The sequence below is a fragment of the Williamsia serinedens genome, assembly GCF_024171725.1.
GTDB classification, from domain to species: domain Bacteria; phylum Actinomycetota; class Actinomycetes; order Mycobacteriales; family Mycobacteriaceae; genus Williamsia_A; species Williamsia_A serinedens.
This window is the reverse complement of the sequence record NZ_JAMTCG010000009.1, coordinates 1-57,671: the sequence shown is the minus strand read 5'-3', so window position 1 is coordinate 57,671 and position 57,671 is coordinate 1. Positions and strand designations below refer to the sequence as shown.

Here is a 57,671-nt window from a genome sequence, read left to right as displayed (position 1 = left end):
GCCGCGACCCGCGATGTGGTGGCTGATCACGGAGTTCGCGACCACGAGGATCGCCACGGTGACGACGATCTGCGGCGACGTCGCGTCGACACCCGGCAGGATCCGCGAGAACACGAGCAGCAGCATCGAGACGAGGACGATCTTCTCGACGAGGGGCCCGCGGAGGAACGCGCTCTGCGTCGTCCGCACGCCGGCCGGGACGCGTGCGACGCGTCCGCCGCGGGTGCGCGCGGAGACGTCGAACCCGAAGGGCCAATCGCCGGCCGGCAGACGACGCGCACCGACGCGGATCCCGAGTGCGAGCAGGACGACGACCACCGCTGCGATCGGCAGCACCCAGGGGCGGTTCCCGACCGCGACGGTCCAGCTGTCGTCGAGTCCGGCGCCGAGGACCGTCGTCTTGATCTCGTCGGTGACGTCGAGCTCGGCGACGTGCAACCACCACTCCTGCGGCAGCTTGATCAGCACCCAGATGCCCGCGGCGAGGAGAAGCAGGGTGCGGTGACCGAGGCGGGTGGGCGCCCATCGGCAGCGGACGAGTTCGTAGGCGATGAAGAAGTACTCGAAGGTGTTCGGGAAGGCCAGCAGCAGCCATCGCGCTTGGCTGTACTCGAACGCGACGACGCCGATCAGCCGGTAGTAGAAGAGGAACCGGGCGATGCCGAACGCGACGGGATCCGACCAGTTCTGCAGCGTCGAGAGGTAGGCGATCGCGAGGTAGTAGACGTCGAGTGCCTTGTCGTACGACTGGTAGCCGGAGATGTCGAGGCCCGGGACCTGTTGGAACACCGTCTGATCCACCGCGTCGAGCACGAGCGCGGCAATGATCGCAGGCACGGGGAAGCGGGGTATCAGCAGCGGGACGAGCAGTCGGCCCGCGACGACGAGCAGCACCACGGCGGTTCCCACGCCTCGCCCCCTCCCACCGCGTCCTGCCGGGATCGGACCCGGCAGACGACGATAGCAACGCCGGTGTCCGGGTCCGGTCTCTCACGACCCCGACGCGGCGGGGAGCAGTCGCTCGAGCAGGGCGCGCGTCGCCGGCCCGGGGCCGTCGCGCCAGACGATCCCCAGGCTCGACCGTGCGCGGGGGTCGTCGATGCCGACGTCGACGACCCCGGTGGCCCCGCGTCCCGTGGTCCGCGAGAGCACGGCGACCCCGAGACCCCGTGCGGCGAGACCGAGCGCGGTCGCCGGGGTGGCCACCTCCCACCGCGGCCGACGTGCCGTCGCACCGCCCAGGACCTCGTCGAGCGCGGTGCGGGCACCGGTGCCCTCCGGCAGTGAGATGACGTCGGCGTCGGCGAGCTCCGCGGGGTCGATCGCGTCGCGCGCGCCCACGGGTGGTCGGGGGCCACCCAGACCGCGAGCACGTCGTCGACCACGGTCACCGACCGGAGGTCGGTGGGGCCGTCGCCGCTCCATGCGACGACTGCGACGTCCAGCTCGCCGGCTCGGACGCGGTCGGTCAGCGGCGCCGCGGCGTCCTCGACCACCGAGATGTCGAGCCCGGGGTGCGCGGAGTGCAGCGCCGCCAGCGCGTCCAACACCGGCGGCCACGCGAGACCGCCCACGGTGCCCACGCGGAGACGTCCGGCGACGACCCCATGGATGGCCGCAGCGGTGTCACGAACCGCGTCCACCGCCGCGATCGCGGCGCGGATAGCGGGGATCAGGTGGTCGCCCGCCGCCGTCGGTGTGACGCGACGGGTCGACCGTTCGAGCAGCACCACGCCCAACTCGCGCTCGAGTTTGGCGATCTGCGCGCTCACGCCCGACTGACTGATCCGGACGGCCTGCGCCGCCGCGGTGAACGTCCCCTCGTCGACGACGGCGAGCACGTACCGCAGCTGATGCAGCTCCATGATCGACGATGCTAGATGTCAGAACAACCAGCTGTTGGACAGATGGCTGCGGCACTCGCGATGCTCGATGCCATGAGCACCGAAGAGACACGGACGGCGGTCGCGACCTACTTCGACGCCTGGCGCGACCGCGACTTCGACCGACTGCGGACGGTCCTCGCCGACGACGTCGATTTCGTCGGCGTGATGGGCACGGCTCGCGGCGCCGACGAATGCATCGCGGGGCTGCGGGGCATGGCGGAGTCGGTGATGACCGACCTGACCCTGCACGCGCGGGTGGCCGACGGCGACGACGCGATCACTTGGTTCGACCTCCACACCGCGTCGGCCCCGCCGATCCCCACCGCGAACTGGAGCCACGTCGAGAACGGCCTCATCACCCGCATCCGCGTCACCTTCGACCCGCGGCCGCTGGGTCTCTGAGCCGATCGCCGGCCGCCGCGGACCCGTTCGTCGGGCAGCAGGAACCGTTCGTTGGGCAGTTGGAACCGTTCGGTGGGCACCAGGAACCGTTCGTTGGGCAGTTGATGCACAGTAGGTTTCGGGTCCGAGCACTTTGTCGGACCTCTCGTGTACACATGTACGTATGGGGGAGAACGGCTAGACGGTCGCGGTGGCGCGGTTGCGCGACATGCTGACGTCCCTCGCCGAACTCCCGACTGCTGCTGACGAGACCGAGGCGATCGACCGGATCTCGTTGATGGAGGCGATCAAGGCTGCGTGTGCGGCCGGGCAGGCTCAGGACACACTGCGGTTTCAGGAGCTGCGGTCTACGGCGGAGGCCGAACGTGGCGTTCCCGTCGAGCGGCGGTGTCGGGGGTTGTCGGGGGAGGTGGCGTTGGCTCGGCGGGTGTCGGGTAACGCCGGTGGCCGCCACCTCGGATTCGCGCGGGCGATGGGCGAGATGCCCAACACCTTCGCCCGGTTGCGGGAGGGCTCGTTGTCGGAATGGCGGGCGACGATCCTGGTCCGCGAGACCGGCTACCTGCAGGTCGAAGATCGACGCGTGATCGACCACGCGTTGTGCGCCGACCCGGCGACCCTCGACGGTGTCGGCGACCGGGCGCTCGAAGCGCTGGCCAAGAAGATCGCCTACGAGCGGGACCCGCGGGCCGTGGTGGACCGGAACGCCAGCGCGCCGAAGGATCGCAGGGTGACCATGCGTCCGAAACCCGATGCGATGGTGCAGCTCTCAGCGCTGTTGCCCATGAAGGCAGGTATCGCCGCGTACGCCGCGTTGAAGCAGCACGCGTACGGGCTCGTCGGCGACGGTGATCGCACCCACGCGCAGGTCATGGCCGACACCCTTCTCGAACGACTCACCGGGAAGGCGGGAGCCGAGGATGTAGCCGTCTCGGTCGACGTGGTCGTCAGCGCCGAAGTCCTGGCTGGTGGAGCGGACGGCGCGGCGGAGGTGCCCGGCTACGGCCCGATTCCCGCCGACACGGCACGGTCACTGATCACTGACGCCCTTGACGCCGATTCGCTGGTCACGCTGCGTCGGCTGTTCGCCAACCCGGATTCCGGTGCGCTCGTCGCGATGGAGTCCCGTGCCCGCATCTTCCCGACAGGACTGCGGCGGTTCATCACTCGCCGCGACGTGTCGTGCCGGATGCCCTACTGCGACGCCCCGATCGCCGAGATCGACCACGCCCACCCTCACATCGAGGGCGGCGCGACCGACAGCGTCAACGGCAACGGGCTGTGTCGCACCCACAACAGGCAGAAGGAAGCCGCCGGCTGGGATGTCACCACATCGATCGACGACGACGGCACCCACGAGGCGCTCATCCGCACACCGACCGGCCACGAACACCGGTCCCGAGCACCCGCGCCGCCACTTGCGACGCGGCGTGTGAAACCCGACGAGGTCAGGCCAGGCGGTCGCGCAGGAATCCGCCGAGGTGGTCGACGGCGTCGGCGGCCTCGGCGAGCATGGACGCCTGCTGGTGTCCGACGTGCCAGAGCCGCGGGAACTCCCGGTACTCGACGTCGACGCCCGACGCGCGCAGCTTGTCGACGAACGTGACCGTCTGCGGGTGCAGCGCCTCCCGCACCCCGATGTGCACGATTGTCGGCGGGAGACCGCTCAGGTCGCCGTTCAGGGGTGCGTATCCGGGGTCGCTCGGATCCCCGCCGGCCAGGTACGCGTCGGCGCACGCCCGCGACCACCCGTGGTTGACCACGATGTCGGTGGCGTGCCCCGACGGCCCCACGTCCTGGGTCGGGTCGACCCAGGGCGCGATGAGACCCAGTGCCGCGGGCGTCATCTCGTGGTCGTCGATCAGCCGACGGGCGACGGCGACGGATAGTCCGCCGCCGGCGGAGTCCCCGGAGATCGCGATCCGGTCGGGCGTGAACCCGTGGTGACGGACGAGATCGATGAATGCGGCCACCCCGTCCTCGACGGCGGCCGGGAACGGGTCCTCCGGAGCGAGGCGGTAGTCGACCGCGAAGACGGTGGCGTCGGTGACAGCGGCGAGACGTGCCACCAGTCGCCGGTGTGACCGCGGCGAGCCGATGACGTACCCGCCGCCGTGCAGATACAGGACGGCGCTGGGGGTCTCGGTCGCGCCGACGGTGACACGCTCGGTCGGTCGACCGCCCAGGGTGATCCCGCGCACCACCGTGTCGGCGGGCAGGGGGTCGACGTCGAGGGCATGGTCGGCCAGGAACCGCTGCCACCGCACGGGCAATCGCGGGTGCAGCATCGCCGCATACAGCACGCGGGTGAGCGGCTCGACGAGACCGATCGGCAGTGACAGGCCCGGCGGGGTGCTGCTCACCGCGGCTTGAGCGTCGACCCGGCCGCCTTCGCGACGACCTGCATGTACGACGGCCCCAGGACACGCACCAGCTTGTCCAGGAACTTCGCGTCCGCGCCGACCAGGATGCGCGGCTTGTTCTTCTCGACGCCGGCGATGATCACCTTCGCCGCCTGCGGCGAGCTCATCCGGGCGAGCTTCTTGTCGAACAACTCCGCGAACTTGGCGGCGTCGGACCCCTCGTTGACCGTCGCGTTGCGGGCGATGGCCGTCTTGATGCCACCGGGATGCACGCACGACACCGACACCGGATGGCCCGCGAGGCGCATCTCCTGGATCAGCGACTCGGTGAACCCGCGCACTGCGAACTTCGCTGCGTTGTACGCACTCTGACCGGGCGTCGACATGAGCCCGAACAGCGACGACGTGTTGACGACGTGCCCGTCGCCGGACGCGATCAGGTGGGGCAGGAACGCCTTCGTGCCGTTGACGACACCCCAGTAGTCGACGTCCATGATGCGTTCGTAGGTCTTGAAGTCGGTGAGCTCCACCTCGCCGTGGTGCGCGATCCCGGCGTTGTTGAAGATCGCGTTGACCTTGCCGAAGTGCTCGACCACGGTGTCGGCGTACTCGAGCACCGCCTCCCGCTCGGCGACGTTGAGGAGCTGGGCGTGCACGTCGGCTCTCTTGGCCTCGAGCATTGCCCGCGTCTCCTCGAGACCGGTCGGGTTCATGTCGGAGATCGCGACGCGCGCTCCCTTGTCCGCGAGCTGCAGAGCGAGGTCGCGCCCCATGCCGCTCGCGGCGCCGGTGACGACGACGACCTTCCCGGCGAAGTTCTTCATCTCGGGTCCCTTCGTCTCAGACCGACGCCGACTGCGGCTCGGGCCGGCGGGCCGACTCGGCCCGTTGCGTCTCGTAGGCGGCCAGGTCGAAGTTCTTGGTCGCCTTGCGGTAATTGAAGGTGAAGCCCGGCCACAGGGTGGTGATGTTGCCGAACTTGTCCTTGTACCAGCTCGAGCAGCCGCCGTTCTCCCACACGCTGGTCTCGAGTGTGGACTGCACCTCGCGGTTGTACTCGCGCTGCACGTCGGCCCGGACCTCGGTGCGGGTGATGTCGTTGCGCTGCACCGTCTTCAACCAGTCGGCCAGATAGTTCAGCTGCGACTCGATCATGAAGACCATCGAGGTGTGGCCGAGCCCGGTGGCCGGTCCGATCATGAGGAACATGTTGGGGAAGCCGTGGATGGTGGACCCCTTGTAGGCGGCCATGCCGTCGCGGTCCCACACCTGTGCGAGGCTCTCGCCGTCCTTGCCGACGATGTGCTCGAACCCGGGGGAGTCGGTGACGTGGAACCCGGTGGCGACGACGATGGCGTCGATCTCGCGTTCGGTCCCGTCCTTGGTCACGATGCCGGTCGGGGTGACCTTCGCGATGCCGTCGGTGACGACGTCGACGTTGTCCTGCCCGAGCGCCGGGTAGTAGGTGTTCGACAACAGGATCCGCTTGCAGCCGACCTTGAACTGCGGGGTGACCTTCTTGCGCTTCACCGGGTCCGCGATGCCGCGGCGGATGTTGGCGCGACCGATCGCGTGCGCGGGGCGCAGGACGTCGGGGCGGTGGGTGAGCCCGTAGGACACCAGCTCGTGCGCGAGGTAGATGCCGGTGCGCGAGAGACGCTGCGCGCCGGGGACGTTCTTGAAGATCCAGTGCTCGAGCGCGGTGTACTCGCGATCGGCCCGGGGGAGGACCCACGGGGCGGTGCGCTGGTAGACGTCCATGTGCCCGACCTTGGCGGCGAGCTCGGGGATGATCTGGATGGCCGACGCGCCCGTGCCGATGACGGCGACGCGCTTGCCGGTCAGATCGGTCTCGTGGTCCCAGCGGGCCGAGTGGAAGATGGCTCCCTCGAAGCCCTCGATGCCCTCGATGTCGGGGAGACGCGGCTCGCACAGCGGGCCGATCGCGCCGACGAGGATCTCCGCGCGGATCTGCTGCGCGCCGTCGGTCTCGCTGTCGGTGCTGATGATCCAGCGGTTCTGGTCCTCGTCCCACCGGGCGTCGGTGACCTCGGTGCGGAACCGGGTGCGGCTGTGCAGGTCGTACTTGTCGGCCACACGGTTGATGTACGCGTGGATCTCGGCCTGCTTGGAGAACGAGCGAGACCACTCCGGGTTCAGCTCGAAGGAGTACGAGTACAGATGCGACGGCACGTCGCACGCGGCACCGGGGTAGGTGTTGTCACGCCAGGTGCCGCCGAAATCCGAGCCGCGGTCGAGGACGACGAAGTCGTCGAAGCCGTTCTGCCTGAGGGTGATGGCCGCGCCCATGCCGGAGAACCCGGCGCCGACGACGGCGACCTTGACATCGTTCATGGGTAAGATCGTACACAGTATTGACGGGCGGTCAATAGACTATTGACGGTCAGTCAGTACTATGGGCCCATGGCCGGCCAGAAGCGCACCCGCATGACGCCCGAGGCACGGCGGGTGCAGCTCATCGAGGAGGGCCTGGCGATGGCGGCGGACCGCCCGCTCGACCAGGTGACGGTGGAGGCCGTCGCGGAGGCGGTGGGGGTGTCCCGCGCTCTGATCTTCCACTACTTCGACACCAAGCACGACTTCCACGTCGCGATGGCCCGCGAGCAGTCGCAGCGGATGCTGAGGGCGACCGAACCGGACTTCGAACTGGGTGACCCGATCGAGGTGCTGCGCGGCACCATTCGCGGGTTCGTCGACTTCGTGACGCAGAACCGCAGTCTCTACCTGGCCCTCATGCGCGGCTCGGCGTCGTCCGACCCGGCAATGCAGGCCGTGTTCGACGAGACCCGGTCGGTGATGGTCCAGCGCACGCTGGGCAGCGTCGAACTCGTCGGTCTGCACCCGTCGCCGCTGGTCGAACTGGCCATCAACGGGTGGCTCGCGTTCACCGAGGACGTCACCATCCGGTGGCTCAAGAACGAGATGGTGACCCGCGACGAGCTGCTCGAGCTCATCACCGTGGCGCTGCCCAGCCTGGGCGCGGTGGCCGGGGAGATGTCGGGCGTCGACACCAGCGCCATGTCACTGACCTCCTGACCTGCCGAGACGGCGACGGCCGCCCATCCGAGACTGGATGGGCGGCCGTCAGCACCGACGAGTCAGTCGAACGCCTTGTCCAGGATCTCCGTCTGCTCGACGGCGTGGACCTTGCTCGAACCGGACGACGGGGCGGACATCGCGCGACGCGACACCCGGGTGAACCCGCTGCCGAAGTGCTCGGGCAGCACCTCGGGCAGGTTCAGTCCGAGGAACGGCCACGGGCCCTGGTTGGCCGGCTCGTCCTGCACCCACCGCTTGTCGGCGGCGTTCGGGTAGCGGTCCAGCGTCGCCGCGAGCCGCTTGTGCGGGATCGGGTACAGCTGCTCGATGCGGACGATCGCGATGTCCTCGCGGTTCTCCTTCTTCTTTCGCGCCGCGAGGTCCCAGTACAGCTTGCCGCTGACCAGCAGCACCCGGGTGACCTTCTCCGCCGCGGCGTCGTCGGTGACCGTGGGGTCGTCGATGATCGAGAGGAACTTGCCGCCGGTGAACTCCTCGACCGGGCTCGTCGCCGCCTTGTTGCGCAGCATCGACTTCGGCGTGAAGACCACCAGCGGCCGGCTGATGCCGTCGAGCACGTGCCGGCGCAGCAGGTGGAAGTGGCTCGCCGGCGTCGACGGCTGAGCCACCGTCATCGAGCCCTCGGCACAGAGCTGCAGGAAGCGCTCGATACGTCCCGACGTGTGGTCGGGACCCTGGCCCTCGTGGCCGTGCGGCAGCAGCAGCACGACGTCGGAGAGCTGGCCCCACTTCGCCTCACCGGAGGAGATGAACTCGTCGATGATCGACTGGGCGCCGTTGACGAAGTCGCCGAACTGCGCCTCCCACACCACCATCGCGTCGGGGTTGCCGACCGAGTAGCCGTACTCGAAGCCGACCACCGCGAACTCCGACAGCGGCGAGTCGTAGGCGAGGAACCGGCCGCCGGCGTTGTCGCCCTCGGTCTGCACCACCTGGTTCAGCGGCGTGTACTCCTGCCCGGTCTTGCGGTCGATGATGACCGAGTGACGCTGGGAGAACGTGCCGCGCCGCGAGTCCTGACCGGACAGGCGCACCGTGCGGCCCTCGGCGACGAGCGACCCGAACGCCAGCAACTCGCCGAACGCCCAGTCGATGCCGCCCTCACGGGACATCTCCTGCCGGCGGGTGAGCACCGGCTTGACGCGCTGGTGCGGTGAGAAGCCCTCGGGCACCTCGGCGAACGCGTCGCCGATCGCCTCGACCACCGACTTGTCGATGCCGGTCATCAGCTTCGCGGGGAGCTGCTGGTCGGACTCGACCGACGGGCTCGGCGCGGGGGTGAACTTCTCGAGTTCCTTGACCTCGTTGAACACCCGCTCCAGCTGGCCCTGGTAGTCGCGGAGCGCGTCCTCGGCCTCCTTGGTCGAGATGTCGCCACGGCCGATCAGCGCCTCGGTGTAGCTCTTGCGCACGCCGCGCTTGGTGTCGATCACGTCGTACATCGCCGGCTGCGTCATCGACGGGTCGTCGCCCTCGTTGTGGCCGCGGCGGCGGTAGCAGACGAGGTCGATGACGACGTCCTTGTGAAATGCCTGCCGGTAGTCGACGGCGAGCTTCGCCGCCCACACGCACGCCTCGGGGTCGTCGCCGTTCACGTGGAAGATCGGCGCACCGATCATCTTCGCGATGTCGGTGCAGTACTCCGTCGAGCGCGAGTGCTCCGGCGCCGTGGTGAACCCGACCTGGTTGTTGACGACGATGTGCACGGTGCCGCCGGTGCGGTAACCGGGCAGCATCGCGAGGTTCAGGGTCTCGGCGACGACACCCTGGCCCGCGAACGCCGCGTCGCCGTGGAGCATCAGCGGGAGCACGGTGAACGCCTCGTCCGGACGCTCGAGCAGGTCCTGCTTGGCGCGGACGAGCCCCTCGAGCACGGGGTTGACCGCCTCGAGGTGCGAGGGGTTCGCGGTCAGCGAGACGTTGATCTCGTTGTCGCCGAACATCTGGTAGTACTTGCCCTCGGCGCCGAGGTGGTACTTCACGTCACCCGAGCCGTGCGCCTGCGACGGGTTCAGGTTGCCCTCGAACTCGGTGAAGATCTTCGAGTACGGCTTGCCGACGATGTTGGCGAGCACGTTGAGGCGCCCGCGGTGCGGCATGCCGATGACGACCTCGTCGAGGCCGTGCTCGGCGCTCTGGTCGATGACGCCGTCCATCATCGGGATGACGGTCTCGGCACCCTCGAGCGAGAAGCGCTTCTGGCCGACGTACTTCGTCTGCAGGAACGTCTCGAACGCCTCGGCCGCGTTCAGCTTGCTGAGGATGTACTTCTGCTCGCCCACGGGCGGCTTCGCGTGCTTGATCTCCACGCGCTCCTGCAGCCACTGCTGCTGCTCGGGCTCGAGGATGTGGGTGTACTCCACACCGACGTGGCGGCAGTAGGCGTCACGCAGCACCGACAGGACGTCGCGCAGCTTCATCCGGTCCTGGCCGTGGAACCCGCCGACGGTGAACTCGCGGTCGAGGTCCCAGAGCGTCAGGTCGTAGGTGAGGACGTTGAGGTCCGGGTGGGCGGCCCGCGCGTCGGAGTCGATCATGAGCGGGTCGATGTCGGCCATGAGGTGGCCGCGACTGCGGTACGCCGCGATCAGCTCGAGGACCCGCGCGTTCTTGTCGACCGCGGGGGACGCGATGTCCTTGCGCCACCGGATCGGCTCGTAGGGGATGTGGAACGCGGTGAAGATCTCGTCGTAGAACGCGTCGTCGAGCAGGAGCTGGTGGATCGTCCGGAGGAAGTCACCCGACTCCGCACCCTGGATGATGCGGTGGTCGTAGGTCGACGTCAGCGTCATCAGCTTGCCGACGCCCATCTCGGCGATGCGCTCGTCGCTCGCACCCTGGAACTCGGCCGGGTACTCCATCGCACCGGCGCCGATGATGGCGCCCTGACCCTTCATCAGGCGCGGCACCGAGTGCACGGTGCCGATGGTGCCCGGGTTCGTCAGCGAGATCGTCACGCCGGCGAAGTCGTCGGCGGTCAGCTTGCCGTCGCGCGCGCGCTTGACGATGTCCTCGTAGGCGGCGTGGAACTCGCCGAAGCCCATCGTCTCGCAGTTCTTGATCGCGGCGACGACGAGCGAGCGGTTGCCGTCCTTGCCCTGCAGGTCGATCGCGAGCCCGAGGTTGGTGTGCGCCGGGGTGATCGCGTTCGGCTTCCCGTCGACCTCGGCGAAGTGCCGGTTCATGTTCGGGAACGACTTCACGGCCTGGACGATCGCGTAGCCCAGGATGTGGGTGAACGAGATCTTGCCGCCGCGGGTGCGCGCCAGGTGGTTGTTGACGACGATGCGGTTGTCGATCATCAGCTTCGCGGGGACGGCCCGGACGCTGGTCGCGGTCGGGATCTCCAACGACGCCGACATGTTCTTGGCGACGGCCGCGGCCGCGCCGCGGAGCACCTTCGAGGTGTCCTCGGCAGGAGCGGACTCCTGCGCCTTCGGTGCGTCCTTCGCCGTGGGCTTGTCGGCGGCCTTCGCCGGCGCGTCCTTCGCAGGAGCCTTGGCCGACGTCGCACCGGACTTCGCCGGCGCGTCCTTCGCGGGGGCGGCGTTACGTGCCGTCGTGTCCTTCTTCGGCGAGGACTTCTGCACGGGGGTGGTGGTGTGCGGAGCGGTGCCCGTGGTCGGGGCGTCGGCGGCCGACGAGGCCGATCCGTCGCGGCTCTCGACGGCCTGGCCGGAGGCGGCCTTGGTGGCCGGTGCCTCGGTCACGCTCGCGGGCGACCCACCGTTGCGCGAGCCGTTCGTCGGTGCCGTGTGCGCGCCGTTCGACGAGCCGTTGCTCGACGCCCCGTTCCCGGCGGGGGAGTCGGCGGGCGGGGTGTAGGACTCGAGGAAGTCGTGCCAGCTGCGGTCGACGGAATCGGGATCCTCACGGAAGCGCTGGTACATCTCCTCGACCAGCCACTCGTTCTGTCCGAAGTCTGATACCGAACTGCTCACGGCAGATTCTCGCCTCTATTCCCTGATCGTCGCGTCGTGTCGGAGTGTTGTCGTGTCCGAACCCATGTCGGTGGCGACGGGGGTCGCCCGGGCCACCGGCGTCAGGCACCGCGCGCGAGGCGGGGGTGGCCGGGTGGAGCCGGCCCGCGCGCATCGTCCGAGGTACCACGGCAAGGTTAGTCCCCGCTCACCTGCGATGCATACGGGCTCGGCGTTGTCGCCCACACCCACCGCGCGGCGTACTGGCTCAGCCCGCGTCGGCGGTCTCGGTGGTGGTTCGCCCCGTCGCCGAACCGGTGTCCCACAGGACCCGGTACCTGCCGTTCAACGCCAGCAGGTCCGCATGGGTTCCCAGTTCGACGATCCGTCCGTCGGCGACCACCGCGATGCGGTCGGCGCGGGCGGCGGTGGCCAGTCGGTGGGCGACGATCACCGCGGTGCGGGACCGCGCGAGGCGACGGCCGGCGTCGAGGACCCGTCGCTCGGTCGCCTGGTCGAGGGTGGCCGTGGCCTCGTCGAGCAGCAGCAGGTCGGGGTCGACCAGCTCGGCACGCGCCAGGGCGATGAGCTGTCGCTGACCGGCCGACAGTCCCTGGCCGCGTTCGCCGACACGGTGGGTCATCCCGCCCCGCATCCCGGCGATCACGTCGAGTGCGCCGACCGCCGCCGCGGCGGCCTCGATGCGTTCGCGCGACGCGGTCGGGTCGCCGTAGGCGATGTTCGACGCGATCGTCCCGGTGAACAGATGCGCCTCCTGCGGCACCACGCCGAGCCGCTTCCGGTGCGCGCGCAGCGGCACCTCGCGGATGTCGCGGCCGTCGAGCCGGACCGACCCGTCGGTGGGGTCGTAGAAGCGCGCCAGCAGCTTGACGATGGTCGATTTGCCCGCACCGGTCTGGCCGACCAGGGCCAGGGACGTCCCGGCGGGGATGTCGAGGTCGACACCGCGCAGGGCGTCGTCGGCGGCGCCGGAGTAGCGGAACCGGACGGAGTCGAGCTCGGCGTGCGCCGACGGACCGGACGTCGAGGGCGTCGTGGTCGCCGTCGGGCCGGTCGCGGGGTCGGATTCGAGGCTGCTCGGGGTCCGGAGCAGATCCCCGATGCGACGGAGTCCGACGACGGCCTGCTGGTAGCCGTCGAACACCTGGCTCAACTGCTGCACCGGGCTGAACAGCATGCCGAGGTACAGCACGAACGCGACGATGGTGCCGGGTTGTGTCTGCCCCGACGCGACCTGCGACGCGCCGATGCCGACCGCCGCGGCGGTCGCGAGGTCGGAGACGAGGGTGATGAACGGGAAGTACAGCGAGATGGCGCGCTGCGACACCATGCGCGCCTCCACGTACTGCCCGGCCAGGTCGCCGAAGCGGGCACGGGCCCGGCTGTCGTTGCGGTAGCTCGTCGTCGTCCGCAGCCCCGCGATGTTCTCCTGGAAGTCGGCGTTGACCGCGCTCACCAGTTCCCGCGACCGCGTGTAGGCCCGCGAGGCGACGCGCTGGAACACCACCGTCGCGATGCCCAGCGGGACCAGGGCGACGACGACGATCGCGCCGAGCGACGGGTCGGTGACGATGAGGGCCGCGGCGACCCCGACGATCGTCAGCAGCGCGATCACCGTGGTCGACAGACCCGTCTGCAGGAACGACGACAACGCGTCGATGTCGGTCGTCATCCGCGTCATGATCCGGCCCGACAGCTCGCGCTCGTAGTAGTCGAGACCGAGGCGCTGCAGGTGGGCGTAGCTGCGGACCCGCAGTCGGAACAGGACTCGCTCCCCGGCGCGGGTGCTGGTGATGGTGGTGACCGACAACGCGATCCACCCGACGGCGACCGCGACCAGTCCCGCGGCGGTGGTGAGCCACAGCGTCGACAGCCGGTCCTGCGTCGCGGCGTTCACCCCGAGGCGCGCCAGGGTCGGGAACGCGAGACCCGTCGCGGTGTCGACGGCGACCGCGACGACGGCGAGCAGCAGCAGGCCGCGTACCGGTCGCAGCAGCCCGCGCAGTGAGAACGCCGGGTCGGGGGCGCGGGCCTCCGCCTCGTCGACCCGTGGGTCCTCGGTGGCGGGCGGCAGTTCCGCGACCGCCTCGAGCAGCGCCGGGGTGGCCGGCATGGATCCGAGCGCGCTGGACACGCCGCCTCCGCCGCGGCGCCCGGCACGCGGTGGTGCGGCAGGGCGGACCCGATCGCCCGTGCCGGGGTCGCGCACCTCGGTGTCCTCCGGCCAGAGGGCGGCCCGGTTCGGGACGGGTGCGACCACGACGTCGTCGGCAGCCGGGGTGGTGGCCGTGCCGGGGTCGGCCATGAGCGACCGGAACAGGGTGGACCGCGCGGCGACGTCGGCGGGTGGGCCGGACTCGACGACGCGTCCACGGTCGAGCACGACGACCCGGTCGGCCGGCGCGAGCGTGGACCGACGGTGCGCGATCAGCACGAGGGTGCGCCCCGGCGTCTCGCGCAGTTCGGCCAGGATCGCCGCCTCGGTCGTCGCGTCGACGGCCGAGGTCGCGTCGTCGAGGACCAGCACCGGTGGGTCGACGAAGAAGGCGCGGGCGAGGGCGATGCGCTGCCGTTGACCGCCCGAGAGGGTCAACCCGCGTTCGCCGACCACCGTGTCGTAGCCGTCGGGCAGGGCCGCGATGAAGTCGTGTGCCGCGGCCCGACGCGCCGCCCTCTCGACGCGCTCCCGCAGATAACCGGCGTCGAGGCCGTCGGCCGCGGGACCAAGGGCGATGTTCGCCGCGATCGAGTCGGAGTAGAGGAACGGGTCGTCGAAGACGATGCCGATGCGCGATCGGATGGCCTCGAGGTCGGCGTCGGCGACGTCGAGACCGACCCCCGTCGCGCCGTCGACGAGTTCGACGCTCCCGCGACGGGCGGGCGCCAGACCGGCGAGCACGGCGGCCAGCGTCGACTTGCCCGAGCCGGGCGGCCCGACGACGGCGACCGCCTCACCGGGCGCGACCGAGAGGTCGAGTCCGCGGAAGAGCGCGGTGCCGTCGGGGAGGTCGACGTCGACGTCGGAGACGCGCACACCGACCGATCCGGGAGGCGCGCCACCGGGTGCCGGTTCGGACAGGTACCGCGGGTCGGTGGGGTGGTCGATGACGTCGTAGACGCGTTCCACCGCCGCGCGGGCCAGCTGCGCGGAGACGACGAGGTTCGTCAGCAGCCGCGCGAGCCCGGTCATGGTGGTGACATACGTCGCGAACGCGAGGAACGTCCCGACGGTGATGTCACCGCGGGCGGTGAGGATCCCGCCGAGCGCGACGATCGCGACCAGGGCCAGCTGCGGGATCGCGTTCATCGTGGGGGAGAAACGCGCGTTGATCCGGGCCGCGCGCATGCGCTGCGAGAACAGGCGGCGTCCGTGGCCGGCGAGCTCGTCGACCGAGCGTTCCTCCTGCCCGAAGCCCTTCACGACGCGGACGCCGGTGACCGTCTCCTCGACGTGCTGCGCGACGTCGGCCGCGGTCTGCTGCGCCGACCACGTCGCCGCGAACAGCGACCGTCGGGTCCGGAACGCGACCACCGCGACGAGGGGGATGACCAGCAGTGCGACCAGGGTCAGCAGGGGCGACAGGTAGGCCATGACGGCGAACGCGAGCACCACCTGCACGACCGCACCGAGGGACAGCGGCACCATGGCCAGGAGTCCCTGCACGAGCTGAAGGTCCGAGATCGACCGTGACACCACCTGTCCGGTGACGATGCGGTCCACCGACGGGCCGTCGAGACGCAGCAGCGTGGACAGGATCGACGTGCGCAGGACGTTCTGCACCGTGAGCGAGAGCCGGCCCGCGGTCAGCCGACGGAAGAACTGTGCGACGAACCGCACGACGCCCAGCGCGACGAGCGCGCCGCCGAGGGTCGCGATCGAGAAGCCGTGCGACGCGGCACCGGTCGCCGTGTCGATGGCGGCCTTGGTCACCAGCGGCACCGACAGGTCGATGGCGACACCGACGGCGGTCACCGCCAGCGTGATCGTGAGCAGCGCGCGATGGCGGGCGCACTCGGCGGCGAGACGCCTGATCCAGCCGCGCGTCACCGATCGTGTGCGGAGATCGCCGGCGTCGCGTCGGGCCAGGTCGCGGGCGGCGGGCCGAACGACGCGCGGGCGTTGGCGACGATCCGCCGTCCGAGGGCGCGGTTCCCGGCACCGCCGACCGCGGCACCGATGCCCGCCGGCAGCATCTTGCCGACCATCAGCGGGGCACGCCGCGCCGCGTACTTCTTCACCACCCGCTTGAGCAACGTCTTGTTCAGGCTCCGCAGGGCGGGCCCGTTCAGCGCACCGCCGGCCACGCGGCCCAGCGGGTTGTTCCGCGACCCCAGTGCCTTCGCCAGCGCGGTGAGCCCCTCCTCGCCGAGGACGACCGCGAGAACCAGCGTGCGGCGACGCTCGGCCTCCTCGATCGGGATGCCGTGCACCTCGGCCACCGCGAGGGCGAGCAGCGCGGACGCCTCCACGAAGAAGGCGGACTCGCCGCCGATCGCGGCGATCGACGCGATGGTGCCCACGCCCGGGACCGCCGCGGTGGCGCCCACCGCACCGCCCGAGGACGTGACGGTCATCAGGTAGCGCTTCTCGAGACGTTCGACGATCTGCGCGGGCGACTCGTCGGGGTGCGACGAACGCATCCGACGGACGTAGGCGGCGACCGCCGGCGCCTGCAGGCGTTGGGCACGGTCGATGACGCCGACGATGGCACCGCCGCGGTCGTCGCTCACCGCGGCGCCCAGTCCTGCAGCGCGACCGTCTCGTCGGGCCGCGGCGGGGGCGGCGGCGTGCCGTCGCCGAACGGTCGCCCGCCGAGCTGCTCGCGGTGATGCGGTGTGTGCCACCCCCGGAGATCCGGTCCCAGCGGGACGATCCCGGTCGGGTTGATGTCGGAGTGGACCACGTAGTAGTGCCGCTTGATCTGGGTGAAGTCGACGGTGTCGCCGAACCCGGGCGTCTGGAAGAGGTCGCGCGCGTAGGCCCAGAGGACCGGCATCTCGCTGAGCTTCATCCGGTTGCACTTGAAATGCCCGTGATAGACGGGGTCGAAGCGGACGAGGGTGGTGAAGAGTCGGACGTCGGCCTCGGTGATGGTGTCGCCCACCAGGTATCGCTGGGTGCGCAGGCGGTCGGCGATGACGTCGAGGTGGTCGAACAGGCGCGCGTAGGCCCGCTCGTACGACTGCTGGCTCCCGGCGAACCCGCAGCGATAGACGCCGTTGTTGATCTCGGTGAACACGCCCGCGTTGACCTCGTCGATCTCGGCGCGCAGGTGCTCGGGGTAGAGCTGCGGTGCGCCGTCGCGGTGGTGGTCGGTCCACTCGAGCGAGAAGTCGATGGTGATCTGCGGGAAGTTGTTGGTCACGACCTGTCCCGACGGGACGTCGACCATCGCGGGGACCGTGATGCCCTTGCTGTAGTCGGGGAACCGTGCCAGGTAGGCGTCCTTGATCCGGGAGATCTTCAGCACCGGGTCGACACCGCCGGGGTCGAGGTCGAAGGTCCACGAGTCGGGGTCGTGCGTGGGACCGCACAACCCCATCGAGATGGCGTCCTCGAGACCGAGGAGGCGTCGCACGATGATCGCGCGGTTCGCCCAGGGGCAGGCGCGCGCCACGACGAGCCGGTAGCGGCCGGGTTCGACGGGGTAGCCGTCGCGACCGTCGCGGGTGATGCGGGTCTCGATGTAATTGGTGTCCCGGACGAAGTCCGAGCCGGGGTTGACGTAGGTGCCCGGCGTCGACCAGGTCTCGTTCTCGTCCCCGCCGTCGGCTGCGTCGGGGCTGTTGTCCGCCGGTGACCCGGTCGCCGATCCGTCTGCGCTCATCGATGCCAGGTTAGCCCGCCGCCGTCCGCTGCCGGTCGGCTTGCGGGGCGGTGTTCGGCATGCGAATATTCCACGTCGAGTATTCACGGGTCGGGAGGTGAGCGGTGGCGTCAGCGCGTCGGGACGACCGTTTCGTGCCGACCCCGCTCGCCGTGTTGGTGCTGTGCGCGCTCGGTGAGCGTCCGATGCACCCGTACGAGATGTTGCAGCTCTTCACCGCCCGACGGGAGGACCGGTTCGCCAACATCCGGCCCGGCACGCTCTACCACACCGTCGGCCGTCTCGAGGAGCGCGGACTGGTCCGCGTCGACGACGTCGCCCGGGCGGGCAACCGACCCGAGCGGACCGTCTACGCGGTCACCGACGAGGGTGCCGAACTGGCCAGGGACCACGTCGCCTCCTTGCTGGCGACACCGTCGACGGAGTTCAGCGATCTGAACCTCGCGCTCGCCGAGGCCCACGAACTGCCCCGTGAGCAGGTCGTCGACCTGCTCGACACCCGGATCGTCCACATGCGCGCCGAACTCGCCCGGTGGGAGACCGCGCGTGAGCAGGCGATGGCCCGCGGGGTGCCGGAGATGTACCTGCTCGACATCGGGTGCCGCTGCGCGACGTTGGCCGCCCAGTCCGACCACCTCGCGTCCCTGCGCACCCGACTGGCCGACGGGTCGCTGGCGTGGAAGTCCGATCCCGACCACGCCGACTGCCCCCTCACCGACGAGGACTTCCCCCATCCGGTCGACGCCTCGACCGACCACCCTGTCCAGGAGTACGCGCGATGACCGCACCCAAGCCGTTCACCCCCGTCACGGACCGTCCCTGGGCTGCCCTGATGGCCCTCTGCGTCGGGTTCTTCATGATCCTCGTCGACATGACGATCGTCGCGGTGGCGCAGCCCGACATCCAGGAGAAGCTGAACACCGACTTCAACGGCGTCATCTGGGTGACCAGCGCGTACCTGCTGACCTACGCGGTCCCGCTGCTCATCACCGGCCGGCTCGGCGACCGCTTCGGTCCGAAGCTGATGTACCAGGCCGGGCTCGTGGTGTTCACCGGGGCCAGCGTCTGGTGTGGGCTGTCGGGCTCGATCGGCGAGCTGATCGCCGCCCGCGCGCTGCAGGGTCTGGGCGCCGCGCTCATCACCCCGCAGACGATGTCGCTCATCACACGCATGTTCCCCGCCGAACGCCGTGGCGCGGCGATGGGCGTGTGGGGCACCGTCGCCGGTGTCGCCACCCTCGTCGGCCCGCTGGCCGGCGGCGTCCTCGTCGACGGCCTGGGCTGGCAGTGGATCTTCTTCGTCAACGTCCCCGTCGGCGTCGTCGGACTGGTGTTGGCGTGGTGGCTCGTCCCGACCGTCGACACCACGGGTCGCGACTTCGACGTCGTCGGCGTGCTGCTGAGCGCCATCGGACTCGGCGCCCTGGTCTTCGCCGTCCAGGACGGCGAGAAGTACGACTGGGCCGCCTGGATCTGGATCCTCGCCGCGGCGGGCATCGGGGTTCTCGGCGTCTTCGTCTGGTGGCAGTCGAAGGTGCGCGGCCAGCCCCTCGTCCCGCTGTCGCTGTTCCGCGACCGCAACTTCTCGCTGGCGAACATCGGCATCGCCGCCATGGGTTTCGCGACCGCGGGCCTGATGGTCCCGATGATGTTCTTCCTGCAGCTCGTCGGAGGCATGTCGCCGACGCGGTCGGCGCTGGTGCTCGTGCCCATGGCGGTGCTCACCGGCATCCTCGCGCCGATCGTCGGTCGCCTCGTCGACACGACGCACCCACGCTGGATCATCGGCGGGTCGCTGCTGCTGAACGCCATCGCGATCGCCCTCCTCGGCTGGCTCGCCCAGCCGGAGACGCCGGTGTGGCAGCTGCTGATCCCGGTGTGCCTCATGGGCATCGCGAGTGCGGGCATCTGGGCGCCGCTGGCCGCCACGGCGAACCGCAACCTGCCCATGACGCAGGCCGGTGCGGGTGCGGGCGTCTACAACACGCTGCGCGTCGTGGGTTCGGTGCTCGGCAGCGCGGCCGTCGGTGCGCTGCTGCAGACCCGGCTGGCCGCGGAGTTCCCCGGGGTGTCGGTCTCGACCGGGTCCACCGGGACGCTGCCAGCCGTCGTCAAGCCCGGCTTCGCCGACGCGATGGGCCAGTCGATCTACCTCCCGGCCGCCGTGCTGCTGCTGGGTGCGATCGCCGCCGCGTGCTTCGCACGGCCGCGCCACATGACGCCGGCGGCCGCACCCACAGCGCCGACGTCGACGCGGAGCGGGACCCCCGCCCCGGTGGTGGCCGACGCGGCACCGACGGTCTGACGCGTCGACGGTGTGGCCCGGGACGTGCGGCGGAGATTGACCCGTCGCGCCGGACGGGTGTGGACTGATCATCATGCTGTCCCGGCTCACCATCGACCAGCGGCGTGAGCAGCTGATCGACCGCGCGCTCGAGATCGCCGAGCGCGCAGGGATCGCCGCCGTCACCGTCCGCGGGGTCGCCGACGCCGCCGGGGTCTCGCTCGGGATCGTGCACTACTGCTTCGACGGCAAGGACGAGCTGATGGACGCCGTCGTGGGCACCGCGATGGCGCGTCACCTCGACGCGTTCCTCACCGACAACCCCGACCTGCGGGGCGGGGGAGACGGCGCGACCTCCGCGACCGGTCGGGATGGCCTGCACGCCATGGTCTCGTCGACGGTTTCGTCGGTGCTCGCCCTGACGCGCGAGTCGCCGGGCCGGTGGACCGTCCTCGTCGAGTCGATCGTGCACTCGCTGCGGACGCCCGCCGACTCGCCGGCACGGATCGCGACCCGACACCACCACCAACTCGCCGAGGACTACGGCGTCCGCTATCTCGAGACCGTCGGCGCGCGGACCGGGATGCACTGGGAGGGGCGGGAACGCGACGTCGTCCGTTACGCCGTGCAGGCCATCCACGGGATGTTCCAGTGGTGGCTGGTCGACCGGGACGACGCGGCCGCGGCACGGTCCGCCGACCTGCTGGTCGACTGGGCCGTCGGGCTCGCCGTGGACCGCGGAGCCGCGCAGGAACCGTCGCGGTCTCTGCGCGCCGTCATGTGACGGTGACGTCGACCGAGTGCAGGCCCGACGCGCCGTCGGGGATCGGTGGGGCGACGATCGCCGACTGCTGACGGCCGTCGCCGTCGAAGGCGCGCACGGTGAGCGTGTGGTCACCGGGAGAGGCGTCCCACGTCCACCGCCACAGGCGCCACGCGTCGAGCATGTCGGGGGCGAGCATCGTCGCGGCCTGCCACGGACCGTCGTCGACCCGGATCTGCACGCCGTTGATCCCGCGGCCCTGCGCCCACGCGACCCCGGCGACGGTGACCCGGCCGCGACCGACCGTGTCCCCCGATCGCGGCACGTCGATCCGGGATCCGGTCTTGATCGGTCCCTTCTCGGCCCAGCCGCGCTGCGTCCAGTACGCCGTCGCCCTGTCGAAGCGGGTCACCTCCAGCGACACCACCCACTTCGTGGCCGAGACGTAGCCGTATAGACCCGGGACGACCATGCGGGCCGGGTACCCGTGCTCCACCGGCAGCGGTTGTCCGTCCATCCCGACCGCCAGCAGCGCACCACGATCGTCGGTGAGCGCCTGCAGCGGGGTCCCGGCGGTGAACCCGTCGTCGCTGGTGGACAGCACCATGTCGGCGTCGCCCGAGGGTCCCGCCATCGCGAGGAGGTCACGCAGCGGGTAGCCGATCCAGCGGGCGTTGCCGATGAGGTCGCCGCCCACCTCGTTGGACACGCACGTCAGCGTGACCGTCTTCTCGACGGCGGGCATGGCCCGCAGCATCGCCATGTCGACGCGGACCTCCCGGTCGACCATGCCGTGGATGCGCAGCGACCACCGCTCCGCGGTGAGCTGCGGGGGACGCAGGGCGGTGTCGATGCGGTAGAAGTCCGACGGCGGCGTGATGAACCCGGCCGGGGCGTCACCCGTCGCGCCGGGCGGGTCGAGGGAACGGGTGGCCGGCGGCACCGCGAAACCCGACCGGTCGCGGCCCACGTCGTTGAGGAGGTGGTCCAGCACGGTGCCGACCACACCCGCGAGCACCGCGCCCGCGCCGGCACCGGTCAACCCGAGCAGCACCGTGCGTCGGTCGGTACGGGCGCCCGGCACCCGCGGAGGACGGGGTGCCGCGAGGCGGCCGGTCCCGGCGCGCAGCACCGCGACACCCGCGGCCACCCCGACGACCGTCGGCAGGAACCAGGCGACCCCGGCACCCGCGCGGGTCGTGGCAGCCACCACGCCGACGATCCCGAACGCGACGAAAAGGACACTGCCCCAGGGTCGTCGGGGGCGTTCGAGAAGTCCCGCCACGGCGGCGAGGACCGCGATGACTACGCACATCCCCACGATGAGGGCCGTCTTGTCGCCGGTGCCGAAGGTGTCGATCGCGAATTCCCGTACGGGCGCGGGCGTGTGGTCCACCACCGCGGACCCGACGGCGAGCAGCGGACCCGCGGCGCGGTCGAGGAACGCGGCCACGAACTGGCCGACGCCCAGCACCACCGCCGCGGCCACCACGCCGGTCGCGGCGGCCAGGACACGCTCGGGTGCGGGGGATCTCACCCGGTCCAGTATCCACACGCCGGGCGTGGTTCCCCGGGGCTGTCGGAACCCCGCCCTACGGTGATCGCATGCGGTTCCTGCACACCTCCGACTGGCACCTCGGCCGGACGTTCCACGGCGTCGATCTCCTCGACGACCAGCGCCGTGCGCTCGCCGAGGTGGCCGCCGTGGTGTCCGCGGAATCGGTCGACGTCGTCGTCGTCGCGGGGGACGTGTACGACCGCTCGGTGCCCTCGGCCGACGCGGTGGCCGTCTACGACGACGCGTTGCGCGCGATCCGCGCCGCCGGGGCGCAGATCGTCGTCACCTCGGGCAATCACGACTCGCCGACCCGACTCGGGGTGGGGTCGTCCTTCGCCGAGGCCGGTGGTCTGCACCTGCGCACGTCGTGCGATGCGATCGATCGGCCCGTCGTCCTCTCCGACGACCACGGCGAGATCGCCGTGTACGGCATCCCGTATCTCGAACCCGACGCCGCCCGTGCACATCTGGGCGTCCCGGAGGCGCGCGGCCACCAGGACGTGCTCACCGCGGCGATGGACCGTGTCCGCGCCCACCTCGCCGAACACCCCCGTCGGTCCCTCGTCGCGGCGCATGCGTTCGTCGTCGGTGGTGCGTCGACCGGCTCCGAGCGGTCGATCAGCGTCGGCGGCGTCGAGACCGTTGCCGAGCAGACGTTCTCCGGCGTCGACTATGTGGCCCTGGGGCACCTGCATGCACCGCAGGTCGTCGCGGACTCGGTCCGCTACAGCGGATCGGTGCTGCCCTACTCGTTCGGTGAGAGCTCCCACCGAAAGGCGGTGTGGATCGTCGACCTCGACGCCGACGGGCTCGCCGGCGTCCGACGTCACGACCTGCCCGTCGTGCGCGACCTCGTCTCCCTCCGAGGCGATCTCGCCGACCTCCTCGCCGACGCGTCGCATGCTGCGCACGAGAACGCCTACGTCCGTGCCGATCTCACCGACGCCGTCCGTCCGACGGACGCGATGCGTCGTCTGCGGGGGCGGTTCCCCCACGCGGTCCACGTCGAGTGGATCCGTCCGGATCCCGCCGACGCCGGCGACTACCGCTCCCGCGTGCACGGTCGGACCGACCGCGAGGTCGTGCGGGCCTTCCTCGACGACGTGCGCAGTCCCCCCACCGACGGCGAGTCCGTCCTCGTCGCCGAGGCGTTGCGTGCGGTGACGGCGGAGGTGGAGGTGTCGGAGACGTCGCGACCGGTCGTCGCGACCCCGCCGGCCGCGGCGGAACCCGCGGTCGAGCTGATGGAGGAGGACGGCAGTTTCGCGCTGTTCGCCCTCCCCACCGACGAGGAGGTGTCGGCATGAGACTCCACCGGGTCTCGATGCGCGCCTTCGGTCCCTTCGCCGACGAGGTCGTCGTCGACTTCGACGCCCTCGGCGAGGACGGGTTGTTCCTCCTGCACGGTCAGACCGGCGCCGGCAAGACCACCGTGCTCGACGCCGTCGCGTTCGCCCTGTTCGGACGGGTGCCGGGCGTACGCCACGAGGGTCGTCGCCTGCACTCCGACCACGCCGGTCCCGACGTCGTGCCGCGTGTGGTCCTCGAGGCCACCGTCGCCGGTCGGCGGATGCGGCTCGAACGGTCCCCGGAACACCACCGACCGAAGTCCCGGGGGGCAGGACTGCGCAAGATCCAGGCGAAGGGTGTCCTTGTCTGGACCGACGGGTCGGGTCCCGAACTGACCCGCCTGCCGGAGATCGGTGAGACCGTCTCGCGACTGCTCGGGATGAGCGCCGAGCAGTTCTTCCAGGTCGTCCTCCTGCCGCAGGGCGACTTCGCCCAGTTCCTGCGGGCCACCAACGAGGACCGGGAGGCGTTGCTGGAGAAGCTGTTCGACACCGGTCGGTTCGGCGGGGTCGAGGAGTGGCTGCGCGAGCGCGCGAGGACGGCGCGCGCGGAGGTCGAGGAGAAGGCGCAGTCGGTGGACCGTCTCGCCGGGCAGATCTCGGCGATCACCGGGGTGGAGGCGCCCGCCGAGCCGGACGTCGACTGGGCGACCGGCGTCCTCGTCGACGCCCGGACCGAGGCAGAGCGAACCCGAACGGCCGCCGAGGCCGCCACGCAGGCGGCCGACCGTGCACAGGCCCACCTCGACGACTGCGCGCGTCACGCCGAGCTGATCCGTCGCGGGGAGGTCGCACGCGCCGAACTGGCCGCGCTCGACGCCGATTCCGCGCTCGTGACGGAGACCCACGCCCTCCTCGACGCGGCACGGCGCGCCGGCGGCGTGCGGTCCGCCCTCGACGACGCGGTCGACACCCGTACACGTCGGGACGCAGCGGCCCGCGCCGTCGCCACCGCGAGTGACGCACTCGCGCGGATCCCGGGGGGCGCTGCGCTGGTCGCGGCCGTCGCGGAGGCGTCCGACCCGGCGGCCACCATCGCCGCCGCGGTCGATCGCTGGTCCGCGGAGTCCGGCCGACTCGAACCACTCGCCGTCCGGGCGGCCGGTCGCGCGGCGACGGTGGCCGAGCTGTCCACCCTCGCCGCCGACGTCGCGCACGCAGAGCGCCGACTGGCGGCGATCGCCGCCGAGTGGGACGAGATCCCGGCGCGGAGAGCAGAACTCGCGAGTCGCATCTCGGCGGCCACCGCCGCAGGTGCTGCGATCGACGGTCGCACCGCCGAGGCGGAGCGGCTCGCGGAGCTCGTGGCCGACGCCACTCGACGGGATGCGCTGGTCCAGCCGCTCGCCGCCGCGCAGGCAGCGGCCGACGCGGCGCGCAGCGCCCACCTCGACGCACGTCAGGATCTCGTGGCCGTCCGTGAACGTCGCGTCGCGAACATGGCGGCGGAGGTGGCCTCCCGACTCGTTCCCGGTGAGCCGTGTCCGGCATGCGGGTCCGCCGAGCACCCTGCACCGGCCGTCGACGGCGGTGAGCCGGTGACCGACGCCGACGAGCGCGCGGCGGAGACCACGGAGGAGGCGGCGGGCGACCGTGCACGACGCGCCGCCGTCGCCCTCACCGAGGTGCGGGCCGAGTACGACAGCCTCTGCGCCCGCGTCGGGGACCTCGCTGTCGCGGACCTGACGGCGGCGGCGTCCGACGCCCGCCGGGCGGTCACCGAGACCCGGCGGCTCGCCGGCGAGCTGGAAGCACTCTCCGAGAAGGCAGCCGAGATCGAGTCGACGGCCACGGCCCTGACCGCCGAGCAGTCCCGGGTGCGGGAGGACCAGTCGCGGCGCACCGAACGCGCGCAGTCGTTGCGGACCGCTCTGCGCGCGCTCGACGCGGAGATCGACGCCGCACGGGGGGACGCGGAGAGCGTCGAGGTGCGGCGCGCGCAGCTGGGGGACCTGTGCCGCGCGGCGGCGGCGCTGCGCGACGCGACGTCGCGGTGGGCCGCGGCGGACGAGAGGGCGTCCGCGGCGTCCGATCGCGCACGGGAACTCGCCGTCGACGCCGGCTTCGCCGATGCCGTAGCCGCACGGGCCGCGCTCGCGTCGCCCGACCAGATCGCCGAGTGGGAGTCGCTGCTGCGGGAGCTCGCGGCGCGACGATCGGCCGCACAGGCCGTCGTGGACGACCCGGACGTCGTCGCGGCGGCGGCCACCGGCCCGGTCGACCTCGACGCCGCCCGCGCCACCCGGGACACCACCCGGGCGGACCGGGACGACGCCCACCGCCGCGCCGCGCTCGCCGCCGACCGCGTCGCCAGGCTCGAGACACACTGCGCCCAGTTCTGGGCCGCCGCCGACGTCATGGCCCCCGCTCGCGCCCGCGCCGACGAGGTGTCCGGTCTCGCCGAGGTCGTCGCGGGCCGCGGTGCGAACAACCGTTCCATGTCGTTGCGGTCCTACGTCCTCGCAGCGCGGCTGGAGGAGGTCGTCGTCGCGGCGTCGTCGCGGTTGCGGCAGATGTCCTGTGGCCGTTACGAGTTCGAACACTCCGACGCCGCGGGGAGTCACGGGCGACGGGGCGGTCTGGGGATCGCCGTCCGCGACGAGTACACCGGTGCCGTCCGGCCCGCGGCCACCCTCTCCGGCGGCGAGACCTTCTTCGCCTCCCTCGCGCTCGCGTTGGGCCTCGCCGACGTGGTCTCGGCGGAGGCCGGTGGCCGTGTGCTCGACACCATGTTCATCGACGAGGGGTTCGGCAGCCTCGACCCCGAGACCCTCGAGCGCGTGATGGGCGTCCTCGACGACCTGCGGTCCGGTGGCCGCGTCGTCGGTCTCGTCAGCCACGTCGACGAGATGCGCAGCCGGATCCCGGCACAGCTGCACGTCGTGCGGACCGAATCGGGCTCCCGCGTCGAACTGCTCGGCGTCGCGGGCTGACCCGGCCGCGCCACCCACCACCGGCTTTGGGCGGCGTCGCGCCGGTGCGCTAGTCTTGGCCCGCCCGATGAGCCCCCGTAGCTCAGGGGATAGAGCGTCTGCCTCCGGAGCAGAAGGCCGCAGGTTCGAATCCTGCCGGGGGCACCAGATCGACCTAGGCTCGCTGCATGCGCATCGCGGTGTCGACCTACGGCAGCCGGGGGGACGTCCAGCCCGGAGCATGCCTCGGTCACGAACTCTCCCGACGCGGCCACGACGTCACGATGCTCGTCCCGCCCAACTACGTCGACTTCGTCGGCGGCCTGGGACTACGCGCGTTCGCGGTCGGCGCCGACAGCGAGTCCTACTGGGAGACCGAGCGCGGCCGCGCCACCCTGGTCACACGCAACCCGCTGACGAAGCTGCGGCTGGCGCGTGAGCAGGTGCGAGAGGGGTTCGCCCTCTTCGACTCCGGGCTCTCGGGGGCGGTGGCGTCGCTCGTCGACGACGGCGGTCTGGACCTCGTCGTGACCGGCCCGCTCGGACAGGATCGGTGCCTGGCCCTCGCCGAACGCCACGGTGCCGCGCTCGCGACGATGCGGTTCTGCGCGATGTCGGAGAACGGGGTCATGGGTCCGGTGTCGACGGCTCGTCGACTCCCGCCGGCCCTGAACCGCGCCGGATGGCGGCTGGCCGACCGTGTCACGTGGGCGGCCACGCGGGGATCGGAGAACCGGTTCCGGGCGTCCCTGGGGCTCGCCCCAGCGAGGGGGCCGTTGCCGACGCGCCTGGCGCGACGCGGGGTGAGTCAGGTCCAGGCCTACGACGCCACGCTCTTCCCGGGCCTCGACGACGAATGGGGCCCGGCACGCCCGCTCGTGGGATTCCTCGACCTCCCCGACTCCGTCCGAGCGGCCGTCGGCGACCGGGTGGACCCCGAGCTGGACACGTGGCTGTCGGCGGGGGAGGCGCCGGTCTTCGTCTCCTTCGGCAACGCTCCCGTCGGCGACCCGCGGCGTCTCCTCGCCGCTGTGGCCGACGCGACCGCGTCCCGCGGTGTACGGGCGCTGGTGGTCGGACTGGGCGGACGCAGCGGACCCGACGCCGAGCACCGCCACGTCTTCCACGCCGACCGCGTCGACCACGGCGTCGTGCTCCCGCGGTGTGCCGCGGCGATCCACCACGGAGGCGCGGGGACGACGGCGGCGACACTCCGTGCCGCCCTGCCGATGCTGATCTGCGCGGCCGGCGCCGACCAGGCCTACTGGGGTGCGCGGATCCGGGCGCTGCGGCTCGGGTCGTCGACACGGCTCGCCCGTCTCGACACGCAGACGCTCGCACGGGGGCTCGACGTCGTCCTCGACGACGCCACGCGTCGTCGGGTGGTCGACGTCAGCAGCCGCCTCGTGCCCGCCGAGGAGGCAGTCGCCGCGGCCGTGGCCGCAATGGAAACGGCGCCCACCGCGGTGATGCGGTGAGCGCCGTCTGACGACGTCGTCGGGCGGGTCAGCCCTTGACGCAGGTGAACTGCATGACGTCGATCATGTCCTTGCGGAACGCCGCAGCGCAGCCGCTCAGGTACTTGACGTAGGTGTTGTAATTCGCGCGACCGCACAGGGCGATGGCCTCGTCGCGGTGCTCGCCGAGGTTCTTGCTCCACGCGTCCAGGGTGCGGGCGTAGTGCAGCTGCAGCGGCTGGATGCGCTCGATCTCGAAGCCGACCTTGGTCGCACCGTCGGTGACCTGCTTGGGCAGCGGCAGCTGGCCACCCGGGAAGATCTCGGTGGCGATGAACCGCAGGAACTGGAAGTCGTCCTTGCCGATCTTGTTGCCGGTCTCGTGGTGGTGCGACAGACCGTAGGCGATGATCGTGTGCAGCAGCATCCGGCCGTCGTCGGGGAGCGCGTTGTAGGCGAAGTTGAAGAACTGGTCGTAGCGCTCGAAGCGGAAGTGCTCGAAGGCGCCGATCGACACGATGCGATCGATCTTGCCGTCGAACTCCTCCCAGCCCTGCAGGCGGACCTCGCCCTTGAGGCCGGTCTCGGCGGCCTTCTTCTCGACGAGCCCCTTGACGTGGGCGTGCTGGTTCTCGCTCAGGGTGAGGCCGATGACGTTGACGCCGTAGTTCTCCATCGCGCGCAGGATGGTCGCGCCCCAGCCGCACCCGACGTCGAGCAGCGTCATGCCGGGCTCGAGGTTGAGCTTGCCCAGCGACAGGTCGATCTTGGCCAGCTGCGCCTGGTTCAGGGTGTAGTCGTCCTCCTTGAAGTACGCACAGCTGTAGGTGCGCGACTCGTCCAGGAAGAGCGCGAAGAAGTCGTCGTTCAGGTCGTAGTGCGCCTGGACGTCCTCGAAGAACGGGGTCTCGGTGGTCAAGATGAACCTCTCTCGTGTGTGCACCCACCGGCGCGGCCGGCGGCATGGCGGTCGTGTCTGTCCTCGGCCGCGACCGTCCCCCCGACGAGTCGCCCCCCGATGGGTGCCGGGCCGGGACGTGGGCTGTGGTGCGACGGTCAGCGGAGCTGCACCGTCGCCGTCGCCCGGCCGAAGATCCGCTTGCCGCGGAAACTGGCACCGAGCGCGATCGTAGCCGTTCGTGAGGCCTCGTCGAGCTCTTTGACGCGGCCAGTGTATTCGACCTGGGCGGGCTCGTCGTCAGCGACGTAGGCGATGCCGGTGAAGCGGACACGGTAGTCGCGGATCGCGGCCGGGTCGGTCAACCACCCCGACAGGAACGACCCGCCGATGCCCATGGTGAGCATCCCGTGTGCGGCCACGGTCTCGAGACCGACCACCGACACGACGCGGTCGCTCCAGTGGATGGGGTTGTGGTCGGCGGAGATGCCCGCGTAGTTCACCAGGTCGCCGCGGCGCAGGGTCACGGTGCGGCTGGGCAGCTCGTCGCCGACCGAGACGTCGTCGAACGACGGGACGGTCGCGGCCAGCGGGACGTCCCACGGCGCGACCGGCGGCGTCGGGGTGCCCTCGATCTCCGTCCACGCGCGGGTCGCCGGCGGCTCGAAGTCAGCCATCATCACGTCGGACAGGGCCGCGGCGAGGGCGGGCTCGGCGTGCGCGCCGCGCCGACCGGCCGCGGTGGTGACCAGCGACTGCACCACCTCGCCGTCGGAGTTGATCAACAGCCCCTCGACGATGATCGTGTCGCCGCCGGCCTTCTGGCGGATCGGGCGCAGGCCCATGGTGAGGCCGAGGCGGTCGCCGGCGTGCATGGGACGGTGTTGCGTGAAGATCTGGTCGGTCTGCACGAAGGCGCTCGTGTCGTACTCGAGCAGCACCTCGTCGAGCAGCCAGTTCAGGCCGCTGCCGGCGAGCCGGGCGGTGAACGTCACCGGCGCCATCAGGCCGGGGTGGCCGAGCTCGGCGGCCGCGGCCTCGTCCCAGTGCACCGCGTTCGCGTCCTTCATGGAGCGCGCGAACTCGCGGATCTCCTCGCGGCCGATCTCGTAGGGGTCGTCCGGCGCGTAGTACTGCGTCCAGTCGCGCTCGGGGGAACTCACGTCCTCGGGCTTCACGGCGCTCATGGTTGCACACGCTCACCACCCCGACCGACCACCGGGGCGCCGATCGGGGAGGGGTCCTAGTTCATCGGCAGGGGAGCCGTGCGCCGCTCCGACAGCATCTGCGACATCGTGTCGGCCTCGGTGGTCTGCACGTTGATCATCTGCTGTGCGAGGTCCCGGACGTACCCCTCCGAGACGTGCTGGGGGTCGACGGCGTACTCCATCATGTGCTGCCCGCCCTGGTGGTGCCGGAGCATCAGCTGGAGGAAGTACGTGTCGACGGCCGATCCCGACAGCGACCGCAGCCGCGACAGCTCGGGCTCGGTGGCCATGCCCGGCATGATCGGCGTCGTCACGCCGTCACCGGCGGTCATCGACACACCCATCCCCATCGCGTGGTCGCCGGTCATCCACGACATCGCGGGCGTGGTCGACGCGAGCGGGCGACCCCAGCGCTGCAGCCAGGACTGCATCTGACCGATCTGGTTCGACTGCGAGGTCAGGATGTCGAACGCCAGTGAGCGCACCTGCTCGTCGGTGCCGCGGTCGAGCTCGACCGCGGCCATCGACACCGCCTGGGCGTGGTGGGCCGACATGTCCTGGGCGAAGCCGACCGCCGCCGAGTCCGGCGCGGGCGACGCCTCGTCGGACGGCACCGTCCGCCCGACCAGCAGGCCGACCCCGACGCCGACGAGCAGCAGGGCGACGACGCCGAGACCGATCAACGCGGGCAGTTGCCGTCGCCAGCCCGGGCGGATGGCCTCCTCGGGTGCGGACTCCGTCTGAGGATGTTCGGTGGTGGTCATCGGATCAGCCCGCCGGCGTCGGGGACACACCCGGCTCGTTGGTCGCCTGCTGGGTGCCCGCGCCGTTCATCGGCACCGCATCCGCCGGGACCGGCCCGACGTCCGCGGGCGGCGGGTTGTTCGGGTCGAACGCACCGGGGATGGCGGCACACGACGCGCCGACCTCGGGGTAGGCCGTCTGCTGCGGCTGACCCGGGTAGACGTTGGTCTGCGAGTTGAGTCGCAACGCGGTGATGAACTGGTCGACCCGCGGGTCGCTCGCCGAGCTCAGCTTGAGCTGATGTCCCCACGACTGCAGCGAGATCGGTGTGCTCAGGCCGGGGTAGGGCGACATGAGCATGAACTGCTTGCCGTTCACCTTGCTCTCCAGCGTCGCCTTGTCGGCGGCGGAGACGGTCTGCGGGTTGTAGGCGATCCACACCGCGCCGTGCTCGAGGGAGTGCACCGCGTTCTCGGTGCGCAGCGGGTTCGGGTAGACGACACCGGTGCAGGTCGCCCACACGGCGTCGTGCGGTCCGCCGTACGGCGGCGACTGGTCGTAGGCGACGCGCTGGGTGGGCGCGACGTGCTGACCGGCGGGGTAGAAGCGCTTCACCACACCCTGGATCGCGTCCGAGGGGTCGGGGTTCGACGCCGACGGCACGAACTTCTGTGCCTCCTCGCGCACCGTGTACTTCGGGACGAGGTAGGCCGCGATGCCGCCGACGATCGCGAGGACGACGACGACCGCGGCGATCGTGGCCCACGGCACCGACCGACGCCTGCCCGCCGCGGTCACCGGGATGGTGCCGGGGCGGCCCTTCTTCTTCGAAGCCTTCTTTGTCGGGCCCTTCGGCGCGGTCGGCGGCTTCCCCTCACCCGTCGTCGACGCCGTCTCGTCCGGCTTCGCGGCGTTGTGCGGGCTGCTCATGCTGGCCATCGGTGGGTCGGTCCTGTCGTCGGGTGGGCGGGCGCGGCCATTCTACGGGTGGGTGCTGAGCCGTCCCTGAGCCGTGACGCGCCCGACCTCCCCGTCGACGCACCCACCCCGACCCGTCCGGACCTGCGGATGTGCGCGTGACGTGCGGATGTGGTCGTGACGGGGCGGGACCATAGGATGGTGTCCCGTGACTCCCACGGAACTCCCCGACGTGCTGCGTGACGCGACGACCGCCGTGTTGTCGCGCCGCGGCCTCGACACGTCCGTGGTCCCGGACACGGTGGTCGTCGAACGGCCGCGCAACCCCGAGCACGGCGACTACGCCACCAACATCGCGCTGCAGATCGCGAAGAAGGTGGCCACGTCGCCGCGGGATCTCGCGCAGTGGCTCGCCGACGAACTGGCGACGCTCGACGGCATCGCGACCGCCGAGATCGCCGGCCCCGGGTTCCTCAACCTGCGCCTGGCGGCGGCGAGCCAGAACGTCGTCGTCTCCGACGTCCTGTCGGCGGGGGACGCCTACGGCCGCGGGTCGACGCTGGCTGGGCGGAGCATCAACCTCGAGTTCGTGTCGGCCAATCCGACGGGCCCCATCCACCTCGGTGGTACCCGCTGGGCCGCCGTCGGCGACGCCCTCGGTCGTGTGCTCGCCGCGCAGGGCGCCGCGGTGACCCGCGAGTACTACTTCAACGACCACGGCACCCAGATCGACCGGTTCGCGCGGTCGTTGCTGGCCGCGGCGCTCGGCGAGCCGACGCCGGAGGACGGGTACGCCGGCGCCTACATCGCGGAGATCGCCGAGCACGTCCGGCAGCAGCGCCCCGACGCCCTCGACCTCCCCGAGGACGAGCGGCTCGAGGTCTTCCGGTCGGTCGGCGTGGACGCCATGTTCGACCAGATCAAGAGCAGTCTCGACGATTTCGGCACGCACTTCGACGTGTACACCCACGAGAACTCGATGTTCACCAGCGGTGCCGTCGAGGAGTGCATCGCAGTGCTCAAGGCCAACGGCAACCTGTACGAGAACGACGGTGCCTGGTGGTTGCGCTCCACCGAGTTCGGCGACGACAAGGACCGCGTCGTCATCAAGCGCGACGGCGACGCGGCGTACATCGCCGGTGACATCGCATACTTCCGGGACAAGCGCACCCGTGGTTTCGACCTGTGCATCTACATGCTCGGCGCCGACCACCACGGCTACATCAAGAGGCTCAAGGCCGCTGCGGCCGCACTCGGTGACGATCCCGACACCCTCGAGGTGCTCATCGGTCAGATGGTCAACCTCGTGCGTGACGGCAAGCCTGTCCGGATGAGCAAGCGCGCGGGGACCGTCATCACCCTCGACGACCTCGTCGACGCGGTCGGTGTCGACGGCGCGCGCTATTCGCTGATCCGGTCGTCGGTCGACGTCAACCTCGACATCGACCTCGACCTGCTCACCACGCAGTCGAACGAGAACCCGGTCTACTACGTGCAGTACGCGCACGCGCGGTTGTCGGCGATCGGCCGCAACGCCGCCGATCTCGGTGTCGTCGCGGACCCGGGTGCGCTCGACCTGCTGGTCGAGCCGGCCGAGGGTGAGCTCATCCGGACCCTCGGCGACTTCCCCGGCGTCGTCGAGACCGCGGCGACACTGCGTGAGCCGCACCGGATCTGCCGGTACCTGGAGACCCTGGCCGGGACCTACCACCGGTTCTACGACCGCTGTCGCATCCTGCCGCAGGGCGACGAGGAGCCGACCGCGCTGCACGGTGCGCGGCTCGCCCTCTGCGACGCGACGCGCCAGGTCGTCGCCAACGGTCTCGACCTCGTGGGCGTCAGTGCCCCGGAGCGGATGTGATGGCGCACCCGGCCGGCCCCCGTCACGCCGAGGGGCCCGCGACGCGTGGCGTCGACGGCGACGGCGTCCCCTCGACCGTCGCGCAGATGGGCGAGCTGCCGGATCACGTGTGGCCGCGCAACGCCTGTCGCGGTGACGACGGCGCCGTCACCCTGGCCGGCGCCTCCGTCCACGACCTCGCCGACCGGCACGGGACACCGCTGTTCGTCGTGGACGAGGCCGACTTCCGGTCGCGCTGCGTCGACATGCTGTCCGCGTTCGGCGCCACCGGCCGTGTGCACTACGCGTCGAAGGCATTCCTGTGCAGCGAGATCGCCCGCTGGGTCGACCAGGAGGGACTCAGCCTCGACGTCTGCTCGGGCGGTGAGCTGGCACTGGCCCTGCGCGCCGGGTTCCCGGCCGCGCGGATCGCGTTGCACGGCAACAACAAGTCCACCGAGGAGCTCAAGGCGGCCGTCGCCGCCGGGGTTGGCCACGTCGTCGTCGACTCCGCCGTCGAGATCGAGCGCCTCGACGCCGCCGCCGGCGCGGCGGGCGTGGTGCAGGACGTCCTCATCCGGGTGACCGTCGGCGTCGAGGCCCACACGCACGAGTTCATCTCCACCGCGCACGAGGACCAGAAGTTCGGGTTCTCGCTGAGCGAGGGCGTCGCGATGGACGCCGTGCGCCGGGTCTTCGCCGCCGACAACCTCCGGCTCGTGGGCCTGCACAGCCACATCGGCTCGCAGATCTTCGATCTCGACGGCTTCGAACTCGCCGCGCACCGCGTGCTCGGGCTGCTCGCCGACGTCGTCGCGGAGTTCGGGGTCGACAAGACCGCGCAGCTGTCGGTGCTCGATCTCGGTGGTGGCCTGGGGATCTCGTACGTCCCCGACGACGACCCGCCACCGGTCTCGACGGTCGCCGAGACCCTGGTCGACATCGTGCGTCGACAGTCGGCGCAGCTGGGTCTGCCCACACCGGTCCTCGCGGTGGAACCCGGACGTGCGATCGCCGGACCCGGCACCGTGACCCTCTACCGGGTCGGCACCGTGAAGGACGTGGCGATCGGCGGCGGCCGACACCGTCGGTACGTCTCGGTCGACGGCGGCATGAGCGACAACATCCGTACCGCCCTCTACGGCGCGGAGTACGACGTACGACTCGCCTCACGCACGAGCGAGGCCCCCGCGACGCGCAGCCGCGTGGTCGGGAAGCACTGCGAGAGCGGCGACATCGTCGTCAAGGACTGCTGGCTGCCCGACGACGTCGCCCCGGGCGACCTGCTGGCCGTCGCGGCCACCGGCGCCTACTGCTACGTGATGAGCAGCCGGTACAACATGGCGGCCCGACCGGCAGTGGTGGCGGTCCGCGACGGCGAGTCCCGCACACTGCTACGACGCGAGACGCTCGCGGACCTGATGAGCCTGGAGGTGGATCGATGACCGACGACGCACGCCGGACGATCGGTGTGGCGGTGCTCGGCATGGGCAACGTCGGCGCCGAGGTGGTGCGGATCCTGCAGCAGAGCGCCTCCGACCTCGAGGCCCGCGTGGGTGCACCGCTGGAGATCCGCGGTGTCGCGGTGCGGGACCTGGGCAAGGCGCGGTCCTGGTGCTCGCCGTCGCTGCTCACCGACGACGCCGCGTCGCTGGTCACCCGGGACGACGTGGACGTCGTCGTGGAGCTGATCGGTGGGATCGACCTGCCGCGCACCCTGATCGGCACCGCACTCGAGCACGGCAAGTCCGTGGTCACCGCGAACAAGGCGCTGCTCGCCGACTACACCGGCGAGCTCGCGACGATCGCGGCCCGCGCCCACGTCGACCTCTACTTCGAGGCCGCGGTGGCCGGGGCCATCCCGGTGATCCGTCCGCTGATGCAGTCGCTCGCGGGCGACACCGTGCAGCGTGTGGCGGGGATCGTCAACGGCACCACCAACTTCATCCTCTCCGCGATGGCCGAGAACGGCGACGACTACGCCTCGACACTCGCCGAGGCCGGGCGGCTCGGGTACGCCGAGGCCGACCCGACCGCCGACGTCGAGGGCTACGACGCCGCCGCCAAGGCGGCGATCCTCGCCTCGATCGCGTTCCACAGCCGCGTCACCGCCGGCGACGTGTACCGCGAGGGCATCTCCACCATCACCACCGACGACCACGAGTCGGCCGCGACACTCGACTGCACCATCAAGCTGCTGTCGATCTGCGAGCGCATCGACGACTCGATGGGGCGCCAACGGGTCTCGGCCCGTGTGTATCCCGCGCTGGTGCCGAACTCACACCCGCTCGCCTCGGTGAACGGGGCCTTCAACGCCGTCGTCGTGGAGGCCGAGAACGCGGGCCGGTTGATGTTCTACGGCCAGGGGGCGGGGGGTTCGCCGACGGCGTCGGCCGTCCTCGGCGACCTGGTGATGGCTGCCCGCAACAAGGTGCACGGCGGTCGGGGTCCGCTGGAGTCCACCTACGCGTCGCTGCCGATCGCGCCGATCGGCGACGTCAACACGCGGTACTACGTGTCGATGAAGGTCGCCGACCGTCCGGGCGTGTTGTCCACCGTCGCAGGCGAGTTCGCCAAGCGCCGCGTGAGCATCGCGACCGTCCGCCAGGCGGGCGCCGGCGACGACGCGCGCCTCATCGTGGTGACCCACCGCGCCCCGGACTCCGCGCTGTCGGAGACCGTGGACGCCCTCAACGATCTCGACGCCGTCCTGTCGGTGTCGAGCGTGCTCCGTCTGGAGGGAACCGATGGCTGACAGCGATCTCACGCAGCGCCCCGGCGTGCACACCCGGTGGCCGGGCCTCATCGAGGCGTACCGCGACCGGCTGCCCGTCGACGCCGACACCCGCGTGGTCACGCTGCTGGAGGGCGGGACCCCGCTCATCACCGCGCCGCACCTGTCCGAGATCACCGGGTGCGAGGTGTACCTCAAGGTCGAGGGCGCCAATCCCACCGGCTCGTTCAAGGACCGCGGGATGACCATGGCGGTCAGCATGGCCGTCACGAACGGCAAGAAGGCCGTCCTCTGCGCGTCGACCGGCAACACCTCGGCCTCGGCCGCGGCCTACGCGACGCGTGCGGGCATCACCTGCGCGGTGCTCATCCCGACCGGGAAGATCGCGATGGGCAAGCTCGCGCAGGCCGTCATGAGCGGCGCGAAGATCATCCAGGTGAAGGGCAACTTCGACGACTGCCTGGAGCTCGCTCGCAAGGCGACGGCGGAGTTCTCCGAGATCGAGCTGGTCAACTCGGTCAATCCCGCCCGCATCGAGGGACAGAAGACCGCGGCGTTCGAGATCGTCGACGTCCTCGGCCGCGCCCCCGACGTGCACGCACTGCCGGTGGGCAACGCGGGCAACATCACGGCCTACTGGAAGGGCTACTCGGAGTACCACGCCGACGGTGTCGCGTCGTCGCGTCCGCGGATGCTCGGGGTGCAGGCCGCCGGTGCGGCGCCGCTGGTGACCGGGCAACCGGTGAAGAACCCCGAGACCGTCGCGACCGCGATCCGGATCGGGTCGCCCGCCAGCTGGACGCAAGCCGTGGCGGCGAAGGACGAGTCCGGTGGCGTCTTCCGCGCGGCCACCGACGAGAAGCTGCTCGAGGCGTACCGTCTCGTGGCCGGCCGGGAGGGCGTCTTCGTCGAACCCGCGTCCGCCGCCAGCGTGGCGGGCCTGCTCGCCGCGCGGGAGGAGGGCTGGGTGTCGGCGGGGGAGACCGTGGTCTGCACCGTCACCGGCAACGGACTCAAGGACCCCGACACCGCGCTGGCGGGCATGCCCGAGGTGCAGGCGATCGACGTCGACCCGCACGCGGTGGCCCGTATGCTCGAGGTGGGCTGAGATGTCCGGCGCCCCCCGCGGACGGGTCTGATGTTCCCCGTCCTGCCCGACGGCGTCGTCACCGACGTCCGGGTGCCCGCGTCGTCGGCCAACCTGGGGTCCGGGTTCGACTCGCTCGGCATCGCCCTCGACGTCTACGACGACCTGCGCGTCCGCGTCACACCGTCGGGTGTGCGCGTGGCCGTCGACGGGGAGGGCGCCGGGTCGGTCCCGCTGGACGACACCCACCTCGTCGTGCGCGCGCTGCTGCGCGGACTCGAGGCCGGCGGCGTACAGGCCCCGGGCCTCGACATCGTGTGCCGCAACGCCATCCCGCACTCGCGGGGACTGGGGTCCTCGGCCGCGGCGGTCGTGTCCGGCCTGGCCGCGGCGTCGGGTCTCATGGCGAAGAGTGGTGTGCGACAAGGTTTCTCGGCCGACCAGCTGATCCAGTTGGCGGGCGAGTTCGAGGGTCACCCCGACAACGCCGCGGCCAGCGTGCTGGGTTCGGCGATCGTGTCGTGGACCGAGGAGGTCGACGGCGCGCCCGCCTATCACGCCCGACCGCTCGTGGTGCACCCGTCGATCTCGGTCACGGCCTTCGTGCCGCAGCACGAGTCGTCGACGGCGCTCACCCGGGGTCTCCTCCCGGACGCCGTGCCGCGGCTCGACGCCGTGCACAACCTCAGTCGGAGCGCCCTGGCCGTGGTCGCGCTCACGGCCGACCCGTCCTGCCTGCTGGCGGCGACGGCCGACCGGCTGCACCAGCACTACCGGGCGCCCGTCCTGCCCGACACCACCGGCATCGTCGCCGAGCTGCGGACCCGCGGGATCGCGGCCTTCGTCTCCGGTGCCGGTCCGTCGGTGCTGGCGCTGCACGACCGTCGCATCCCGGACGAGAGCGTCGCGTTCGCGAGCGGGCTGGGGTTCGACGTCCGACCGCTGCGTGTCGCCGGGGGAGTCTCCATCACCTGACGCCGACGCGCCGGACGGGTGGGTGTTGCCGCAGGACGGCATGGTGGATACCATGTGGTCGTCTCGCAGCGGACATGCGATCGTCCTGCCGCGCCCATCTCCTCGAGATCCCGAGTAGATCGGTGACGGGTGCACCACGGGCCGTCACGTCGTCGGGATCGGCCGCAGATCGTTCGAGCAGTGCGCGTGAGACACCACCGCCCCGGGCATGCCGGTCCACGACGACCGCACACGAACCACGTGTGCACCCGCCGCGTGACGTCCCGCCGACCCGGTGCGGACCACACAGACTTCCGGCCATGTCGATCTGACGGGTGCGGGAACCGCCGGCATCCACGGCGGGTATGCGAAACCCCCACCGTTCTTCTCACGGTGGGGAACGAAAGGACATCCGTGACCGATACGGACCTGATCTCGACCCCGGCTCCCGAGGCGGCCCCGGCCGCCGACGCGCCCGCCCGCGGCGGTCGCTCCCGCGGGACCGGACTCAACGCGATGGTGCTCACCGAGCTGCGACAACTCGCCGGTGAACTGGGCATCCGCGGCACCTCGGGCATGCGCAAGGGCGACCTCGTGGCCGCCATCGCGGCCCGCCAGTCGACCGGGTCGTCGGCGGCCCCGACCAACGGGAACGGCGGGTCGCGCACCGCGCCGACCACCGCCGATGCGCCCGCCGCGTCGACACCGGCCGGCGACGAGTCCCGGGGCCGGGACGGCGACCGCCCTGTCAGGGAGCGCGACGGTGCGTCGCAGAAGGACAGTGGGTCGGCCGGCGACACCCGTGACGACGACACCCGCGAGTCGGCTCGAGGCGACGGCGAGGACCGTCCGCAGCGCACCCGTGAGCGCGGGCAGCGCCGGGGCGAGCAGCGCGGTGACCAGAGCCGGGACCAGGGTGGCGACAACCAGCGCACCCGCGAGCGTGGTGACGGCAGCCGCGGTGAGAACCGCGAGAACAACCGGGACGGCAACCGCGGCGAGAACCGCGAGAACAACCGGGACGGTGGCCGCGGTGAGAACAACCGGGACGGCGGCAACCGCGACAACCAGGGCCGTGGCGACAACAACCGCGGTGACGGGAACCGTGGCGACGGCAACCGTGGTGACGGCAATCGTGCTGACGGGAACCGCTCCGACCGCGGCGACGGCAACCAGGGCCGGGGCGGCCAGAACGGCCCCCGCGGCGGCGGCAACGACCGCCAGGAGGACGACGGCGAGGGCGGCGGCCGCGGCCGGCGGGGTCGTCGGTTCCGTGAGCGGCGTCGTGGACGTGACCGCGAGGGCGGGAACGACGCCGAGCCTCAGATCAGCGACGACGACGTGTTGCAGCCCGTCGCCGGCATCCTCGACGTCCTCGACAACTACGCGTTCGTCCGGACCTCGGGGTACCTCGCCGGGCCGAACGACGTCTACGTGTCGATGAACCTCGTCCGCAAGAACGGGCTGCGCCGCGGCGACGCCATCACCGGTGCGGTGAAGCTGCCCCGCGACGGTGAGCAGAACAACCAGCGCCAGAAGTTCAACCCGCTGGTGCGGCTGGACACGGTCAACGGCGGCGACGTCGAGGCCGCGCGCAAGCGTCCGGAGTTCGGGAAGCTGACGCCGCTGTACCCGAACGAGCGTCTCCGACTCGAGACCACGCCCGAGCGTCTCTCGACCCGCGTCATCGACCTGATCATGCCGATCGGCAAGGGACAGCGTGCGCTGATCGTGTCGCCGCCCAAGGCGGGCAAGACGACGATCCTGCAGGACATCGCGAACGCGATCTCCATCAACAACCCCGAGTGTCACCTCATGGTCGTCCTCGTCGACGAGCGTCCCGAGGAGGTCACCGACATGACCCGCTCGGTGAAGGGCGAGGTCATCGCCTCCACCTTCGACCGCCCGCCGTCGGACCACACGTCGGTGGCCGAACTCGCGATCGAGCGCGCGAAGCGCGTCGTGGAGTCCGGCAAGGACGTCGTGGTGCTGCTCGACTCGATCACCCGCCTCGGCCGCGCATACAACAACGCGTCGCCGGCGTCGGGCCGGATCCTGTCCGGCGGTGTCGACTCGACGGCGCTCTACCCGCCGAAGCGGTTCCTCGGTGCGGCGCGCAACATCGAGAACGGCGGCTCGCTGACGATCATCGCCTCGGCGCTGGTGGAGACCGGCTCCACCGGCGACACGGTGATCTTCGAGGAGTTCAAGGGCACCGGCAACGCCGAGCTCAAGCTCGACCGCAAGATCTCCGAGCGACGCGTGTTCCCGGCCGTCGACGTCAACCTGTCCAGCACGCGCAAGGACGAGCTGATGATGTCGGCCGACGAATTCGCCATCGTCCACAAGCTGCGGCGGCTGCTGTCCGGTCTGGACTCCCAGGCCGCCATCGACCTGCTCATCTCGCAGCTGCGGAAGTCGAAGACGAACATCGAGTTCCTCATGCAGGTGCAGAAGAACGCACCGGGTCAGCTCACCGAGGACTGACTCTCGAGCGGTGACCGTCAGGCGTCGGGGATGGCCGACGTCGGCGGCGGGCCGACGTCCGCCCGCGGCGGGTCGTCGACGTCGAACACACCCGTGCTCGCGCAGGTGCCGGTGGGCTCCGGGGACGCGAACGCCGTCGGGTCCTCCGGGTACACGCCCTTCTGGGTGTTCAGGCGGGTCGCGGTGACGAAGTGGTCGAGCCGGGGATCGTCGGCGCGGTCGAGGCGCAACTGGTGTCCCCACGCCTGCACCGAGATCGGTCGGTCGAGCCCGGGGTAGGGCGACATCAGCATGTGGTCGACGCCGGTGACGCGCCGGGCGAGCGCGGTCACCGACGCCGCGTCGAGGGACGGGGCGTAGGTGATCCACACCGCTCCGTGCTCGAGGGAGTGCACCGCGTTCTCGTCCCGCAGCGCGCGCGGGTAGACGACCCCGGTGCAGGCGGCCCAGACAGCGTCGTGTCGGCCTCCGACGGGTGGGCTGTAGCGGTACGCGACGCGCTTTCCGGGCCCGACGTGTCCACCGCGGTAGAACGCCCGGACGACACCGGGGATGCGCATCGCCGGGTCCGGGTCGTCGGCGGTCGGGACCCAGCTCTGCGCGCGCGGCGACGACCGACCGGTCAGCGCGACGGTGATGACGACCACCCCGGCCGTCACCACCAGCGCCGCGACGATCGCCACCACCAGAGTCCGACGTCGCATCCCGACACCCCTCTCGCCGTCCCGCCGGCGTGCTCCGCCGTCTCCCCGCGAGGGTAGAGACGCCGGGAATGTCGGGACGTCTCCGCTGGTTGACACCCATGTCCGAGCATCACGGCCCGCCGGGCGTCGATTTCGACGCAGGTCACGGGTCTGGCATACTCGGCAAGGTTGTGCACCACCTCGATGCACATCATCACCGTCCGGTTCCGGTTCACACCGCGGTGTCCCACAGGGGCAGCGGTGACCCGGCGACCACGAAAGGGACACCAGATGAAGCAGGGCATTCACCCGCAGTACGTCGACACCACCGTGGTGTGCGGCTGCGGCAACACCTTCCAGACGCGGAGCACGCGGGACAGCGGCCAGATCACGGTCGAGGTCTGCTCGCAGTGCCACCCGTTCTACACGGGCAAGCAGAAGATCCTCGACACCGGCGGCCGTGTCGCGCGCTTCGAGAAGCGCTACGGCAAGCGCACGCCGAAGGGCGCCGACGCCGCCAAGTAGCTCATTTACCGACGCCCGTCCCGCGCATCGCGCAGGGCGGGCGTCGGTGCGTCTGCACCCTCGCCGACCGCGTCCGGTCGGCCCCCGTCCCACGACCCCGAGGAGGTCGCCGTGAGCACGACACAGCCGTCTGCCGTCGACGACGTCCTCGCCGAGTACGCGGGTCTCGAGTCGCAGATGGCGGACCCGTCCCTGCACGACGACCCAGCCGCAGCGCGACGGGTGGGCAAGAGGTTCGCCGAGCTGGCCCAGGTGAAGGCCACGCACGACCGGCTCGTCGCCGCTCGCGAGGACCTGTCCGCCGCACGGGAACTCGCGGCGGACGACCCGTCCTTCGCCGACGAGGTCACCGAGCTCGAGGCGACGGTGGCCGATCTCGACGTCGCCCTGGCCGACCTCCTCGCACCCCGTGACCCCCACGACGGCGACGACGTCGTGCTGGAGATCAAATCCGGTGAGGGAGGGGAGGAGTCGGCGTTGTTCGCCGCCGACCTCGCCCGCATGTACCTCCGGTACTGCGAACGGCGTGGTTGGGCCGCAACGCTTCTCGGCGTCACGGAGTCGGATCTGGGCGGGTACAAGGACGCCACGCTGTCCATCAAGGCGAAGGCCGCGTCGCCCGACGGTGTCTGGGGACGGATGAAGTTCGAGGGCGGCGTGCACCGGGTCCAGCGCGTGCCGGTGACCGAGTCGCAGGGCAGGATCCACACCTCGGCGGCCGGCGTCCTGGCCTATCCCGAGCCCGACGAGGTCGAGGCCGTCACGATCGACGATTCCGACCTGCGCATCGACGTCTACCGCAGCTCCGGCAAGGGCGGCCAGGGTGTGAACACCACCGACTCGGCCGTGCGGATCACCCACCTGCCCACCGGGATCGTCGTCACCTGCCAGAACGAGCGCTCGCAGCTGCAGAACAAGGCCCGGGCGCTGCAGGTGCTCGCCGCGCGCCTGCAGGCTGCGGCCGAGGACGAGGCGGATGCCCAGGCGGCGCAGGGGCGCGCGGCGCAGATCCGCACCGTCGACCGGTCGGAACGCATCCGCACCTACAACTTCCCCGAGAACCGCATCACCGACCACCGCGTCGGGTTCAAGGCCCACAACCTCGACGCCGTCCTCGACGGCGATCTCGACGCCCTGCTCGACGCCCTCGTCGCCGCCGACCGCCAGGCGCGCCTGCAGGCCTGATGACCGCCCGGGTCCGCGACGTGATCGCCGCCGCCACGGCTCGACTCGCGGCGGTGGGCGTGGCCTCACCCCGTGTCGACGCCGAACTCCTCGTCGCCCACGTGCTGCGTGTCGATCGCGGTCGACTCGTCGTGGTGGACTCCCTGACCGATGCGGAGCACGCGGAGCTCACCGCCCTCGTCGGTCGCCGCGCGGATCGTGAACCACTGCAGCACATCCTGGGGGACGCGGCGTTCGGTCCGGTGACGCTGGCGGTCGGCCCCGGGGTCTTCGTGCCGCGGCCGGAGACCGAACTGCTGCTCGAGTGGGCGGTCGGTGCATGCGCGCGGGCCGGTCCCGCGCCGCGCGTCGTCGACCTGTGCAGCGGCAGCGGCGCCCTCGCGCTGGGCGTCGCCGCGCTCACCGACGCGACCGTGGTCGCCGTCGAGAAGGATGCCGACGCCCTGATCTGGTTGCGGCGCAACGTGACCGACGCGCCGGAGCCGTGGCGACGACGGGTCGAGGTGCGTGCCGGCGACGCCACCACCCTCGACTGGCGGCATCCCGCCGACGGCCCGATCGACGTCGTCGTGAGCAACCCGCCCTACGTCCCGTCCACCGCCGACGTGACGCCCGAGGTCGCCCACGACCCCGACGTCGCCGTGTTCGGCGGGCGGGACGGGATGAGCGTCATCACGCCGATGGTCGCGGCGATCGCCGCGGTCCTCGTGCCCGGTGGGCGGTGCGCGATCGAACACGACGACACCACCGCCGACCGCGTCGCCGCGGCGCTGGACGCCACCGACGCGTTCGACGGGGTCGTCGCGCACCGTGACCTCACGGGCCGACCCCGGTTCGTCAGCGCGCGCCGACGGTCGGACACCTCCACGGCCGTGGGATGATGACCCACGTGAGCACCGTGTTCGATTGCAACCAGGTCGATTCGCGCGCCGCCGGGATCCGCGCCGCGGTGGGCGCGGTGAAGTCCGGACGTCTCGTCGTCCTCCCCACGGACACGCTCTACGGGCTGGGCTGCGACGCGTTCGACTCCGACGCCGTCGCGTCCCTGCTCGCGACGAAGAACCGGGGCCGTGACATGCCGGTCCCCGTTCTCGTCGGGTCGTGGGACACCATCGATGGCCTCGTCCTCTCGGTCACGCCGCGGATGCGCGAGCTCGTCCGCGCTTTCTGGCCCGGCGGGCTGAGCATCGTCGTGGAGCAGGCGCCGTCGCTGGCGTGGGACCTCGGCGACACCAGCGGCACGGTCATGGTCCGCATGCCCCTGCACCCGGTGGCCATCGAGCTGCTCCGCGAGGTGGGGCCGATGGCCGTGTCGAGCGCGAACCGCTCCGGCAACCCGCCCGCGACCACCGCCGACGAGGCGCGCGCCCAGCTCGGTGACGACGTCGCCGTCTACCTCGACGGGGGACCGGCCGACCACGCGACGCCGTCGACCATCGTCGACCTGTCCGGTCCCACACCGGCGATCCTGCGCTCGGGCGCGGTCCCGCCCGAGCAGATCGCCGAGGTGCTCGGGGTCGAGACGGCCACCCTGCTCGACTGACGCGGACCGCGCGACGCGCCGCCGCGGGCGGGGACGCCGGTGGGGGACACCAGTAGATTCGACGGGTGCTCCTCGCCGCGACGACCCTCTCGAACAACGGTGCGGGTGTGCCGTTGCGCGAGTTGGCCCTCGTCGGCATGAGCGCGGCGTTGATCACCTACCTGGCGACCGGCGCGGTCCGTGTCGTCGCCACCCGCACCGGGGCCGTCGCGGTGCCCCGGGCCCGCGACGTGCACGCCGTCCCGACCCCCCGCCTCGGGGGTGTCGGGATGCTGCTCGGCGTGCTCGCGGCCATCCTCATCGCCCAGCAGCTCCCCGCCCTGACACGGGGGTTCGCCTACACCGACGACATGGACGCGGTGGTGGTCGCCGCGCTGGTCATCGTGGTCGTCGGCATCATCGACGACCGCTGGGGCCTGGACGCGCTGACGAAGTTCGTCGGCCAGCTCACCGCGGCCGGTGTCCTGGTCCTGATGGGCGTGAGCTGGACGGTCATCCCGGTGCCGTTCGGCGGCATCGACACCGTCGTCCTCGACCCTCTGCAGTCGGGACTGGTCACCATCGCGCTGACGGTGGCGACCATCAACGCGATCAACTTCGTCGACGGCCTCGACGGACTGGCCGCGGGCCTCGCCTTCATCGCGGCACTGGCCATCCTGCTGTTCTCGCTCGGCCTCCTCCGCGACCAGGGGGGCGACGTCAGCTACTACCCGCCCGCCCTCATCTCCGTCGCGCTCGCGGGCGCCTGCCTGGGGTTCCTGCCGCACAACTTCCAGCCGGCGCGCATCTTCATGGGCGACTCGGGCTCGATGCTCATCGGGCTGATGCTGGCCACCGCGTCGACCAGCGCGTCGGGTCGCATCGCGGTCACCGCCTACGGTCCGGCGGACCTGTTCTCACTGCTCTCGCCGCTGATCCTGGTGGCCGCGGTCATGTTCATCCCGATGCTCGACATGCTGCTGGCGGTGATCCGCCGGACCCGCGCGGGCGTGGGTTTCTACACACCGGACAAGATGCACCTGCACCACCGACTGCTCGAACTCGGACACTCCCAGCGTCGCGTCGTGCTGGTCATCTACCTGTGGGTCGCGGTGCTGGCGTTCAGCGTCGCGGCGAGCACCGTCTTCTCCGTGTCGGTGGTGATCCCGGCCCTCGCCGGGGGACTCGTGGTGGCGTTGGTGGCGACGGTCGTGCCCCGACTCCGGCGCCGCGCCGTCGTCGCACGCATGCGGCGTCCCGGCGCCCGAACGCCGTGAACCAGGCGTACCACCAGGTGTAGTACTATCCGTCGTAGTAGCCCTCCTGACGTGCGAGGAATAGTCACCCGGTGTGACCGAGACCCCACGGAGGACCGGTTATGAACGCGTTGGTAGGGTCATCCTGACCGGCGAGCTTACGACCGCTTTACCCGCGGATCGCACGCTCGATGGACGCCGCCCCCACCGACAGCCCATGCCGTGCTCGACGACGAGCCCGGTACTCCGACCCGAGGAGAGGCCGATGACGACGTCGACCCCCAGCTCGTCGGACCAGTTCTATCCCGCCATCCCGCTGTCGCTGAAGCGCCCCGCCCTCATCGTGGGTGCCGCCGCCGTGGTCGCCCTCGTGGTGTCCGGCGTGCTCGGCCACATCCTCTTCGGCGTCTTCTTCACCGCGGGTGTCGCACTGATCTTGGCCAACTCGAAGATGGTGCAGTTCAGCGTGTCCGCCGCCACGGAGGGCGACACCGGCCGCAAGAAGCCCGTCGTCCTCAACACCGCCGTCCGCCTGGCCGTCATCACGGTCGCGGCCCTGGCCATCGCGTTCGTGTTCCGGCCCGAGGGCCTCGGGGTCATGTTCGGCCTCGCCCTCGGCCAGGTCATCGTGGTTCTCTCCACGGTGATCCCCGTCATGAGAGGACTCCGCAAGCAGTCATGAGCGCCGTCTACACGTTGGCCGCCGAGGAATCCGGGGGCGACTCCAAGATCGAGGTCGGGCACCACATCCCGTTCTCGATCGGGGGACTCGAGTTCAACCTCGACACGATCATCGGCACGGGTGTCGCCGCGATCATCCTGCTGGGCCTGGCCTTCTACCTCCGTGCGAAGGTCACCGCCGGCGTCCCGAACGGCGTCCAGCTGTTCTTCGAGACCGTCGTGAACCAGATGCGCTCGCAGATCGAGAGCGCGATCGGCATGCGTGTCGCGCCGTTCGTGCTGCCGCTCGCGGTCGGGCTCTTCACCTTCATCCTCATCTCGAACTGGCTGTCGGTGATCCCGGCCCAGTACGGGACGTCGGAGGGCACCGCCTCGGAATGGCTGAAGCCGCCGGCGTCGGACGTCAACTTCGTCTACGCGCTCGCCGTGGTCGTCTTCGTCTGGTACCACGCGGCCGGCGTGAAGCGCCGTGGCTTCCTGGGCTACCCCAAGAAGCTGGTCAAGGGCCACGTCGTCTTCCTCGCGCCGATCAACATCATCGAGGAGATCGCCAAGCCGGTCTCGTTGTCCCTGCGACTCTTCGGCAACATCTTCGCCGGCGGCATCATGATCGCGCTGATCACGCTGTTCCCGGCCTACATCGCCTGGGCGCCGAACGCGATCTGGAAGCTGTTCGACCTCTTCGTCGGCCTGATCCAGGCGTTCATCTTCGCCCTCCTGACGATCCTCTACTTCAGCCAGTCCATGGAGTCCGAGGACGCGCACTGACCTCCGGGTGATCCCGGCCTGAAAACGGTGACGGCACCGCCGTCACCCCCACCACGACCCGGCAACCGTTGCCGGTTCACCGAAAGGAACGAATCATGGACCCACAGATCGGTCTGGGCGCACTGATCGGCGGCGGCCTCATCCTGGGCGGCGGCGCCATCGGTGCCGGCATCGGTGACGGTCTCGCCGGTGCACAGCTGATCGCCGGTATCGCCCGTCAGCCCGAGGCGCAGAGCCGGCTGTTCACCCCGTTCTTCATCACCGTCGGTCTGGTCGAGGCCGCGTACTTCATCAACCTGGCGTTCATGGCCCTCTTCGTGTTCGCCACGCCGATCTCGGCGTCCTGACCCAGGCAACCCCTGGAGGAATCGGGTACTGACACCATGGCTCTCGCCGCAGGAAACTTCCTCATCCCCAACGGCACGTTCTTCGTCGTGCTGGTCATCTTCGGGATCGTGCTGCTCGTCATCGGCAAGTTCGTCGTGCCGCCGATCAAGAAGGTGCTCGACGAGCGGGACGAGCAGGTCGCCCGGACCGGACACGACAACCGGACGGCGACCGAGGAGTTCGAGGCCGCCGAGCGGGAGTACCGCGAGGCGATGAAGTCCGCCCGCGGCGAGGCCACCGGTATCCGTGACGAGGCACGGGCGAAGGGTCGCGAGACCCTCGACCAGATGCGTCAGCGGGCGACCGCAGAGGCCGACGGGGCGGTCGCCGAGGCGACCGACAAGCTGCGGGGCGACGGCGAGAAGGCCGCCGCCGCGGCACGGGAGGACGTGGGTCGGCTGTCCGCCGACCTCGCCAGCCGTGTGCTCGGGTTCGACGTGACCTCCGACAGCCGCCTCGCCGACAAGTTCACCAGTGCATCCACGTCCGCGTCCTCCGAGACGCGGCAGCCGAGCGGGACGGGGAGCTGAGCTCGTGTCCATCGTGATCGTCAACCTGATCGGCTTCGTCGTCATCGTCGCGGTGGTCGTGCGGTACATCCGCCCGCCCGTCGCGAAGGCGATGAAGTCGCAGCAAGACGCCGTCGCCGAGCAGATCGCGGAGAGCGAGAAGGCCAAGAAGCGGCTGCAGGAGGCGCGCGACGCGCACGCCAACGCGGTCGAGGAGGCACGTGCCACCGCGAGCCAGATCCGCGAGGAGGCCCGCGCGGACGCGCAGGCCATCTCCGAGGAGCTGGCCGCCCAGGCCGACGCCGAGGTGGCCCGCATCCGTGAGCACGGCACGGCCCAGGTCGAGCTGAACCGGGCCAACCTGATCCGCGGACTGCGCTCCGACCTGGGTCTGGCGTCGATCGAGCTCGCCGGCTCGGCGGTGCGTGAGCACCTCCAGGACGAGACCGCCCGGCAGGAGTCCATCGACCGCGTCATCGACGAGCTCGAGACCATGGTCGGCTCCGACGACGACCGTTCGCGGGTGTCCGCCCCGTCCGATCTCGTCGGCCTGCACTCGATGCGCGCCGCGAGTCGCGAGGTCGTCCGCGACCTCACCGACGAGTTCGACCGTCTGACCGGCGATCTCGACGAGGAGGGCCTGCGCGCACTCGCCGACGAGCTCGCCGACGTCGTCGCCGTCCTCACCCGTGAGCACGTCCTGCGCAAGCACCTCGGCGAGCCGTCGGACGACGCCGAGGCCAAGAAGCGCCTCGTCGACGCGGTGTTCGGTTCGGTGCGTGACGAGACCAGGTCGCTGCTGCACACCGCGGCCGTCGGCCGCTGGTCGCAGACGTCCGACCTGACCCAGGCGATCGAGCGGCTCGCCCGGTTCGCGCTGCTCGTCGTGGCCGACCGCGCGTCGACGATCGACGACGTGGAGGACGAACTGTTCCGGCTCGGCCGCCTGCTCGTCGCGCAGCCGCGCCTCTCGGCGCTGCTGTCCGACCAGAACGCACCGGTCGACGGCCGCCTCGGCCTGCTCGACTCGGTGATCGGCGGCAAGGTCGACCCCACCACAAAGGCCCTCGTCGAGCAGACCGTCCGGCTCCTCCGCGGCCAGGCGGCCGCATCAGCTGTCTCCGACCTCGCCGAGCTCGCCGCCGCGCGCCGCGGGGAGACCGTCGCGCACGTCATCGCCGCGATCGAGCCCTCCGACAGCCAGCGCGAGCGCATCGCGCAGGTGCTCGGGCGGATCTACGGGCGCGAGATCTCGACGCAGGTCGAGGTCGACCCCGACCTGCTCGGTGGCCTCCGGGTCGCGATCGGCGACGAGGTCATCGACGCCGACGTCGCCACGAAGCTGGCCCGCGCCGCGGACGAGCTGCCCTCGTGATCGGACCCGGTCACGCCACTCACCTCACCGACCTACCCCAACGCAAGGAAGACTGATACCCATGGCGGAGTTGACGATCTCATCCGACGAGATCAAGGGTGCAATCGAGCAGTACGTCTCGTCGTTCACGGCCGAGGCCTCGCGTGAGGAGGTCGGTGTCGTCACCGACACCTCCGACGGCATCGCCCACGTCAGTGGCCTGCCCGGCGCGATGGCCAACGAGCTCCTGGAGTTCCCGGGTGGCGTCCTCGGCGTCGCGCTGAACCTCGACGAGGACGAGATCGGTGCGGTCATCCTCGGCGAGTACGAGCACATCGAGGAGGGCCAGCAGGTCAGCCGGACCGGCGAGGTGCTGTCGGTGCCCGTCGGCGACGGCTTCCTCGGCCGCGTCGTGAACCCGCTCGGCCAGCCGATCGACGGTCAGGGCGACATCGAGTCCGACGAGCAGCGCGTCCTCGAGCTCCAGGCGGCCTCGGTGCTCGAGCGCCAGCCCGTCGAGGAGTCGCTGGCCACCGGCATCACCGCCATCGACGCCATGACCGCGATCGGTCGCGGTCAGCGTCAGCTCATCATCGGCGACCGCAAGACCGGCAAGACCGCGGTCTGCATCGACGCGATCCTGAACCAGAAGGCGAACTGGGAGTCCGGCGACGAGAGCAAGCAGGTCCGCTGCATCTACGTCGCCATCGGCCAGAAGGGCTCGACGATCGCCGGCGTGAAGCAGGCGCTCGAGGACGCCGGCGCGCTGGAGTACACGACCATCGTCGCGGCGCCCGCGTCGGACTCGGCGGGCTTCAAGTGGCTCGCGCCCTACACCGGCTCGGCCATCGGTCAGCACTGGATGTACCAGGGCAAGCACGTCCTGGTGGTCTTCGACGACCTGACCAAGCAGGCCGAGGCCTACCGCGCCATCTCGCTGCTGCTGCGTCGTCCGCCGGGCCGCGAGGCCTACCCCGGCGACGTCTTCTACCTGCACTCCCGTCTGCTGGAGCGGTGCGCGAAGCTGTCCGACGAGCTCGGTGGCGGGTCGATGACCGGTCTGCCGATCATCGAGACCAAGGCCAACGACATCTCGGCGTTCATCCCGACCAACGTCATCTCGATCACCGACGGTCAGGTGTTCCTCGAGTCGGACCTGTTCAACAAGGGTGTCCGTCCCGCCATCAACGTCGGCACCTCGGTGTCGCGCGTCGGTGGTGCCGCGCAGACCAAGGGCCTCAAGAAGGTCTCCGGCTCGCTGCGTCTGGAGCTCGCCCAGTTCCGCGAGCTGGAGGCGTTCTCGGCCTTCGCCTCCGACCTCGACGACGCGTCGAAGGCGCAGCTCGAGCGCGGTGCCCGCTGGGTCGAGCTGCTCAAGCAGGACCAGTTCAGCCCGGTGCCGGTCGAGGACCAGATCGTCTCGATCTACCTCTGCGGTGAGGGCCACTTCGACTCGGTGCCCGTCGAGGACATCAAGCGCTTCGTCGGTGAGCTGCTGACCCACCTGCACCACAGCGCGCAGGGCGTCTACGACTCGATCGCCGGTGGCAAGGCGCTGGCCGACGACCAGGCCGAGGCCCTCGTCGACGAGGTCAACAAGTTCAAGCAGGGCTTCCAGGCCAGCGACGGCTCGCGCGTCGTGAACGAGGACGACGCCGAGTCGATGGACGCCGACGACGTGACCAACGAAGAGATCAAGCTGCGGAAGTCCTGACGATGACCGTGTGTACAGACCGACGAGACCGCAGGGGAGTGTGAGAGATGGCCAGCATCCGTGAGCTGCGCTCGCGCATCCGTTCGGTGCAGTCGACCCGCAAGATCACCAAGGCGCAGGAGCTCATCGCGACGTCGCGCATCACCAAGGCGCAGGCGCGGGTGAACGCGTCCAAGCCCTACGCCGAGGAGATGACGTCGGTCCTCACCGAGCTGGCGAGTCGGTCGGGCACGCTCGACCACCCGCTCCTCAACGAGCGTCCGGAGCCCAAGCGGGCCGCGGTGCTGGTCGTGACCAGCGACAGCGGTCAGTGCGGTGGCTACAACTCGAACGTTCTGCGGGAGACGCGTGAGCTTCTCTCGCTCCTGCGCGACGAGGGCAAGGAACCCATCATCTTCGTGATGGGCAAGAAGGGCCTGGGGTACTTCACCTTCCGCGACATCGCGGTGGCGGGTGCCTGGACCGGGTTCTCCCAGCAGCCCCGGTACTCCGACGCGAAGACCGCCACCGACCGGCTCGTCGAGCTGTTCGTGGCGGGCGCCGGCACCGAGGTCGAGGGCGAGGACGAGACGCCGTCGCTCGAGGGCGTCGACGAGATCCACATCGTCTACACCCGGTTCGCGTCGATGCTCAGCCAGGTGCCCGAGGTCCGTCGCATCGCGCCGATGGTGGTCTCCGAGTCCGACGAGGAGGAGATCGCCGAGAGCCCCGAGCGGAACTACACGTTCGAGCCCGGAGCCGAGACGCTGCTGTCGGCCCTGCTGCCGAAGTACGTCGCCACCCGCGTGTACGCCGCCCTGCTCGAGGCCGCCGCCTCGGAGTCGGCGGCACGACGCACCGCCATGAAGGCCGCGACCGACAACGCCGACGAACTGGTGACCGACCTGTCCCGACAGGCCAACCAGCTGCGTCAGGCACAGATCACGCAGGAGATCAGCGAGATCGTCGGCGGGGCGAGCGCACTGGCGAACTGAGCGAGCACGACGGTGGGGCAGCCGACCCCGCCGCGATGAGAACCACGAGATCCAGCGGCCGCGAGGCCAGGAAGTGACCACCATGAGCACTGCAACAACCGAGGCCCCGAGCACGTCGGGGTCGCGCGACGCGGCCGGCCGCGTCGTCCGAGTCATCGGTCCGGTCGTCGACGTCGAGTTCCCGCGCGGCGCCGTCCCCGACCTGTTCAACGCCCTGCACGCCGAGGTGAGCCTCGAGGCCGTCGCCAAGACGCTGACCCTCGAGGTCGCCCAGCACCTGGGCGACAACCTCGTCCGCACCATCTCGATGCAGCCCACCGACGGCCTGGTCCGCGGTGCGGAGGTCGTCGACTCGGGCAAGTCGATCACCGTCCCCGTCGGTGACGTGGTCAAGGGCCACGTCTTCAACGCCCTCGGTGACTGCCTCGACGCGCCCGGCACCGGTCGCGACGGTGAGCAGTGGAGCATCCACCGCAAGCCGCCGGCCTTCGACCAGCTCGAGGGCAAGACCGAGATCCTCGAGACCGGCATCAAGGTCATCGACCTGCTGACCCCGTACGTCAAGGGCGGCAAGATCGGTCTGTTCGGTGGTGCCGGTGTCGGCAAGACCGTCCTCATCCAGGAGATGATCACGCGTATCGCGCGCGAGTTCTCCGGCACCTCGGTGTTCGCCGGCGTCGGCGAGCGCACCCGTGAGGGCACCGACCTCCACCTCGAGATGGAGGAGATGGGCGTCCTCCAGGACACCGCCCTGGTGTTCGGTCAGATGGACGAGCCGCCGGGCACGCGCATGCGCGTCGCGCTGTCGGCCCTGACCATGGCCGAGTACTTCCGCGACGAGCAGGGCCAGGACGTCCTGCTGTTCATCGACAACATCTTCCGGTTCACCCAGGCCGGTTCCGAGGTCTCGACCCTGCTGGGTCGCATGCCCTCGGCCGTCGGGTACCAGCCCACGCTGGCCGACGAGATGGGTGAGCTGCAGGAGCGCATCACCTCGACGCGCGGCAAGTCGATCACCTCGCTGCAGGCGATCTACGTCCCCGCCGACGACTACACCGACCCCGCGCCGGCGACGACGTTCGCACACCTCGACGCGACCACCGAGCTCTCGCGTCCGATCTCGCAGCTGGGCATCTACCCGGCCGTCGACCCGCTGACGTCGACCTCGCGCATCCTCGAGGCGTCGATCGTCGGTGACGAGCACTTCCGTGTCGCCAACGAGGTCAAGCGCATCCTGCAGAAGTACAAGGAGCTGCAGGACATCATCGCGATCCTCGGTATGGACGAACTGTCCGAGGAGGACAAGGTCACGGTCCAGCGGGCCCGTCGTCTGCAGAAGTTCCTCGGCCAGAACTTCATCGTCGCCGAGAAATTCACCGGCCAGAAGGGCTCGGTCGTGCCGCTCTCGGACACGATCGAGGCGTTCGACCGCGTCTGCAAGGGCGAGTTCGACCACCTGCCGGAGCAGGCGTTCAACAGCTGCGGTGGACTCGACGACGTCGAGGCCGCGGCCGAGAAGATCTCCGGGAAGTGACGCGAGTCCATGGCTGACACAGGCTTTCCGGTCGAGGTCGTCTCGGTCGAGGAGCGGCTCTACTCGGGAGAGGCGACGTTCGTCATCGCCCAGACCACCGAGGGCGAGCTGGGCATCCTCAACCACCACGAGCCGCTGCTCGGTCAGCTCATCCCCGGGGGCTTCGTCCTCATCGAGCAGACCGACGGCAAGCGTCGGGTCGCCGCGGTGCAGGGCGGGTTCCTGTCCGTGACCGGGGACGCGGTCACCGTGCTGGCCGAGTCGGCCGAGTGGGCCCGCGACATCGACGGCGACGCCGCGCGTCAGACGCTCGAGTCGGCCGAGGAGGGGTCCGAGGAGTACGAGCAGGCCCTGTCCCGCGTCCGCGCGGTGGAGCAGCTCGAGAAAGAGAAGTGACGTTCACGACGGCCCGGACCACGGTCCGAGGGGTCGTGGCAAGCTGGTGACACACACCGGCTGGTGACGGCACACCGAGACCACGGTGACGATCCCCGCAAACTGCAGAGTTTGCGGGGATCGCTGTATCCGGCACCCCGACAAGGGGCCCAGGAGGCGCAGATGAGTGGGACGACGACCTTCGCGATCGTCGTCCTCGTCGTGCTCGTCGCCGGCCTCGTCGCCCTGGGGGTGGGCGTCGCACTGCGCGTCGCCCGGCTCCGCAGTCGCGGGACGGCGGTGCTGTTCCGGGTACTCCCCGCGGGGGACGACCGCGGGTGGCGGCACGGGATCGTGCGTTACAACGACGACGCCCTCGTCTACTACCGCCTGTCGAGCCTGCGCACGGGACCGAGCCGGGTGATCGAGCGTCAGGCCATCGAGGTGGAACGGCGTCGGGCGCCGCACGGGACCGAGGTCGACGTGATCGAGGACATGACGGTCGTCGAGATCTCCGCCGGCCGCAACCGCTACGAGCTCGCGATGTCCCCGGGTGCGGTCACCGCGTTCCAGTCCTGGGTGGAGTCGCGCCCGTCCGAGCGGTCACGCCGTCGGCGTTCCGCCTGACCCTTCGTCCCGCGGGTTGCGCTGGCGGTCGCCGCCGGGGCGCCACAGCACGTCGTCGCCGCCGTTGGCCGCGCGGGCGAGGATGAACAGCAGGTCGGAGAGTCGGTTGAGATACCGCGCGGGCAGCACCGACGTCGTGTCCGGGTGCGCGTGCACCGCGGTCCACGCCGCGCGTTCGGCCCGGCGCGTCACGGTGCGGGCCGTGTGGAGGAGCGCCGCGAGCGGGGAGCCGCCGGGGAGGATGAACGAGTCGAGCGGGGGGAGCGGGTCGCCGTACTCGTCGCACAAGTGCTCGATCGCGTCGATGTACTCCTGCTTCACCCGCAGCGGCGGGTACTCCGGATCGGGCACGACCGGGGTCGCGAGGTCCGCGCCGGCGTCGAAGAGATCGTTCTGCACCGTCGTGAGGATCTCGGTCATCCGCTGGTCGGGGGATCCGAGGGCGATCGCGACGCCGATCGCCGCGTTCGCCTCGTCGCACTCGGCGTAGGCGACGACGCGGGGGTCGGTCTTGGGCACCCGCGAGAAGTCGCTGAGACCCGTCGTCCCGTCGTCGCCCGTACGGGTGTAGATGCGGGTCAGGTGCACTGCCATGGCCCAACCGTAGGGGACGCCCGCCCCGAGGCCACGACGAGAGCCGGCGCAGCGGCCCGCGGCACGCGCCGCGGGCGATACCCTCCCGGCATGACGCCGAGGCCCTTCCGTGTGGAGCGCAGTCGCACCATCGCCGCGCCGACTGCGCAGATCCTCGCCGAGATCGTCGACTTCCGACGGTGGACGGCGTGGTCACCGTGGGAGGACGCCGACCCCGCCATGACGCGTGAGTACTCCGGCGCCGACAGCGGTGTCGGGGCCCGTTACCGGTGGTCGGGCAACCGGCGTGCCGGAGAGGGGTCGATGGAGATCGTGGGCGTCGACCCCGCCGGCGTCGACATCCGGCTGACGTTCACCCGGCCGATGACGGCCGACAACGTCGTGCGCTTCGACCTCACCGCCGACGGGGCGGGGACCCGGGCCACCTGGTCGATGACGGGGGAGACGTCGGGTCTCGCGGGGCTCGTCTCCCGGATCGTGCCGATGGACCGACTGGTCGGGCGTGACTTCGAGCGCGGGCTGGAGCGGTTGGACGCCGTGGCGACCGCCGACACCGGACGGGAACGGTGAGGGCATCCCGTGGCCCGGGGCGGGGACGGCGACGCACCTGGTTAGGCTCGAAAGCGTGAGCGATCGCTTCCTGGTGACCGGCGGGGCCCGACTGGTCGGCGACGTCGCTGTGGTCGGCGCCAAGAACAGCGTCCTCAAACTGATGGCGGCCGCGCTCCTGGCCGAGGGCCGGACCACGATCACCAACTGCCCCCAGATCGCGGACGTGCCGCTGATGGCCGACGTCCTGCGGGGACTGGGGACCACGGTCGAGATCGAGGGCGACACCGTCGTCGTCGACACCCCGGCCGAGCCCAAGTTCCACGCCGACTTCGACGCGGTGAAGCAGTTCCGTGCGTCCGTCTGCGTGCTCGGGCCGCTGCTGGCGCGCTGTCGACAGGCGGTCGTCGCGCTGCCCGGCGGTGACGCCATCGGATCGCGCCCGCTCGACATGCACCAGGCGGGGCTGCGGGCGCTCGGCGCGCACAGCTCGATCGAGCACGGGTGTGTGGTCGCTCGCGCCGACCGGCTCGTGGGTGCGGCGGTGGCGCTCGAGTTCCCCTCCGTGGGGGCGACGGAGAACATCCTCATGGCGGCCGTGCTCGCCGAGGGGACCACCACCATCGACAACGCCGCCCGTGAACCGGAGATCGTCGACCTCTGCGTGATGCTGCGGCAGATGGGCGCGCACATCGAGGGCGCGGGGACGTCGACGCTCACCGTGACCGGCGTCGACCGGCTCCACCCCACCACCCACCGCGTCGTCGGCGACCGCATCGTCGCCGCCACCTGGGGGGTGGCCGCCGCGATGACCCGGGGTGACATCCGCGTCACCGGCATCGACCCGGCGCACCTGCACCTCGTGTTGCAGAAGCTCACCGACGCCGGCGCGTCGGTGGAGCGCTTCGACGACGGGTTCCGGGTGCGGCAGGAGGGGAGGCCGCGCGCGGTCAACGTCTCGACCCTGCCGTTCCCCGGGTTCCCCACCGACCTGCAGCCGATGGCGATCGGCCTGGCGACGGTGGCCGACGGGATGTCGGTGATCACCGAGAACGTCTTCGAGGCGCGGTTCCGGTTCGTCGAGGAGATGATCCGGCTCGGAGCGGACGCCAGGACCGACGGCCATCACGCGGTGGTGCGGGGGATCGACCGTCTCTCGAGCGCACCCGTGTGGTGCAGCGACATCCGTGCCGGCGCCGGTCTGGTGCTCGCCGGGCTGGTGGCCGACGGGGTGACCGAGGTGCACGACGTGCACCACATCGATCGCGGCTATCCGGAGTTCATCGAGAAGCTGTGTGCGCTCGGTGCTGACGTGCGTCGTGTCGACGACACCCCCGACGGGGCCGCTGACCAGGCGATTTGACCACGGGCGCAACGCTGCGTAGTTTCTTCGGAGTCAGCGCGCCACGGCGCCGCCCCGGTCAGACCGGGAAGCCGGAAACCGGGCCTGCGCAGACATCCAGTCACCACAATCGGCCGATTCGCTCGGCCGACCACGGTGCGCCGAGGATCCCGGATCTGCCCCGCGAGAGCGGATTTGAACCGGACACGATCACTCTGCTAGGCTGGAAGAGTTGCTCCGGAGACGGGGCAGCGACCGAACTACAGTCCTCGATCACGAGCCCTACCAGGGCAAACGGTTCGTGGGTGTGTGTTCTTTGAGAACTCGATAGTGTGTCGACAATTGTTGGTGAAGTTTTTGTTTGCCTGCGGTGTTTGTCAGTGGATGCCGTGGGTTTT

46 protein-coding genes, 1 tRNA gene and 1 pseudogene (1 of these 48 running past the window's edge) are annotated in these 57,671 nt (G+C 70.7%); 32 read left to right on the top strand and 16 right to left on the bottom strand.

The window, feature by feature from the left end; translation table 11 throughout:
• A protein-coding gene (locus LX12_RS20635; protein ID WP_253656494.1) for a hypothetical protein crosses the window boundary here: on the bottom strand, nucleotides 1-909 show its 5' portion. It extends 288 nt beyond the left edge of the window; 909 of the gene's 1,197 nt are visible here — the first part of the coding sequence; the start codon lies at nucleotides 907-909; its stop codon lies beyond the left edge, outside the window.
• Nucleotides 910-990: 81 nt separating this feature from the next.
• A pseudogene (locus LX12_RS20630) lies at nucleotides 991-1,865 on the bottom strand (LysR family transcriptional regulator).
• 72 nt (nucleotides 1,866-1,937) lie between these two features.
• Between LX12_RS20630 and LX12_RS20625 the strand changes: the two are divergent.
• Nucleotides 1,938-2,288, top strand: coding sequence for a nuclear transport factor 2 family protein (locus LX12_RS20625; protein WP_372505115.1), 351 nt, complete (start codon nucleotides 1,938-1,940; stop codon nucleotides 2,286-2,288).
• A 1,448-nt stretch (nucleotides 2,289-3,736) separates the two neighbouring features.
• Here the strand turns inward: LX12_RS20625 and LX12_RS20620 are convergent.
• From LX12_RS20620 to LX12_RS20610, 3 genes are all read right to left on the bottom strand, one after another.
• Nucleotides 3,737-4,576: an alpha/beta hydrolase gene (locus LX12_RS20620; protein ID WP_301284944.1), complete on the bottom strand. Its 840-nt coding sequence runs from the start codon at nucleotides 4,574-4,576 to the stop codon at nucleotides 3,737-3,739.
• 71 nt (nucleotides 4,577-4,647) lie between these two features.
• Nucleotides 4,648-5,475: an SDR family NAD(P)-dependent oxidoreductase gene (locus LX12_RS20615; RefSeq protein WP_253656492.1), complete on the bottom strand. Its 828-nt coding sequence runs from the start codon at nucleotides 5,473-5,475 to the stop codon at nucleotides 4,648-4,650.
• 16 nt (nucleotides 5,476-5,491) lie between these two features.
• Complete coding sequence (locus LX12_RS20610) at nucleotides 5,492-7,006, bottom strand: flavin-containing monooxygenase (RefSeq protein ID WP_253656491.1); 1,515 nt, start codon at nucleotides 7,004-7,006, stop codon at nucleotides 5,492-5,494.
• 69 nt (nucleotides 7,007-7,075) lie between these two features.
• On the opposite strand from LX12_RS20610, the gene LX12_RS20605 reads away from it, so the two are divergent.
• On the top strand, nucleotides 7,076-7,708 hold the full coding sequence (locus LX12_RS20605; protein WP_253656490.1) for a TetR/AcrR family transcriptional regulator: 633 nt from the start codon (nucleotides 7,076-7,078) through the stop codon (nucleotides 7,706-7,708).
• Nucleotides 7,709-7,770: 62 nt separating this feature from the next.
• Here the strand turns inward: LX12_RS20605 and LX12_RS20600 are convergent, their stop codons facing one another.
• The 4 genes from LX12_RS20600 to LX12_RS20585 all read right to left on the bottom strand — a co-directional run bounded on the left by LX12_RS20600 (nucleotide 7,771) and on the right by LX12_RS20585 (nucleotide 17,501).
• Nucleotides 7,771-11,622: a multifunctional oxoglutarate decarboxylase/oxoglutarate dehydrogenase thiamine pyrophosphate-binding subunit/dihydrolipoyllysine-residue succinyltransferase subunit gene (locus tag LX12_RS20600; protein ID WP_253656520.1), complete on the bottom strand. Its 3,852-nt coding sequence runs from the start codon at nucleotides 11,620-11,622 to the stop codon at nucleotides 7,771-7,773.
• A 298-nt stretch (nucleotides 11,623-11,920) separates the two neighbouring features.
• Nucleotides 11,921-15,721 carry an ABC transporter ATP-binding protein gene (locus LX12_RS20595; protein WP_253656489.1) on the bottom strand — a complete coding sequence of 1,267 codons (3,801 nt, stop codon included), beginning with the start codon at nucleotides 15,719-15,721 and terminating at the stop codon, nucleotides 11,921-11,923.
• Entirely contained in the window at nucleotides 15,718-16,404 is a 687-nt protein-coding gene (locus LX12_RS20590) for a hypothetical protein (RefSeq protein WP_253656488.1), read from the bottom strand. Before LX12_RS20590 ends, LX12_RS20595 begins: the two co-directional genes overlap by 4 nt.
• Nucleotides 16,401-17,501, bottom strand: a complete 1,101-nt coding sequence (locus LX12_RS20585; RefSeq protein ID WP_253656487.1) for a glutathione S-transferase family protein — start codon at nucleotides 17,499-17,501, stop codon at nucleotides 16,401-16,403. Before LX12_RS20585 ends, LX12_RS20590 begins: the two co-directional genes overlap by 4 nt.
• A gap of 104 nt (nucleotides 17,502-17,605) precedes the next feature.
• Between LX12_RS20585 and LX12_RS20580 the strand changes: the two genes are divergently transcribed.
• From LX12_RS20580 to LX12_RS20570, 3 genes are all read left to right on the top strand, one after another.
• Entirely contained in the window at nucleotides 17,606-18,283 is a 678-nt protein-coding gene (locus LX12_RS20580; RefSeq protein WP_253656486.1) for a PadR family transcriptional regulator, read from the top strand.
• Complete coding sequence (locus tag LX12_RS20575) at nucleotides 18,280-19,806, top strand: MFS transporter (RefSeq protein ID WP_253656485.1); 1,527 nt, start codon at nucleotides 18,280-18,282, stop codon at nucleotides 19,804-19,806. Before LX12_RS20580 ends, LX12_RS20575 begins: the two co-directional genes overlap by 4 nt.
• A gap of 73 nt (nucleotides 19,807-19,879) precedes the next feature.
• A complete protein-coding gene (locus LX12_RS20570) occupies nucleotides 19,880-20,569 on the top strand; it encodes a TetR/AcrR family transcriptional regulator (protein WP_253656484.1) in 690 nt (229 codons plus the stop codon).
• On the opposite strand, the gene LX12_RS20565 is transcribed toward LX12_RS20570, so the two are convergent.
• Complete coding sequence (locus LX12_RS20565) at nucleotides 20,562-22,085, bottom strand: molybdopterin-dependent oxidoreductase (protein WP_253656483.1); 1,524 nt, start codon at nucleotides 22,083-22,085, stop codon at nucleotides 20,562-20,564. The two genes, LX12_RS20570 and LX12_RS20565, sit on opposite strands and share 8 nt — an antisense overlap.
• 68 nt (nucleotides 22,086-22,153) lie before the next feature.
• Between LX12_RS20565 and LX12_RS20560 the strand changes: the two genes are divergently transcribed.
• The 4 genes from LX12_RS20560 to LX12_RS20545 all read left to right on the top strand — a co-directional run bounded on the left by LX12_RS20560 (nucleotide 22,154) and on the right by LX12_RS20545 (nucleotide 27,845).
• Nucleotides 22,154-23,413 carry an exonuclease SbcCD subunit D gene (locus LX12_RS20560; protein WP_253656482.1) on the top strand — a complete coding sequence of 420 codons (1,260 nt, stop codon included), beginning with the start codon at nucleotides 22,154-22,156 and terminating at the stop codon, nucleotides 23,411-23,413.
• Nucleotides 23,410-26,388 carry an AAA family ATPase gene (locus tag LX12_RS20555; protein WP_253656481.1) on the top strand — a complete coding sequence of 993 codons (2,979 nt, stop codon included), beginning with the start codon at nucleotides 23,410-23,412 and terminating at the stop codon, nucleotides 26,386-26,388. Before LX12_RS20560 ends, LX12_RS20555 begins: the two co-directional genes overlap by 4 nt.
• Before the next feature lie 71 nt (nucleotides 26,389-26,459).
• Nucleotides 26,460-26,535 (top strand) — tRNA-Arg (locus tag LX12_RS20550).
• A 20-nt stretch (nucleotides 26,536-26,555) separates the two neighbouring features.
• Nucleotides 26,556-27,845 carry a glycosyltransferase gene (locus tag LX12_RS20545; protein WP_253656480.1) on the top strand — a complete coding sequence of 430 codons (1,290 nt, stop codon included), beginning with the start codon at nucleotides 26,556-26,558 and terminating at the stop codon, nucleotides 27,843-27,845.
• Nucleotides 27,846-27,873: 28 nt separating this feature from the next.
• Here the strand turns inward: LX12_RS20545 and LX12_RS20540 are convergent, their stop codons facing one another.
• From LX12_RS20540 to LX12_RS20525, 4 genes are all read right to left on the bottom strand, one after another.
• Complete coding sequence (locus LX12_RS20540; protein WP_253656479.1) at nucleotides 27,874-28,743, bottom strand: cyclopropane mycolic acid synthase family methyltransferase; 870 nt, start codon at nucleotides 28,741-28,743, stop codon at nucleotides 27,874-27,876.
• A 137-nt stretch (nucleotides 28,744-28,880) separates the two neighbouring features.
• Nucleotides 28,881-29,909: a fused (3R)-hydroxyacyl-ACP dehydratase subunits HadA/HadB gene (locus LX12_RS20535; RefSeq protein ID WP_253656478.1), complete on the bottom strand. Its 1,029-nt coding sequence runs from the start codon at nucleotides 29,907-29,909 to the stop codon at nucleotides 28,881-28,883.
• Nucleotides 29,910-29,965: 56 nt separating this feature from the next.
• Nucleotides 29,966-30,694, bottom strand: a complete 729-nt coding sequence (locus LX12_RS20530) for a DUF305 domain-containing protein (protein ID WP_253656477.1) — start codon at nucleotides 30,692-30,694, stop codon at nucleotides 29,966-29,968.
• 4 nt (nucleotides 30,695-30,698) lie between these two features.
• Nucleotides 30,699-31,604, bottom strand: a complete 906-nt coding sequence (locus LX12_RS20525; RefSeq protein ID WP_253656476.1) for a thioredoxin-like domain-containing protein — start codon at nucleotides 31,602-31,604, stop codon at nucleotides 30,699-30,701.
• A gap of 196 nt (nucleotides 31,605-31,800) precedes the next feature.
• Between LX12_RS20525 and argS the strand changes: the two genes are divergently transcribed.
• The 6 genes from argS (at nucleotide 31,801) to rho (ending at nucleotide 40,694) form a co-directional block, all read left to right on the top strand.
• Entirely contained in the window at nucleotides 31,801-33,453 is a 1,653-nt protein-coding gene (gene argS / locus LX12_RS20520) for an arginine--tRNA ligase (RefSeq protein ID WP_253656475.1), read from the top strand.
• Nucleotides 33,450-34,877 carry a diaminopimelate decarboxylase gene (lysA, locus tag LX12_RS20515; protein ID WP_253656474.1) on the top strand — a complete coding sequence of 476 codons (1,428 nt, stop codon included), beginning with the start codon at nucleotides 33,450-33,452 and terminating at the stop codon, nucleotides 34,875-34,877. Before argS ends, lysA begins: the two co-directional genes overlap by 4 nt.
• Nucleotides 34,874-36,187 carry a homoserine dehydrogenase gene (locus LX12_RS20510; protein WP_253656473.1) on the top strand — a complete coding sequence of 438 codons (1,314 nt, stop codon included), beginning with the start codon at nucleotides 34,874-34,876 and terminating at the stop codon, nucleotides 36,185-36,187. Before lysA ends, LX12_RS20510 begins: the two co-directional genes overlap by 4 nt.
• Nucleotides 36,180-37,274 carry a threonine synthase gene (gene thrC, locus LX12_RS20505; protein ID WP_253656472.1) on the top strand — a complete coding sequence of 365 codons (1,095 nt, stop codon included), beginning with the start codon at nucleotides 36,180-36,182 and terminating at the stop codon, nucleotides 37,272-37,274. Before LX12_RS20510 ends, thrC begins: the two co-directional genes overlap by 8 nt.
• Before the next feature lie 30 nt (nucleotides 37,275-37,304).
• The gene (thrB, locus tag LX12_RS20500; RefSeq protein ID WP_253656471.1) at nucleotides 37,305-38,228 is read left to right on the top strand and encodes a homoserine kinase; all 924 of its coding nucleotides are present in this window, start codon (nucleotides 37,305-37,307) and stop codon (nucleotides 38,226-38,228) included.
• 393 nt (nucleotides 38,229-38,621) lie between these two features.
• Complete coding sequence (gene rho, locus LX12_RS20495) at nucleotides 38,622-40,694, top strand: transcription termination factor Rho (protein WP_253656470.1); 2,073 nt, start codon at nucleotides 38,622-38,624, stop codon at nucleotides 40,692-40,694.
• 17 nt (nucleotides 40,695-40,711) lie between these two features.
• Here rho and LX12_RS20490 read toward each other — a convergent pair whose 3' ends face one another.
• Nucleotides 40,712-41,398 carry a thioredoxin-like domain-containing protein gene (locus LX12_RS20490; protein WP_253656469.1) on the bottom strand — a complete coding sequence of 229 codons (687 nt, stop codon included), beginning with the start codon at nucleotides 41,396-41,398 and terminating at the stop codon, nucleotides 40,712-40,714.
• 270 nt (nucleotides 41,399-41,668) lie between these two features.
• On the opposite strand from LX12_RS20490, the gene rpmE reads away from it, so the two are divergent.
• The 15 genes from rpmE to LX12_RS20415 all read left to right on the top strand — a co-directional run bounded on the left by rpmE (nucleotide 41,669) and on the right by LX12_RS20415 (nucleotide 54,788).
• On the top strand, nucleotides 41,669-41,902 hold the full coding sequence (rpmE, locus tag LX12_RS20485; RefSeq protein ID WP_253656468.1) for a 50S ribosomal protein L31: 234 nt from the start codon (nucleotides 41,669-41,671) through the stop codon (nucleotides 41,900-41,902).
• Nucleotides 41,903-42,013: 111 nt separating this feature from the next.
• Complete coding sequence (gene prfA / locus LX12_RS20480; protein WP_253656467.1) at nucleotides 42,014-43,087, top strand: peptide chain release factor 1; 1,074 nt, start codon at nucleotides 42,014-42,016, stop codon at nucleotides 43,085-43,087.
• Nucleotides 43,087-43,968, top strand: coding sequence for a N5-glutamine methyltransferase family protein (locus LX12_RS20475; RefSeq protein ID WP_253656466.1), 882 nt, complete (start codon nucleotides 43,087-43,089; stop codon nucleotides 43,966-43,968). Before prfA ends, LX12_RS20475 begins: the two co-directional genes overlap by 1 nt.
• Before the next feature lie 8 nt (nucleotides 43,969-43,976).
• On the top strand, nucleotides 43,977-44,630 hold the full coding sequence (locus LX12_RS20470) for an L-threonylcarbamoyladenylate synthase (RefSeq protein WP_253656465.1): 654 nt from the start codon (nucleotides 43,977-43,979) through the stop codon (nucleotides 44,628-44,630).
• Between the two features lie 65 nt (nucleotides 44,631-44,695).
• Nucleotides 44,696-45,886 carry a glycosyltransferase family 4 protein gene (locus LX12_RS20465; protein WP_253656464.1) on the top strand — a complete coding sequence of 397 codons (1,191 nt, stop codon included), beginning with the start codon at nucleotides 44,696-44,698 and terminating at the stop codon, nucleotides 45,884-45,886.
• A 244-nt stretch (nucleotides 45,887-46,130) separates the two neighbouring features.
• On the top strand, nucleotides 46,131-46,547 hold the full coding sequence (locus tag LX12_RS20460; RefSeq protein WP_253656463.1) for a hypothetical protein: 417 nt from the start codon (nucleotides 46,131-46,133) through the stop codon (nucleotides 46,545-46,547).
• Complete coding sequence (atpB, locus tag LX12_RS20455; RefSeq protein WP_253656462.1) at nucleotides 46,544-47,314, top strand: F0F1 ATP synthase subunit A; 771 nt, start codon at nucleotides 46,544-46,546, stop codon at nucleotides 47,312-47,314. Before LX12_RS20460 ends, atpB begins: the two co-directional genes overlap by 4 nt.
• Nucleotides 47,315-47,409: 95 nt before the next feature.
• Entirely contained in the window at nucleotides 47,410-47,661 is a 252-nt protein-coding gene (locus tag LX12_RS20450; RefSeq protein WP_253649178.1) for a F0F1 ATP synthase subunit C, read from the top strand.
• A 36-nt stretch (nucleotides 47,662-47,697) separates the two neighbouring features.
• Nucleotides 47,698-48,231: a F0F1 ATP synthase subunit B gene (locus LX12_RS20445; RefSeq protein WP_253656461.1), complete on the top strand. Its 534-nt coding sequence runs from the start codon at nucleotides 47,698-47,700 to the stop codon at nucleotides 48,229-48,231.
• A gap of 4 nt (nucleotides 48,232-48,235) precedes the next feature.
• Complete coding sequence (locus tag LX12_RS20440) at nucleotides 48,236-49,585, top strand: F0F1 ATP synthase subunit B/delta (RefSeq protein WP_253656460.1); 1,350 nt, start codon at nucleotides 48,236-48,238, stop codon at nucleotides 49,583-49,585.
• A gap of 61 nt (nucleotides 49,586-49,646) precedes the next feature.
• Nucleotides 49,647-51,278, top strand: coding sequence for a F0F1 ATP synthase subunit alpha (gene atpA / locus LX12_RS20435; protein WP_253656459.1), 1,632 nt, complete (start codon nucleotides 49,647-49,649; stop codon nucleotides 51,276-51,278).
• A gap of 47 nt (nucleotides 51,279-51,325) precedes the next feature.
• Entirely contained in the window at nucleotides 51,326-52,252 is a 927-nt protein-coding gene (locus LX12_RS20430; RefSeq protein ID WP_253656458.1) for a F0F1 ATP synthase subunit gamma, read from the top strand.
• An 82-nt stretch (nucleotides 52,253-52,334) separates the two neighbouring features.
• The gene (gene atpD / locus LX12_RS20425; protein WP_253656457.1) at nucleotides 52,335-53,786 is read left to right on the top strand and encodes a F0F1 ATP synthase subunit beta; all 1,452 of its coding nucleotides are present in this window, start codon (nucleotides 52,335-52,337) and stop codon (nucleotides 53,784-53,786) included.
• Nucleotides 53,787-53,795: 9 nt separating this feature from the next.
• Nucleotides 53,796-54,182, top strand: coding sequence for a F0F1 ATP synthase subunit epsilon (locus tag LX12_RS20420; RefSeq protein ID WP_253656456.1), 387 nt, complete (start codon nucleotides 53,796-53,798; stop codon nucleotides 54,180-54,182).
• A gap of 162 nt (nucleotides 54,183-54,344) precedes the next feature.
• A complete protein-coding gene (locus LX12_RS20415; protein WP_253656455.1) occupies nucleotides 54,345-54,788 on the top strand; it encodes a DUF2550 domain-containing protein in 444 nt (147 codons plus the stop codon).
• Here the strand turns inward: LX12_RS20415 and LX12_RS20410 are convergent.
• A complete protein-coding gene (locus LX12_RS20410) occupies nucleotides 54,765-55,382 on the bottom strand; it encodes a cob(I)yrinic acid a,c-diamide adenosyltransferase (RefSeq protein ID WP_253656454.1) in 618 nt (205 codons plus the stop codon). The two genes, LX12_RS20415 and LX12_RS20410, sit on opposite strands and share 24 nt — an antisense overlap.
• Before the next feature lie 90 nt (nucleotides 55,383-55,472).
• On the opposite strand from LX12_RS20410, the gene LX12_RS20405 reads away from it, so the two are divergent.
• Both LX12_RS20405 and murA read left to right on the top strand, forming a co-directional pair.
• Entirely contained in the window at nucleotides 55,473-55,952 is a 480-nt protein-coding gene (locus tag LX12_RS20405; RefSeq protein WP_253656453.1) for an SRPBCC family protein, read from the top strand.
• Between the two features lie 55 nt (nucleotides 55,953-56,007).
• Nucleotides 56,008-57,294, top strand: coding sequence for a UDP-N-acetylglucosamine 1-carboxyvinyltransferase (murA, locus tag LX12_RS20400; RefSeq protein WP_253656452.1), 1,287 nt, complete (start codon nucleotides 56,008-56,010; stop codon nucleotides 57,292-57,294).
• Nucleotides 57,295-57,671: the final 377 nt, after the last annotated feature.

Excerpts from the sequence above, each read along its gene's own strand:
- LX12_RS20625 (WP_372505115.1), top strand. The coding sequence starts at position 1,938 with ATGAGCACCGAAGAGACACGGACGGCGGTCGCGACCTACTTCGACGCC.
- LX12_RS20620 (WP_301284944.1), bottom strand. The coding sequence starts at position 4,576 with ATGCTGCACCCGCGATTGCCCGTGCGGTGGCAGCGGTTCCTGGCCGAC.
- LX12_RS20615 (WP_253656492.1), bottom strand. The coding sequence starts at position 5,475 with ATGAAGAACTTCGCCGGGAAGGTCGTCGTCGTCACCGGCGCCGCGAGC.
- LX12_RS20610 (WP_253656491.1), bottom strand. The coding sequence starts at position 7,006 with ATGAACGATGTCAAGGTCGCCGTCGTCGGCGCCGGGTTCTCCGGCATG.
- LX12_RS20605 (WP_253656490.1), top strand. The coding sequence starts at position 7,076 with ATGGCCGGCCAGAAGCGCACCCGCATGACGCCCGAGGCACGGCGGGTG.
- LX12_RS20600 (WP_253656520.1), bottom strand. The coding sequence starts at position 11,622 with ATGTACCAGCGCTTCCGTGAGGATCCCGATTCCGTCGACCGCAGCTGG.
- LX12_RS20585 (WP_253656487.1), bottom strand. The coding sequence starts at position 17,501 with ATGAGCGCAGACGGATCGGCGACCGGGTCACCGGCGGACAACAGCCCC.
- LX12_RS20575 (WP_253656485.1), top strand. The coding sequence starts at position 18,280 with ATGACCGCACCCAAGCCGTTCACCCCCGTCACGGACCGTCCCTGGGCT.
- LX12_RS20570 (WP_253656484.1), top strand. The coding sequence starts at position 19,880 with ATGCTGTCCCGGCTCACCATCGACCAGCGGCGTGAGCAGCTGATCGAC.
- LX12_RS20560 (WP_253656482.1), top strand. The coding sequence starts at position 22,154 with ATGCGGTTCCTGCACACCTCCGACTGGCACCTCGGCCGGACGTTCCAC.
- LX12_RS20555 (WP_253656481.1), top strand. The coding sequence starts at position 23,410 with ATGAGACTCCACCGGGTCTCGATGCGCGCCTTCGGTCCCTTCGCCGAC.
- LX12_RS20545 (WP_253656480.1), top strand. The coding sequence starts at position 26,556 with ATGCGCATCGCGGTGTCGACCTACGGCAGCCGGGGGGACGTCCAGCCC.
- LX12_RS20535 (WP_253656478.1), bottom strand. The coding sequence starts at position 29,909 with ATGAGCGCCGTGAAGCCCGAGGACGTGAGTTCCCCCGAGCGCGACTGG.
- LX12_RS20530 (WP_253656477.1), bottom strand. The coding sequence starts at position 30,694 with ATGACCACCACCGAACATCCTCAGACGGAGTCCGCACCCGAGGAGGCC.
- LX12_RS20525 (WP_253656476.1), bottom strand. The coding sequence starts at position 31,604 with ATGAGCAGCCCGCACAACGCCGCGAAGCCGGACGAGACGGCGTCGACG.
- LX12_RS20510 (WP_253656473.1), top strand. The coding sequence starts at position 34,874 with ATGACCGACGACGCACGCCGGACGATCGGTGTGGCGGTGCTCGGCATG.
- thrC (WP_253656472.1), top strand. The coding sequence starts at position 36,180 with ATGGCTGACAGCGATCTCACGCAGCGCCCCGGCGTGCACACCCGGTGG.
- thrB (WP_253656471.1), top strand. The coding sequence starts at position 37,305 with ATGTTCCCCGTCCTGCCCGACGGCGTCGTCACCGACGTCCGGGTGCCC.
- LX12_RS20490 (WP_253656469.1), bottom strand. The coding sequence starts at position 41,398 with ATGCGACGTCGGACTCTGGTGGTGGCGATCGTCGCGGCGCTGGTGGTG.
- rpmE (WP_253656468.1), top strand. The coding sequence starts at position 41,669 with ATGAAGCAGGGCATTCACCCGCAGTACGTCGACACCACCGTGGTGTGC.
- LX12_RS20475 (WP_253656466.1), top strand. The coding sequence starts at position 43,087 with ATGACCGCCCGGGTCCGCGACGTGATCGCCGCCGCCACGGCTCGACTC.
- LX12_RS20460 (WP_253656463.1), top strand. The coding sequence starts at position 46,131 with ATGACGACGTCGACCCCCAGCTCGTCGGACCAGTTCTATCCCGCCATC.
- atpB (WP_253656462.1), top strand. The coding sequence starts at position 46,544 with ATGAGCGCCGTCTACACGTTGGCCGCCGAGGAATCCGGGGGCGACTCC.
- LX12_RS20450 (WP_253649178.1), top strand. The coding sequence starts at position 47,410 with ATGGACCCACAGATCGGTCTGGGCGCACTGATCGGCGGCGGCCTCATC.
- LX12_RS20445 (WP_253656461.1), top strand. The coding sequence starts at position 47,698 with ATGGCTCTCGCCGCAGGAAACTTCCTCATCCCCAACGGCACGTTCTTC.
- atpA (WP_253656459.1), top strand. The coding sequence starts at position 49,647 with ATGGCGGAGTTGACGATCTCATCCGACGAGATCAAGGGTGCAATCGAG.
- LX12_RS20430 (WP_253656458.1), top strand. The coding sequence starts at position 51,326 with ATGGCCAGCATCCGTGAGCTGCGCTCGCGCATCCGTTCGGTGCAGTCG.
- atpD (WP_253656457.1), top strand. The coding sequence starts at position 52,335 with ATGAGCACTGCAACAACCGAGGCCCCGAGCACGTCGGGGTCGCGCGAC.
- LX12_RS20420 (WP_253656456.1), top strand. The coding sequence starts at position 53,796 with ATGGCTGACACAGGCTTTCCGGTCGAGGTCGTCTCGGTCGAGGAGCGG.
- LX12_RS20415 (WP_253656455.1), top strand. The coding sequence starts at position 54,345 with ATGAGTGGGACGACGACCTTCGCGATCGTCGTCCTCGTCGTGCTCGTC.
- LX12_RS20410 (WP_253656454.1), bottom strand. The coding sequence starts at position 55,382 with ATGGCAGTGCACCTGACCCGCATCTACACCCGTACGGGCGACGACGGG.
- LX12_RS20405 (WP_253656453.1), top strand. The coding sequence starts at position 55,473 with ATGACGCCGAGGCCCTTCCGTGTGGAGCGCAGTCGCACCATCGCCGCG.